50 protein-coding genes, 3 pseudogenes and 1 other annotated feature (1 of these 54 cut by a window edge) are annotated in these 57,671 nt (G+C 39.4%); of the genes and pseudogenes, 42 read left to right on the forward strand and 11 right to left on the reverse strand.

The annotated features are described in order from the left end of the window. The 21 genes and pseudogenes from H7T97_RS10250 to dapA all read left to right on the forward strand — a co-directional run. Window positions 1-3,801, forward strand: a 3,801-nt coding sequence (locus H7T97_RS10250; protein WP_260314041.1) for an LPXTG cell wall anchor domain-containing protein, incomplete at its 5' end; no start/stop codon positions are given. 147 nt (window positions 3,802-3,948) lie between these two features. Beyond that, complete coding sequence (locus H7T97_RS01580) at window positions 3,949-4,458, forward strand: dihydrofolate reductase (RefSeq protein WP_201089125.1); 510 nt, start codon at window positions 3,949-3,951, stop codon at window positions 4,456-4,458. Between the two features lie 208 nt (window positions 4,459-4,666). Then, entirely contained in the window at window positions 4,667-5,899 is a 1,233-nt protein-coding gene (gene clpX / locus H7T97_RS01585; protein WP_003001797.1) for an ATP-dependent Clp protease ATP-binding subunit ClpX, read from the forward strand. Window positions 5,900-5,910: 11 nt separating this feature from the next. After that, window positions 5,911-6,513 carry a ribosome biogenesis GTP-binding protein YihA/YsxC gene (gene yihA, locus H7T97_RS01590; protein WP_070662235.1) on the forward strand — a complete coding sequence of 201 codons (603 nt, stop codon included), beginning with the start codon at window positions 5,911-5,913 and terminating at the stop codon, window positions 6,511-6,513. Between the two features lie 149 nt (window positions 6,514-6,662). After that, window positions 6,663-7,367, forward strand: coding sequence for a glucosaminidase domain-containing protein (locus H7T97_RS01595; protein WP_021153281.1), 705 nt, complete (start codon window positions 6,663-6,665; stop codon window positions 7,365-7,367). A 167-nt stretch (window positions 7,368-7,534) separates the two neighbouring features. Continuing rightward, a pseudogene (locus tag H7T97_RS01600) lies at window positions 7,535-8,332 on the forward strand (formate/nitrite transporter family protein). Between the two features lie 61 nt (window positions 8,333-8,393). Further along, window positions 8,394-8,528: a sequence feature (ribosomal protein L10 leader region), on the forward strand. A 38-nt stretch (window positions 8,529-8,566) separates the two neighbouring features. Beyond that, on the forward strand, window positions 8,567-9,067 hold the full coding sequence (gene rplJ / locus H7T97_RS01605) for a 50S ribosomal protein L10 (RefSeq protein ID WP_003001722.1): 501 nt from the start codon (window positions 8,567-8,569) through the stop codon (window positions 9,065-9,067). A 75-nt stretch (window positions 9,068-9,142) separates the two neighbouring features. Further along, window positions 9,143-9,511, forward strand: coding sequence for a 50S ribosomal protein L7/L12 (gene rplL / locus H7T97_RS01610; RefSeq protein WP_003001622.1), 369 nt, complete (start codon window positions 9,143-9,145; stop codon window positions 9,509-9,511). Between the two features lie 238 nt (window positions 9,512-9,749). Next, a complete protein-coding gene (locus tag H7T97_RS01615) occupies window positions 9,750-10,193 on the forward strand; it encodes a hypothetical protein (RefSeq protein ID WP_023918201.1) in 444 nt (147 codons plus the stop codon). A gap of 147 nt (window positions 10,194-10,340) precedes the next feature. Further along, the gene (locus H7T97_RS01620; RefSeq protein ID WP_003007432.1) at window positions 10,341-10,793 is read left to right on the forward strand and encodes a hypothetical protein; all 453 of its coding nucleotides are present in this window, start codon (window positions 10,341-10,343) and stop codon (window positions 10,791-10,793) included. Between the two features lie 108 nt (window positions 10,794-10,901). Further along, window positions 10,902-11,351 carry a hypothetical protein gene (locus tag H7T97_RS01625; RefSeq protein WP_201089127.1) on the forward strand — a complete coding sequence of 150 codons (450 nt, stop codon included), beginning with the start codon at window positions 10,902-10,904 and terminating at the stop codon, window positions 11,349-11,351. A gap of 107 nt (window positions 11,352-11,458) precedes the next feature. Beyond that, complete coding sequence (locus H7T97_RS01630) at window positions 11,459-11,881, forward strand: hypothetical protein (RefSeq protein ID WP_201089129.1); 423 nt, start codon at window positions 11,459-11,461, stop codon at window positions 11,879-11,881. A 177-nt stretch (window positions 11,882-12,058) separates the two neighbouring features. Then, window positions 12,059-13,795: an ABC transporter ATP-binding protein gene (locus H7T97_RS01635; RefSeq protein ID WP_201089131.1), complete on the forward strand. Its 1,737-nt coding sequence runs from the start codon at window positions 12,059-12,061 to the stop codon at window positions 13,793-13,795. Window positions 13,796-13,808: 13 nt separating this feature from the next. Beyond that, window positions 13,809-15,587, forward strand: a complete 1,779-nt coding sequence (locus tag H7T97_RS01640; protein ID WP_201089133.1) for an ABC transporter ATP-binding protein — start codon at window positions 13,809-13,811, stop codon at window positions 15,585-15,587. Between the two features lie 189 nt (window positions 15,588-15,776). Next, entirely contained in the window at window positions 15,777-17,804 is a 2,028-nt protein-coding gene (locus tag H7T97_RS01645) for a right-handed parallel beta-helix repeat-containing protein (protein ID WP_201089135.1), read from the forward strand. 115 nt (window positions 17,805-17,919) lie between these two features. After that, window positions 17,920-18,447 carry a GNAT family N-acetyltransferase gene (locus tag H7T97_RS01650; RefSeq protein WP_201089137.1) on the forward strand — a complete coding sequence of 176 codons (528 nt, stop codon included), beginning with the start codon at window positions 17,920-17,922 and terminating at the stop codon, window positions 18,445-18,447. Next, on the forward strand, window positions 18,437-19,096 hold the full coding sequence (locus H7T97_RS01655) for a DNA alkylation repair protein (RefSeq protein WP_049486161.1): 660 nt from the start codon (window positions 18,437-18,439) through the stop codon (window positions 19,094-19,096). The genes H7T97_RS01650 and H7T97_RS01655 overlap by 11 nt, the downstream gene beginning before the upstream one ends. A 284-nt stretch (window positions 19,097-19,380) precedes the next feature. Further along, window positions 19,381-20,382, forward strand: coding sequence for a DUF3137 domain-containing protein (locus tag H7T97_RS01660; protein ID WP_201089139.1), 1,002 nt, complete (start codon window positions 19,381-19,383; stop codon window positions 20,380-20,382). Further along, on the forward strand, window positions 20,379-20,930 hold the full coding sequence (locus tag H7T97_RS01665) for a LemA family protein (protein WP_155167733.1): 552 nt from the start codon (window positions 20,379-20,381) through the stop codon (window positions 20,928-20,930). The genes H7T97_RS01660 and H7T97_RS01665 overlap by 4 nt, the downstream gene beginning before the upstream one ends. A gap of 145 nt (window positions 20,931-21,075) precedes the next feature. Further along, on the forward strand, window positions 21,076-22,152 hold the full coding sequence (locus H7T97_RS01670) for an aspartate-semialdehyde dehydrogenase (RefSeq protein ID WP_201089141.1): 1,077 nt from the start codon (window positions 21,076-21,078) through the stop codon (window positions 22,150-22,152). A gap of 252 nt (window positions 22,153-22,404) precedes the next feature. Then, the gene (gene dapA / locus H7T97_RS01675; protein ID WP_155199622.1) at window positions 22,405-23,340 is read left to right on the forward strand and encodes a 4-hydroxy-tetrahydrodipicolinate synthase; all 936 of its coding nucleotides are present in this window, start codon (window positions 22,405-22,407) and stop codon (window positions 23,338-23,340) included. 8 nt (window positions 23,341-23,348) lie between these two features. Here dapA and H7T97_RS10405 read toward each other — a convergent pair. Next, window positions 23,349-23,396 (reverse strand): annotated as a pseudogene (locus tag H7T97_RS10405) (hypothetical protein); the annotation flags it as partial. Here H7T97_RS10405 and H7T97_RS10260 point away from each other — a divergent pair. The 17 genes and pseudogenes from H7T97_RS10260 to H7T97_RS01760 form a co-directional block, all read left to right on the forward strand. Continuing rightward, window positions 23,377-23,991: pseudogene (locus H7T97_RS10260) on the forward strand (hypothetical protein); the annotation flags it as partial. The pseudogenes H7T97_RS10405 and H7T97_RS10260 overlap by 20 nt on opposite strands. A gap of 143 nt (window positions 23,992-24,134) precedes the next feature. Further along, window positions 24,135-24,473 carry an ATP cone domain-containing protein gene (locus H7T97_RS01685; protein WP_003001449.1) on the forward strand — a complete coding sequence of 113 codons (339 nt, stop codon included), beginning with the start codon at window positions 24,135-24,137 and terminating at the stop codon, window positions 24,471-24,473. A gap of 115 nt (window positions 24,474-24,588) precedes the next feature. Beyond that, complete coding sequence (ylqF, locus tag H7T97_RS01690; RefSeq protein WP_201089143.1) at window positions 24,589-25,440, forward strand: ribosome biogenesis GTPase YlqF; 852 nt, start codon at window positions 24,589-24,591, stop codon at window positions 25,438-25,440. After that, entirely contained in the window at window positions 25,427-26,194 is a 768-nt protein-coding gene (locus tag H7T97_RS01695; protein WP_201089145.1) for a ribonuclease HII, read from the forward strand. Before ylqF ends, H7T97_RS01695 begins: the two co-directional genes overlap by 14 nt. Window positions 26,195-26,197: 3 nt before the next feature. Next, a complete protein-coding gene (locus H7T97_RS01700; protein ID WP_201089147.1) occupies window positions 26,198-27,127 on the forward strand; it encodes an ROK family protein in 930 nt (309 codons plus the stop codon). A gap of 60 nt (window positions 27,128-27,187) precedes the next feature. Beyond that, window positions 27,188-28,036 carry a DNA-processing protein DprA gene (gene dprA / locus H7T97_RS01705; RefSeq protein ID WP_201089149.1) on the forward strand — a complete coding sequence of 283 codons (849 nt, stop codon included), beginning with the start codon at window positions 27,188-27,190 and terminating at the stop codon, window positions 28,034-28,036. 86 nt (window positions 28,037-28,122) lie between these two features. Beyond that, a complete protein-coding gene (gene topA, locus H7T97_RS01710) occupies window positions 28,123-30,204 on the forward strand; it encodes a type I DNA topoisomerase (RefSeq protein WP_201089151.1) in 2,082 nt (693 codons plus the stop codon). 202 nt (window positions 30,205-30,406) lie between these two features. Beyond that, on the forward strand, window positions 30,407-31,741 hold the full coding sequence (gene trmFO, locus H7T97_RS01715; RefSeq protein WP_201089153.1) for a methylenetetrahydrofolate--tRNA-(uracil(54)-C(5))-methyltransferase (FADH(2)-oxidizing) TrmFO: 1,335 nt from the start codon (window positions 30,407-30,409) through the stop codon (window positions 31,739-31,741). A 93-nt stretch (window positions 31,742-31,834) separates the two neighbouring features. Then, the gene (locus H7T97_RS01720; RefSeq protein WP_201089155.1) at window positions 31,835-32,662 is read left to right on the forward strand and encodes an alpha/beta hydrolase; all 828 of its coding nucleotides are present in this window, start codon (window positions 31,835-31,837) and stop codon (window positions 32,660-32,662) included. A gap of 39 nt (window positions 32,663-32,701) precedes the next feature. Continuing rightward, window positions 32,702-33,442 (forward strand): esterase family protein, encoded by a 741-nt coding sequence (locus H7T97_RS01725; RefSeq protein WP_003001389.1) that lies wholly within the window; start codon window positions 32,702-32,704, stop codon window positions 33,440-33,442. Window positions 33,443-33,463: 21 nt separating this feature from the next. Further along, complete coding sequence (locus H7T97_RS01730; RefSeq protein ID WP_201089157.1) at window positions 33,464-34,630, forward strand: ATP-grasp domain-containing protein; 1,167 nt, start codon at window positions 33,464-33,466, stop codon at window positions 34,628-34,630. A 220-nt stretch (window positions 34,631-34,850) separates the two neighbouring features. Further along, window positions 34,851-35,819: a thiamine pyrophosphate-dependent dehydrogenase E1 component subunit alpha gene (locus H7T97_RS01735; RefSeq protein WP_201089199.1), complete on the forward strand. Its 969-nt coding sequence runs from the start codon at window positions 34,851-34,853 to the stop codon at window positions 35,817-35,819. Window positions 35,820-35,835: 16 nt separating this feature from the next. After that, window positions 35,836-36,828, forward strand: coding sequence for an alpha-ketoacid dehydrogenase subunit beta (locus tag H7T97_RS01740; RefSeq protein WP_003011072.1), 993 nt, complete (start codon window positions 35,836-35,838; stop codon window positions 36,826-36,828). Window positions 36,829-37,051: 223 nt separating this feature from the next. Further along, window positions 37,052-38,095: a dihydrolipoamide acetyltransferase gene (locus tag H7T97_RS01745; RefSeq protein WP_049483563.1), complete on the forward strand. Its 1,044-nt coding sequence runs from the start codon at window positions 37,052-37,054 to the stop codon at window positions 38,093-38,095. 41 nt (window positions 38,096-38,136) lie between these two features. After that, window positions 38,137-39,843, forward strand: a complete 1,707-nt coding sequence (lpdA, locus tag H7T97_RS01750) for a dihydrolipoyl dehydrogenase (RefSeq protein ID WP_201089158.1) — start codon at window positions 38,137-38,139, stop codon at window positions 39,841-39,843. Between the two features lie 68 nt (window positions 39,844-39,911). Then, a complete protein-coding gene (locus H7T97_RS01755) occupies window positions 39,912-40,901 on the forward strand; it encodes a lipoate--protein ligase (protein WP_049483565.1) in 990 nt (329 codons plus the stop codon). Between the two features lie 109 nt (window positions 40,902-41,010). Continuing rightward, complete coding sequence (locus H7T97_RS01760; protein WP_201089160.1) at window positions 41,011-41,652, forward strand: hypothetical protein; 642 nt, start codon at window positions 41,011-41,013, stop codon at window positions 41,650-41,652. Between the two features lie 84 nt (window positions 41,653-41,736). Here the strand turns inward: H7T97_RS01760 and xerS are convergent, their stop codons facing one another. The 6 genes from xerS to H7T97_RS01790 form a co-directional block, all read right to left on the reverse strand. Next, a complete protein-coding gene (gene xerS / locus H7T97_RS01765) occupies window positions 41,737-42,807 on the reverse strand; it encodes a tyrosine recombinase XerS (RefSeq protein WP_195529629.1) in 1,071 nt (356 codons plus the stop codon). A 275-nt stretch (window positions 42,808-43,082) separates the two neighbouring features. After that, window positions 43,083-44,930 (reverse strand): zinc-ribbon domain-containing protein, encoded by a 1,848-nt coding sequence (locus tag H7T97_RS01770; protein WP_006152013.1) that lies wholly within the window; start codon window positions 44,928-44,930, stop codon window positions 43,083-43,085. 8 nt (window positions 44,931-44,938) lie between these two features. Further along, a complete protein-coding gene (locus H7T97_RS01775) occupies window positions 44,939-45,652 on the reverse strand; it encodes a hypothetical protein (RefSeq protein WP_006151858.1) in 714 nt (237 codons plus the stop codon). Further along, window positions 45,645-47,315: a hypothetical protein gene (locus H7T97_RS01780; RefSeq protein ID WP_006151537.1), complete on the reverse strand. Its 1,671-nt coding sequence runs from the start codon at window positions 47,313-47,315 to the stop codon at window positions 45,645-45,647. The genes H7T97_RS01775 and H7T97_RS01780 overlap by 8 nt, the downstream gene beginning before the upstream one ends. Beyond that, entirely contained in the window at window positions 47,312-49,162 is a 1,851-nt protein-coding gene (locus H7T97_RS01785; protein ID WP_201089162.1) for a hypothetical protein, read from the reverse strand. The genes H7T97_RS01780 and H7T97_RS01785 overlap by 4 nt, the downstream gene beginning before the upstream one ends. A 3-nt stretch (window positions 49,163-49,165) precedes the next feature. Next, window positions 49,166-50,434, reverse strand: a complete 1,269-nt coding sequence (locus tag H7T97_RS01790) for a site-specific integrase (RefSeq protein WP_006151645.1) — start codon at window positions 50,432-50,434, stop codon at window positions 49,166-49,168. Window positions 50,435-51,334: 900 nt separating this feature from the next. On the opposite strand from H7T97_RS01790, the gene H7T97_RS01795 reads away from it, so the two are divergent. Genes H7T97_RS01795 through H7T97_RS01810 form a run of 4 tightly spaced genes read left to right on the forward strand, consistent with a single transcriptional unit; the run spans window position 51,335 to window position 52,579 of the window. Next, on the forward strand, window positions 51,335-51,580 hold the full coding sequence (locus tag H7T97_RS01795) for a hypothetical protein (RefSeq protein WP_001813542.1): 246 nt from the start codon (window positions 51,335-51,337) through the stop codon (window positions 51,578-51,580). Beyond that, window positions 51,577-51,912 carry a DinB/UmuC family translesion DNA polymerase gene (locus H7T97_RS01800; protein WP_000806926.1) on the forward strand — a complete coding sequence of 112 codons (336 nt, stop codon included), beginning with the start codon at window positions 51,577-51,579 and terminating at the stop codon, window positions 51,910-51,912. Before H7T97_RS01795 ends, H7T97_RS01800 begins: the two co-directional genes overlap by 4 nt. Window positions 51,913-51,924: 12 nt before the next feature. Continuing rightward, on the forward strand, window positions 51,925-52,293 hold the full coding sequence (locus H7T97_RS01805) for a hypothetical protein (RefSeq protein ID WP_000567222.1): 369 nt from the start codon (window positions 51,925-51,927) through the stop codon (window positions 52,291-52,293). Beyond that, on the forward strand, window positions 52,280-52,579 hold the full coding sequence (locus H7T97_RS01810; RefSeq protein ID WP_001072467.1) for a DUF5960 family protein: 300 nt from the start codon (window positions 52,280-52,282) through the stop codon (window positions 52,577-52,579). The genes H7T97_RS01805 and H7T97_RS01810 overlap by 14 nt, the downstream gene beginning before the upstream one ends. Before the next feature lie 117 nt (window positions 52,580-52,696). Here the strand turns inward: H7T97_RS01810 and msr(D) are convergent, their stop codons facing one another. The 4 genes from msr(D) to H7T97_RS01830 form a co-directional block, all read right to left on the reverse strand. Further along, entirely contained in the window at window positions 52,697-54,160 is a 1,464-nt protein-coding gene (msr(D), locus tag H7T97_RS01815) for an ABC-F type ribosomal protection protein Msr(D) (RefSeq protein ID WP_000420313.1), read from the reverse strand. A 119-nt stretch (window positions 54,161-54,279) separates the two neighbouring features. Beyond that, the gene (gene mef(A), locus H7T97_RS01820; protein ID WP_000417519.1) at window positions 54,280-55,497 is read right to left on the reverse strand and encodes a macrolide efflux MFS transporter Mef(A); all 1,218 of its coding nucleotides are present in this window, start codon (window positions 55,495-55,497) and stop codon (window positions 54,280-54,282) included. Window positions 55,498-55,882: 385 nt separating this feature from the next. Continuing rightward, window positions 55,883-56,053, reverse strand: a complete 171-nt coding sequence (locus H7T97_RS01825; protein ID WP_000873143.1) for a hypothetical protein — start codon at window positions 56,051-56,053, stop codon at window positions 55,883-55,885. 628 nt (window positions 56,054-56,681) lie between these two features. Then, on the reverse strand, window positions 56,682-57,671 hold the 3' portion of the coding sequence (locus H7T97_RS01830) for an ABC transporter ATP-binding protein (RefSeq protein WP_009731041.1). It continues 693 nt past the right edge of the window; only the last 990 of its 1,683 coding nucleotides appear in the window; the start codon falls outside the window, past its right edge — the gene reads right to left on this strand; it ends in the stop codon at window positions 56,682-56,684.

Genomic DNA, 57,671 nt, shown 5'->3' on the forward strand with positions numbered 1-57,671 from the left:
GTTACATTTGTACCAGAAAAATCATTCACAGGTAAAGCACCAGCCGTAACGGTTGTTCGTGAAGATAAGAACGGAACTAAAGCCTCTGCGACTTATACACCAACTGTGACTCCAGTCACACCGACAGCTACACCAGTTGAAACAACAGGTAAACAAGGTCAAACTCAAACAGGTAAGCCTGAATTTACTGAAGGTGATAGCCGTGTGCCAATGAACGATGACGTTCCAGCTACTTTCGACGATGGTTCAACTACCAAGATAGTAGATGGCGTTGGTACTTACACAGTAGCAGCAGACGGAACTGTAACCTTTGTCCCTGAAAAATCATTCACAGGTAAAGCACCAGCCGTAACGGTTGTTCGTGAAGATAAGAACGGAACCAAAGCTTCTGCAACTTACACACCAACCGTAACTCCAGTAACTCCAACTGCTACACCAGCTGAATCTACTGGACCTCAAGGTTTGGTTCAAACTGGAACTGTAACCTTTACTGAAGGTGATGAAGTAGCGCCAATCGACAAGAATACCATTACTCTTCTTGATGAAAATGGTCAACCAGCGGCGTCAGTAGAAGCGAAATCACCAGCAGGTGATGTGATCGGTACCTTCACTGTTGATAAAGAAACAGGTGTTGTGACCTTCACACCAACAGATAAATCTTATTCAGGTGATGTGGTTCCAGTTAAGGTTCAAGGTAAAGATACAAACGGAACATCTGTAGAAACAACTTACACGCCGAAGATTACTCCAGTCGTTCCAACTTCTGAAGATGCTAAATCAACAGATATTCAAGGTCAAACACAATCAGGTAAACCAACCTTCACCGAAGGAAATCCAAATGTTCCAATCGATGAGGATACTCCAGCGACCTTTGAAGATGGCTCAACTACGAAGACTGTCGATGGTGAAGGAACTTACACAGTTGCTCCAGATGGAACAGTAACCTTCGTTCCTGAAAAATCATTCACAGGAACTGCTTCAGGTGTAACAGTGAAACGCGTGGATAAGAACGGTACTGAAATCACAGCGAAGTACACACCAACTGTGACACCAGTAACTCCAACTGCAACACCAGTTGAGACTACAGATATCCAAGGTGCTACACAAACTGGTAAACCTGTATTTACTGAAGGCGATAGCCGTGTGCCAATGAACAATGATGTTCCAGCAACATTTGACGATGGCTCAACTACGAAGACAGTAGATGGTGTTGGTACTTACACCGTAGCAGCAGATGGAACAGTAACCTTCGTACCAGAAAAATCATTCGTCGGAACTGCACCAGCTGTAACAGTGGTTCGTGAAGATAAGAACGGAACAAAAGCTTCTGCAACTTATACACCAACCGTAACACCAGTTACACCAACTGCAGAAGATACAACATCTACTGACAAACAAGGTCAAACGCAAACAGGTACACCAACCTTCACACCAGGTAATCCAAATGTTCCAATGGATGATGATACACCTGCAACATTTGAAGATGGCTCAACAACCAAGACCATTCCTGGTGAAGGAACTTACACTGTTGCTCCAGATGGAACAGTCACCTTCGTACCAGAAAAATCATTCACAGGAACAGGTACAGGCGTAACGGTTAAACGTGTCGATAAGAATGGTACTCCAGTTACTGCTAAGTACACACCAACTGTGACACCAGTAACCCCAACAGCAACTCCAGCTGAATCAGAAGCACCTCAAGGTGTGGTTCAAACTGGAACTGTGACCTTCACCGAAGGTGACCCAGTTGCACCAATTGACAAAGATACCATTACTCTTCTTGATGAAAATGGGCAGCCAGCAGAATCTGTAGTTGCTAAATCACCAGAAGGTAAAGAAATTGGTACTTTCACAGTTGATAAAGAAACAGGCCTTGTAACCTTCACACCAACTGATAAATCTTACTCAGGTGATGTGGTTCCAGTTAAGGTTCAAGGTAAAGATACAAACGGTACAGTTGCTGAAACAACTTACACACCGAAGATCACTCCAGTTGTCCCAACTGCTGACCCTGCAACATCTACAGATATCCAAGGCCAAACACAAACAGGTACACCAAGCTTCACACCTGGTGACCCTGCAATCCCAATGGATGATGATGTACCAGCAACCTTTGAAGATGGCTCAACAACTAAGGTTATTCCAGGAGAAGGAACTTACACTGTAGCTCCAAACGGAACTGTAACCTTTGTACCAGAAAAATCATTCACAGGAACAGGTACAGGCGTAACAGTGAAACGTGTTGATAAGAACGGTACACCAGTAACAGCTAAGTACACACCAACTGTGACACCAGTAACTCCAACTGCTGAAGGTGCAACATCTACAGACATCCAAGGTGCTACTCAAACAGGTAAACCAACCTTCACAGAAGGTGATAGCCGTGTGCCAATGAACGATGATGTTCCAGCAACCTTCGATGATGGATCAACTACGAAGACTGTCGACGGTGTTGGTACTTACACAGTAGCAGCAGACGGAACAGTAACCTTCGTACCAGAAAAATCATTCGTCGGAACTGCACCAGCAGTAACGGTTGTTCGCGAAGATAAGAATGGAACCAAAGCTTCTGCAACTTATACACCAACCGTAACTCCTGTGACTCCAACAGCAGAACCTGCAACTTCTAAAGACATCCAAGGTCAAACCCAATCTGGCAAACCAAGCTTCACGCCTGGTAACCCAAGTGTGCCAATGGATGATGAAGTGCCAGCAACCTTTGAAGATGGCTCAACTACTAAGACCATTCCAGGTGAAGGAACTTATACAGTTGCTCCAGACGGAACAGTAACCTTTATTCCAGAAAAATCATTCACAGGAACAGGTACAGGTGTAACAGTGAAACGTGTTGATAAGAACGGTACACCAATTACAGCTAAGTACACACCAACTGTAACACCAGTTGTTCCAACGGGTGAACAAGTTACTTCAATTGGTAAGAAGGGTGCTACTCAAACAGGTAAACCAAGCTTCACAGAAGGTGATAGCCGTGTACCAATGAATGACCAAGTTCCAGCAACCTTTGAAGATGGTTCGACTACGAAGACAATTCCAGGTGTTGGTACTTACACAGTAGCAGCAGACGGAACAGTAACCTTCACTCCAGAACCTGAATTTACTGGTACTGCACCAGCAGTGACAGTGGTTCGTGAAGATGTGAATGGAACAAAAGCTTCTGCAACTTACACACCAACTGTTCTTCCAATCACTAAATTTGTTGATAAAGAAGGTAAGGAAATCCCAGGATATCCTACAGTTGATGGAGAAGAGCCAAAAGCTGAAATTCCAGGTTACCGCTTTGTGGAAACGAAGAAATTGCCTAATGGTGATACTGAACACGTCTATGAAAAAGTTACAACTTCATACGTAGACGAAAATGGGGATCCAATCCCAGGTAACCCTACAGAAGATGGGGAACAACCGAAGAAAGATATCCCTGGTTATGACTTCGTGAAGACTGTTGTAGATAAAGATGGAAACACTCAACATATCTACAAGAAGACTGTGACACCAACTCCAATGCCGGATCCAACTCCGACACCAGAGCCACAGCCACAGCCTACTCCACAACCACAACCAACACCAGAACCACAACCTACTCCACAACCAAAACCAGAAGAGTCAACGATTCCTGTCGTTCCAGAAACGAAAGAAGAAGTGAAGTATATCGATCCACAAAATCCTACTGCACAACTTCCAAATACAGGAACAAAAGAATCTTCTACTGCTGGTCTTGCAATCTTTAGTGCTTTAGCAGGTCTCTCATTGTTTGGATTTGCAAAACGCAAAAAAGAAGACTAAGCTAACTTGTGGCTAAGAAAAACCGCGAAAATCTCGCGGTTTTTTCTGTTTGTTTTTGAAAAAAATATCCTCCAAACTAGATAGTTGAAATCAGTCTTTTATAAGAAAATTTGATAAAATAGAAGTATCAGTGTAAAGGATGAGAGAATGAAAAAGATTATTGGTATCTGGGCTCAAACTGAAAATGGCATCATTGGAAAGGACCAAGTCATGCCTTGGCATCTGCCAGCTGAGCTTCAGCATTTCAAAGAAACGACCATGGGACAAGCCATTCTTATGGGAAGAGTGACCTTTGATGGTATGAAAAAACGGGTTCTACCAGGTCGGACTAGCATTATCTTAACGCAAGATCAGGCTTATGATTCTGAAAATGATGCTGTACTCGTCATGCATAGCAAAGAAGAAGTCTTAGAGTGGTATCAGAACCAAGAGAAGAATCTTTACATTATTGGGGGGAGTCAGATTTTAAGGCTTTTCTCTGATCAGTTAGAAGAGTTGATCCAGACCATGATTCATGCAACGATTGATGGCGATACATTGGCACCAAAATTTGATGAGAACCGTTATGAAAAGGTCCGTCAAGTTCCCCATCTGAAAGATGAGAAAAATCCATATGATTTTACGGTCAACTATTATAAGAGAAAGGATTTAGACTAATGGAGCGAAGTGTCTTTGGTTTTTTTACAGCTGTCCTATGTGTCATCTGTTTGATTTGCGCCTTACAAACCTTTCGTAAAAAACGGTTCGGCCTCGCTATTTTATTCTTACTAAATGCTTTTACCAATCTTGTGAATTCTATTCACGCCTTTTACATGACTTTATTTTAAACTAAATAGAAACAGAAAATGACAGAAAGAGGAAATACATGCCAACGAATCAAAACAATGATATGATGGTTTATTGCTCATTTTGCGGAAAGAGTCAAGATGAAGTACAAAAAATCATTGCAGGAAACAATGCGTTTATCTGTAATGAATGTGTAGAGTTAGCACAAGAAATTATCCGTGAGGAGCTAGCAGAAGAAGTCCTTGCAGACCTTAGCGAAGTTCCAAAACCAATCGAATTGCTCAATATCTTGAACCACTATGTGATTGGTCAAGATCGTGCCAAACGTGCCCTTGCAGTAGCGGTATACAACCACTATAAACGGATTAACTTCCACGATACGCGCGAAGACGAGACAGATGTTGAATTGCAAAAATCAAACATCCTCATGATTGGTCCTACTGGTTCAGGTAAGACTTTCTTGGCCCAAACCTTAGCACGTAGCTTGAATGTCCCATTTGCTATTGCAGATGCAACAGCCTTGACAGAAGCTGGTTATGTGGGTGAAGACGTTGAAAACATTCTCTTGAAACTTCTTCAGGCAGCTGATTTCAATATCGAGCGTGCTGAACGAGGCATTATCTACGTCGATGAAATTGATAAGATCGCTAAGAAAAGTGAAAACGTCTCTATCACACGTGACGTTTCTGGTGAAGGAGTGCAACAAGCCCTTTTGAAGATTATCGAAGGAACTGTTGCTAGTGTCCCACCTCAAGGGGGACGCAAACACCCACAACAAGAGATGATCCAAGTGGATACCAAGAATATTCTCTTCATCGTAGGTGGTGCTTTTGACGGGATCGAAGAAATTGTTAAGCAACGTCTCGGTGAAAAAGTCATCGGTTTCGGTAAGAACAATAAAGCCATTGATGAATCAAGCTCTTACATGCAAGAAATCGTGGCAGAAGATATTCAAAAATTCGGGATTATCCCAGAATTGATCGGACGTCTTCCAGTCTTTGCTGCTCTTGAGCAATTGACAGTTGACGATCTTGTCCGTATTCTAAAAGAGCCACGCAATGCCTTGGTAAAACAATACCAAACCTTGCTTTCTTATGATAATGTTGAATTGGAATTCGATGATGAAGCCCTTCAAGAGATTGCTAATAAAGCCATCGAAAGAAAAACAGGAGCTCGTGGACTTCGTTCGATTATCGAAGAAACGATGATGGATGTCATGTTTGAAATCCCAAGTCAAGAAGATGTCAAACTTGTTCGAATTACAAAAGAAGCTGTAGACGGAACTGAAAAACCAATTCTTGAAACAGCCTAGAAAGATAAAATATGGAAATTAACACACATAATGCGGATATCCTCTTAAGCGCTGCAAATAAGAGTCATTATCCTCAAGATGAGATTCCAGAAGTTGCACTTGCCGGTCGATCCAATGTCGGCAAGTCTTCTTTTATTAATACTCTCTTAAATCGAAAGAACCTGGCCAGAACATCTGGGAAACCAGGAAAAACCCAATTGCTCAATTTCTTCAATATCGATGATAAACTCCGTTTGGTAGACGTACCTGGTTATGGCTATGCACGAGTCTCGAAAAAAGAGCGCGAGAAGTGGGGGCGGATGATCGAAGAATACCTTACTAGTCGTGAGAACTTAAAAGCAGTCGTTAGCCTAGTCGATTTTCGTCATGAACCTTCTGCAGATGATGTTCAGATGTATGAGTTCTTAAAATATTATGAGATTCCTGTGATCTTAGTTGCTACCAAGGCAGATAAGATTCCGCGTGGAAAATGGAATAAACATGAATCGATTATCAAGAAAAAACTAGATTTTGATCCAGCTGACACTTTCATTGTCTTTTCTTCGGTAACCAAGGAAGGACTAGAGAAGTCATGGGATGCTATTTTAGAAAATGCGTTTTACGAAATAAATTGAAATGACATGAAAATGTCATTTTTGTTTTGGATTTATCTCGCAATTGTAATACAAGTGTAATATAAGTGCCTTTGTTTTCTTCTATTTATATGGTATAATCTCTATAAAGATAAAAGATGATAAAAAATTAATTGGAGATAAATTGTATTATGAAAAAGAAAATACGGAATAAAACGAAATTATTTGGTTTGTTCGTTTCTGTATTAGCAGTGGGGACATTTGCTGCTGCTATGAGCGAGCACGTCACATCAGTTGGTGCTAATGATGGAACTTACCAAGCTTATTCAGACCCTACTGAAGCTTTCATCTCACAAATTGGTGAGTCAGCTCGTCAGCTCGGTCAAGAGAATGACCTTTATGCTTCCGTTATGATCGCACAAGCCATTCTTGAAAGTGGATCAGGTCAGTCTGGCTTGTCTTCTTATCCGCATTACAACCTTTTCGGGATAAAAGGAAGTTATGCTGGTCAATCTGCAGTAATGCAAACTTGGGAAGATGATGGTGCTGGAAATGCCTATACGATTAATGACGCATTTCGTTCTTACCCATCTTACTACGAATCATTGCAGGACTACGTAGCTGTTTTGAAACAAGGACATTTTGCAGGTGCATGGAAGAGCAACACCTCTAGTTATCAAGATGCAACAGCAGCTTTGACAGGTGTTTATGCGACAGACACAAGCTACTATGCAAAACTTAATAACATCATTGAAACTTATAATTTGACTCAATACGATTCACCAAATGTTCAAGGTGGTATTACAGGTTCGGTATACAATCCATATCGCCAACAGTTTACTTCACAAGAAATCTTGAATTTGGATATCGCTTGGGCAAACCGTTTGAATTATTAAAACTAAAACAGGCAGATGCCTGTTTTTTTATTTGTTTTTAGCACACAGTGATATTCGATATAAAACGTATATGATGAAAAGTTAAGAATTCTTCCTGAAAACCTTTTCAAACTTTTCTCTCTATGATATAATGATTTTGTTCACAAACATTATATAAGGAGAATATTATGTCTGAATCTAATTTTATTCAAAAAGTTTGAGCGGCGTGTAATAAGAAGGAAGATCTCTATCAGAAATCTAAAACGCGCTATGCAGTCCGTTCTATTTTTGCGGGTGGATTTCTTACTTTAAGTACGGCGGTTGGAGCAGTTGCAGCTGACTTATTAAATACCTTTGTACCTGGATCTGGTCGTTTTCTATTTCCATTCATCTTTGCCTGGGGCTTGGTTTACCTCCTATTCTTAAATGCGGAATTAACCACCTCAAATATGATGTATCTGACGGCGGGTACCTATCTAAAGAAAATTAACTGGAAGAAAGCGTTGGAGATTCTTCTTTATTGTACCTTCTTTAATTTAATTGGTGCTTTAATCGTCGCTTTTCTTTTCAATCAAACAACTGCCTTTGCACATATCGATCCAAAAGGTTTCCTAGCCACGGTAGCAGAAAATAAACTCCAACGAGGCAATCAAGTGGTTTTCTTTGAAGGAGTTATTGCCAATATCTTCGTAAATATTGCTATTCTTTCTTATCTATATTTCAAAGATGAAACAGCCAAGGTTCTCTTAGCCCTCTCAGCTATCTATATGTTTGTCTTTATGACCAATGAACACTTGGCAGCAAACTTTGCTTCCTTCTCATTATTAAGCTTTAATTCAGTATCTAGCCAATTACCGCATTTTGAGTTTTTAAATATTTTACGACATTATTGCGTGACTTTCTTTGCCAACTGGGTAGGAGGAGGAGTTCTAATGGGACTAGCCTATGCTTGGTTGAATAATATCAAGAGTCTTTATAACGATTAAAAAATATAAAAAAAGTTTGCAAAAGTACTTGCATTCTTTTTTTATATATGATAAACTAATCTACGGTTTGAAAAAACTGCCTAAGACAGTAGGGGAGCTCGACTCATAAAGATCCTACCGAGGACAAAACGTATCAATTAAAAGAAGCGTATTGTACTTTCGTGTCTAGGTTTGGGCGCGTTTTTCTTTTGGAAAAATTCCCCAAGCAAAATAATTACGGAGGTGAACACACTAATGAGTGAAGCAATTATTGCTAAAAAAGCGGAACTTGTTGACGTAGTAGCTGAAAAAATGAAAGCTGCTGCATCAATCGTCGTTGTAGATTCTCGCGGTTTGACAGTTGAGCAAGATACAGTTCTCCGTCGCAACCTTCGCGGAAGCGAAGTTGAGTTTAAAGTTATCAAAAACTCAATCTTGCGTCGTGCAGCTGAAAAAGCTGGTCTTGAAGATCTTGCATCTGTATTCGTTGGACCTTCTGCAGTAGCATTTTCTAACGAAGATGTTATCGCACCTGCGAAAATCTTGAACGATTTTGCAAAAGACGCTGAAGCACTTGAAATCAAAGGTGGTGCAATCGAAGGCGCTGTCGCATCTAAAGAAGAGATTCTTGCACTTGCAACTCTTCCAAACCGCGAAGGACTTCTTTCTATGCTCCTTTCTGTACTTCAAGCGCCAGTGCGCAACGTTGCTCTTGCAGTCAAAGCGGTTGCAGACAACAAAGAAGACGCAGCTTAATCTTAAGCTACGCAGCGTAGCCTAGCTACAAAATAATAAAAATATAAAATTTAAACTTATTTGGAGGAAATAACAATGGCATTGAACATTGAAAACATTATTGCTGAAATTAAAGAAGCTTCAATCCTTGAATTGAACGACCTTGTAAAAGCTATCGAAGAAGAATTTGGTGTAACTGCAGCTGCTCCTGTAGCTGTTGCTGCAGCTGGTGCTGCTGACGCAGGTGCTGCTAAAGATTCATTCGATATCGAATTGACATCTGCAGGCGACAAGAAAGTCGGCGTTATCAAAGTTGTACGTGAAATCACTGGTCTTGGTCTTAAAGAAGCTAAAGAACTTGTTGATGGTGCACCTGGTGTCATCAAAGAAGGTGTTGCAGCTGCTGAAGCTGAAGAAATCAAAGGTAAATTGGAAGAAGCTGGAGCTTCAGTTACTCTTAAATAATAGAGTTTCCAATCAAAATGAAAACCGAGGTTTAGGCCTCGGTTTTTTTGTCGTTGAAAAAAATGATGATAGAATGTGAATAGAGGACTTTTATAAAGCTAACATGTGTAGCTCTCTTTATTTTCTCTAAACCTACTAAATAGTGCAGTTTTAATGATGTTACATTTGCTATATTCCCTTGAGATGTTGCTAATTTGTTGCTATAATGGCTATAAATCATATCATAAAGGAGAAGATGATGAAAAATTTTAAACGTCTTTTGTTAGCTGTTGTAGCTGTCTTTGCAGCCGTCCTTTTGGTAGCTTGTGGCGCTAAAAGCGATAATGGGACTTACGTGTTTGAGCCTACTAAGGATGAGATCAAAGATATTATGCCAAGTGAATTTCAATCTTTGATAGGTGATAATTACTCATTCACTATTTCGATTACAATCAATGATAAGAAAGGTGAGATGAAAGTAGACACCAATGCAGGTGGTCAAAATGTAAATCAAGTGATTGATTTGGAAGTAGACCAAAAAGCTAAAACTCTTGTCTCAGAAAATGAGTATGGGAAAGCGGAAATTACTTATCAAGTTTCAGGAAATGTGTTAACGATTAAGGATGTGAAGAATTCTTTGATGGGTGACACAGACATGTTTAATAACTACATGAAAATTGCTAAGTTCAAAAAAGTTAAATAAGCAATCATGGCGGGATTTAAATTCCGCCTTATTCTATTTCTTTGTTGATACAAGAAATATTACAAGAATATGACATTTATAAACTTTCATTGCCGTGTACCTGAATTGTTGATATAATAGTGTTAATCTAACTAAAAAGGAGAAGTTATGAAAAACTTTAAACGTATTCTTTTGGCTGTAGTAGCTGTTTTTGCAGCAGTCCTCTTGGTGGCATGTGGTGCCAAAAGTGATAACGGGACTTATGTCTACAAACCATCAAAAACTGAAGTGAAGGAAATCCTTGAAGAACAAGGTGCTCCAAGTTCAAGTGTAGATGCATTGATCGACAATGTTAAATTGGAAGTTTCAGTGACCATTAAAGATAAAACAGGTAGCCTTAAAATTAAAGGTGAAATGATGGGACAAAAGACTGACCAATCATTTGATATGAAAGTTGACCAACAAAAGAAAACTCTTCAATCTAAAACAGGTGAAGGTGAGAAGGTTAAATACAAAGTTTCAGGCGATGTGTTCACTTTTGATTTATCTGGTGAGAAGAGTTCAGGTCATGAAGCTGCTTTGGAAATGTTCAAAAACGCTAAATTCAAACGTACAAAATAATACAAGAGAAGGGCAGAGAGTATCTGCTCTTTTTCTTCTTTAAAACATCTTGAATCGGTATTAAAATAGTGGTAAAATCTGATTATAAAATACATTAGGAGATTGATTATGAAAAATATTAAACGTATTCTTTTAGCTTTCGTTGCAGTTTTTGCAGCAGTCCTCTTGGTGGCATGTGGTGCAAAAAGTGATAATGGGACTTATGTCTACAAACCATCAAAAACTGAACTCAAGAAAATTCTTGAGGAGCAAGGCTTATCAGGTAGTCAATTAGAGTCTATTGGAAACGTTATTAATTTTGAAGTTTCTATTAAGATCAAAGATTCTAAAGGAACCCTCAGCATCGCGGGTGAAGTCGCTGGTCAAAAGAATGAGCGATCTTATGATGTCAAAATCAATCAAAAAGAGAAAACAATCTCGTCAAATGATGGTAAAGGAGAAAAGATTACATACAAGGTCGATGGTGATTATTTGACATTTGATCTTTCTAAGTTAAGTTCTAGCAACCAAGGGGATCTTATGATTCTTAAAAACGCTAAACTCAAACGCACAAAATAAAGCGACTGAAGAGCGGGGAAACCTGCTCTTTTGCATCTTCAAAATATCTTGAATTAGTATTAAAATAATGGTAAAATCTAATTATAAAGTACATTAGGAGATTGATTATGAAAAATGTTAAACGCCTTATGTTAGGTATTGTTGCTATTTTTGCAGTTGTTCTGTTAGTAGCTTGTGGTGCTAAAAGTGATAATGGGACCTACAAAATGGAGACGAATATTAATCAGTTAATGGGGCAAGATTCAGAATCTGAAGTGTTGAAAGATGCGAAAGTTACCATTGAATTGACTATTAAAGATTCAAAAGGGGAATTAAAAATTATTCAGAAGATAGCTGGTAATGAAGTACCAATAAAATTGGATTTAAAAGTTGATCAAAAGGAAAAATCATTAAAACGTTCTTATGGTGATATGGAGTTGAAATACAACATCAAAGGTGATGAATTGACATTTGATTTATCTAAATTAAGTTCTAGTGACCAAGCGAATCTTGTTATTCTTAAAAATGCAAAACTCAAACGCACGAAATAATGCAAGTGAAGAGCGGGGGAACCTGCTCTTTTGCTTTACTTTTATGACTGGTTTGGTATAATGAATGAGACTACAGATGGGACTGGGGCAGGAATGATTTTCTTTGAAAATGATTTCGTCTCGCTCCCTCTTTTCTGTGTGATCAAGGTTATTATTTATGGAAAAGGAGAATCATCTATGCTTTATATTTGGTCTTACTTGAAAAAGTATCCCAAGTGGCTAGCTCTGAATCTATTTTCAGCAGTCCTGTTTGTTATTGTCAATTTGGGCTTGCCAACGATTCTAGCTCGCATGATTGATGAGGGGATTAACCCGCGTGATGTGGATCGGCTGTATTTCTGGGGCTGGGTCATGTTTGCGATCATTTTGCTTGGGATTGTGGGTCGGATTATCTTGTCTTACGCGGTTGGCCAGCTAACGACCACCATGGTTCGAGATATGCGCAATGACCTCTATGCTAAGTTACAGGAGTACTCGCATCACGAGTATGAGCAAATCGGGGTATCGTCATTGGTCACTCGCTTGACTTCGGATGCCTTTGTTTTGATGCAGTTTGCGGATTCTATGTTGAAGATGGGGGTCATTACACCCTTGATGATGGTTTCCAGTGTTCTCTTGATTCTCACGACCAGTCCTTCTTTAGCGTGGATTGTAGCGGTTTCTGTACCATTTCTTGCTGTCGTCGTCTGGTATGTAGCAGTTAAGACACGTCCACTTTCCGAGAAGCAACAAAAGACCCTGGACCATCTTAACCAGTTTGCGCGTGAAAATTTGACAGGACTTCGTGTAATTCGTGCCTTTGCCCGTGAAGAATTCCAGGAAGAGAAATTTGCGGCTGAAAATGAAGTCTACGCAGAAAACTCGAATAAATTGTTCAAATTAACTGGTTTGACAGAACCCCTGTTTGTGCAGATCATCATTGCTATGATTGTGGCGATTGTCTGGTTTGCTTTGGATCCTCTTCATGACGGTAGTTTGAAAATTGGGGATCTGGTTGCCTTTATTGAGTATAGCTTCCACGCGCTCTTATCTTTCCTCTTTTTAGCCAATCTCTTTACCATGTATCCTCGGACTGCGGTTTCTAGCCGGCGTCTCAAGGAAATCATGGACATGCCCATTTCGATCGATCCAAATGAGAATGGTGTAACAGAAACAGCATCTCGTGGCTATTTGGAATTTGACAATGTCACCTTTGCTTATCCAGGTGAGACGGAGAGTCCAGTTCTCCATAATATTTCCTTTCAAGCCAAACCTGGCGAAACCATTGCCTTTATCGGTTCGACCGGTTCTGGGAAATCTTCACTTGTGCAGTTGATTCCTCGATTCTATGATGTAACGCTTGGGAAAATTTTGGTAGATGGTGTAGATGTCCGTGACTACAATCTGAAAGCCCTTCGCCAAAAGATTGGTTTTATTCCGCAAAAGGCCTTGCTCTTTACTGGAACCATTGCTGAGAACCTTCGTTATGGGAAAGAAGATGCCTCTGTACAAGAGCTAGAACAAGCGGCTGAAATTTCTCAAGCCAAGGAATTTATCGACAGCCGTGAGGAACGCTTTGATACGCATTTGGCAGAAGGTGGTAGCAACCTTTCAGGTGGTCAAAAACAACGCTTATCCATAGCTCGTGCCGTTGTCAAAGATCCAGATGTCTTTATTTTTGATGATTCCTTCTCTGCCCTAGACTACAAGACGGATGCCACTTTGCGCAAGCGTCTCAAAGAAGTTACAGGAGATGCGACTGTCTTGATCGTAGCGCAACGTGTGGGAACCATTATGGATGCGGATCAAATTATTGTCTTGGACCAAGGGGAAATCGTCGGTCGAGGAACCCACGATGAATTGATGGAAAGCAATGAGATCTATCGTGAAATTGCCAATTCGCAGCTCGATAGTCCATCATTAACAGAGGAATAGAAAGGAGAAGCAGATGAAACAAGAACAAAATAGTTTTAGTAGACTATGGACTTACTTGAGAGCCTATCGCTTAGAAGTTTGCTTGTCCATTTTCTTAAAAATCTTGAGTGTCGTCATGAGTGTTGTCGAACCCTTTGTTTTGGGGCTTGCCATTACTGAGTTGACAAAAAATCTCATGGATATGGCAAAAGGCCTTCCAGGGGCTGGTCTTAACACCTCCTATATCGCGATCATTATGACGCTCTATCTATTCCGTGGGGTCCTCTATGAGTTGGGATCTTATTATTCCAACTATTTTATGACCAATGCTGTTCAAAAGACCGTTCAGGACATGCGAAATGATTTGTCTCATAAAATCAACCACATTCCGGTTTCCTATTTTGACCGGCATCAGTTCGGAGATTTGCTAGGACGTTTTACTAGCGATGTCGAAACTGTCTCGAATGCCTTGCAACAGTCCTTCTTACAAATCGTTAATGCTATCTTTACCTTGCTCTTTGTCATCAGCATGGTCTTGTACTTAAACATCCAGCTGGGGCTAGTGGTCATTTTGTCCATTCCGATCACTTATTTCAGTGCTCGATTTATCATGAAAAAATCTCAACCTTACTTTAAAGAGCAGGCCGATGTTTTGGGAGCAATGAACGGCTTTGTGCAAGAAAATTTAACAGGATTTAATGTCCTTAAGCTCTACGTTCGGGAAAAATCTTCTCAGGAAGAGTTTCATGATATTACCCATCACCTTCAAAAAGTAGGATTCAAGGCTAATTTCATTTCTGGCTTAATGATGCCGATTTTAAATGGGATTTCAGATTTGACTTATCTCATTATCGCTTTGTTTGGTGGCTTGCAAGTGATAGCAGGACGTTTGACTGTCGGGAATATGCAGGCCTTCGTTCAATATGTTTGGCAGATCAACCAACCGATTCAAAACTTGACCCAATTGGCAGGACAGCTACAAAGTGCTAAGTCGTCTCTAGATCGGATTTTCCAAGTCATGGATGAACCAGATGAAGTAGCAGATGTGACAGAAACCCTCTCTGGAGATTTGACAGGGCAAGTCAGCTTTAAAAACGTTGATTTCCAATATGTAGCGGACAAACCCTTGATTCGTGATTTCAACCTAGAAGTCAAACCAGGTGAAATGGTGGCCATTGTTGGACCAACCGGAGCGGGGAAAACAACCCTGATTAATTTGCTCATGCGCTTTTACGATGTGACTGCAGGATCGATTACGGTGGATGGTCATGATATTCGTCATCTATCTCGCCAAGATTACCGCAAACAATTCGGAATGGTGCTTCAGGATGCTTGGTTATATGAAGGAACCATTAAAGAAAACCTTCGCTTTGGTAATCTCGAGGCAACGGATGAAGAAATTGTGGAAGCTGCAAAGGCAGCCAATGTCGATCACTTTATCCGGACACTCCCTGGTGGTTACAATATGGAAATGAACCAGGAGTCTAGCAATATTTCTCTAGGGCAAAAGCAACTCCTAACCATTGCGCGTGCGCTCCTAGCGGATCCTAAAATCTTGATTTTGGATGAAGCGACGTCTTCTGTCGATACGCGTTTAGAACTCTTGATTCAAAAAGCCATGAAGAATTTGATGAAAGGGCGGACTAGCTTTGTCATTGCTCACCGCCTGTCTACCATTCAAGAAGCAGATAAAATCCTTGTTCTCAAAGATGGCCAAATCATCGAGCAAGGAAATCACCAATCCTTGTTAGCAGATAAAGGATTCTACTATGAGCTCTACAATAGCCAATTTTCAAATAAAAAAGCCGAATAAGCTTGTGTCATCGAAAGAGGTTTGAGAAAGCATTCTCAGCCTCTTTTTCTTACTCACTTTTATTACTACATAAAAAGGTTAACATATCTGCAACAAATTGATACAGAATATTCACACAATTCACCTTGTTTGTCATGATAATTTTTATTAGGATAGAATTGTTGTAAAAAATAAAAGGAGAAATGTGTGATGAATCATTTAAACAAAGATATCGTTTTTGGTATTCGCAAGTCTAAGCTTGGAGTCTTTTCTGTCGTGATTGCGATCATGGGGGCTTGTTTTTTGACTGGACAATCTGTGGCAGCTGATCAAGCTGGAGAGCAGGCACAAGTCCAAACACAAGGGCAAGAAGCGACAACCTCTGATCCCGCAAGTTCTCAAGTAGATACCAGCCAATATGGAGCATCTATGCCTTACACCCGTTATGAGGCTGACAAAGGAGATCTCCTTGGAAATGCAGAGGTGGAGCAGTCTCAAGACAGTCACTCAACAGCTATTGAAGCTTCTGATCAGACTTATGTCGCTTTAAAAGAAAAGGGAGATGGTGTTTCCTTTAAGGTCAATGAACCAGCCAATGCTTTAACCGTACGCTACACGGTACCAGATGGCGCAAGTGGACAACTCGATGTACAGGTGAATGGTCACAGTGTTCAACAATTGGATCTTTCATCTACGTCTAACTGGCAGTACTTGAATGACAAAGGTGTACACGATAGTTCCCAGGCGGATACACTCGCTCGGTTCCAATTTGATGAAGTACACAGCCTACTTCCAGGAGTTCAGCTTCAAAAAGGAGATGTGGTTTCACTGGTGAAAAACAAGTCAGACGACGTCCATTATGGCCTTGACTTTGTGGAATTCGAGCAAGCTCCAGACCCGATTGCTCAAGGGGACAATGCTATCAATATTGTTTCTAAAGGAGCTACGCCAAACGACGATACTGATGACAGCAAGGCCCTCTATGATGCGATTTATGAAGCTAAACAAACCGGAAAGAATGTCTATATCCCAGCTGGGCGATTTAATCTCAATCGAAAAGTCGGTATCGATGCTTCTGATATGAAGATTTCAGGGGCCGGTATCTGGCATACCCAACTGCATTTCACTAGCGACCAAGCTGGTGGCGGTGGTTTTGACTTCCTTCACCAAGACAACCATGTTGAATTTAGCGATGTCTATCTATCCTCTAACCTCCGTTCACGCTATGGTGAAAATGCTCAATACAAGGCCATTTCTGGAACGCCAGGGAAGAATTCTCATATTCACGATATTTGGGCCGAACATTTTGAAGTCGGCATGTGGATTGGTGATTATGCTGGAAAAAATGATATGAAGTACACAGATGGTCTAGTAGTAGAAAATGTCCGTTTGCGCAATAACCTGGCTGACGGAGTCAACTTTGCCCAAGGGACTAAGAATTCGATTGTCCGCAATTCTAGTATTCGTGGGAATGGAGATGACGGACTTGCCAGCTGGTCAAGTATTGCGGATGGAACAGAATCGGCAGTAGCAGAAAATAATAAATTCTTGCACAATACGATTGAACTCGGTTGGCGCGCTGGGGGTATTGGAATCTTTGGTGGGAAAGGCCATGAGATCGCCTACAATCGGATTAAAGACAATATCGGTGATGCCGGAATTCGCTTGACGACTGTCTTTAAAGGCCATAACTTTGATCTGAATGAAGAAGGAATTCGGGTTCACCACAATCTTTTGGAGCGTACAGGAACGAAGAGCGATATCTACAACAAGCATCGTGGATCGATTGATGTTGAAACGCGCTATGGAGATATTAAAAATGTCACCATTGAGGACAATGTATTTGTAGCGCCATTTGATACAGGTGTGACCGATCACCTCAATCCAAATGGAGGTATCCTAAATCATGTCGAAGTCAGAAACAATCAAACCATGAGTCAACTCTCTCATCCAGCTCAAGCAGGACTATCTGCTCCTGCTTCAAAACCAATTGGACAAGCCTTGAAAGTCAAAGAAAAACCACTTCAAGCAAGCGCAGTGAAAGTTCCCCTTCAACCATCGAAAGTTCAACCGTCTAAAAAACAAACCGGTCTGAATCTTAAACAAGCAAAGACAGTCACTAAAACAGTCAAACCTAACTATGTCTTAAAAGCAACAAATTCCAAGCAAAAGAGCTTTTTGAAAGCTCCGAGTGCTTTATTCCTTTACCGGATGATGGGGTTACGTCAAACGGTTTAAGAAGGATGGAAATCCTGGATACAATTCCAGGATTTTTTGCTTGCTGCTAGTCCTTCATTGACAGTGAGAAGGCATATCGGTATACTAGGTATAATCTAATGAGGAGGCCACCATAATGATTCGACCCGTTCAGCTCAGCGATGCAGCAGCTATCCGAGCGATTTACCAACCTTATGTGACAGAGACAGCCATTACCTTTGAGGTTGATGTACCGACTGTCCAGGAGTTTGAAAGCCGCATCACAAAAACGCTGACCCAATTTCCTTATTTGGTTGCAGAAGTGGATGGGAAAGTTGTGGGGTATGCCTATGCCTCGACCTATTATGCACGCGCTGCCTATGATTGGACCACTGAATTGTCTATTTATGTAGCCAAAGAGGCGCGTGGACAAGGGATTGGATCGGCCCTTTATACGGCCTTAGAAGAGGAGTTGCAAGCACGAGGCTACTTACGCTTTCTGGCTTGTATCGCAGTTCCGAACGAAGCGAGCATTTCCATGCATGAAAAGCGGGGCTATGTCCAAGTGGCTCATTTCCCAAAGATTGGCTATAAGTTTAACAAATGGCATGATATCGTCTGGATGCAAAAGACGATCGATGGGCCGGTAACACTCTTGAAATGTGAGGAAGAGGATGAAGATTGAAGACTTGATTCCCATTTTAGAAGCAGCAACAGTTCCTGAAAAGATCCCTGATATGGAAGCTTATATGAAAAATAAATTCAGCTTTCTTGGCGTTCAAAAACCAATTCTCAAAAAGATTGAAAGAGAGTTTTTTAAACCTTTCATAAAGAATCCAATTGATTGGGCTTTTGTGGAAGAGTGTTGGCAGCAACCTTACCGTGAGTTCCAATATATTGCTATGGATTATCTGGATAAAAAGAAGAAGGAGCTTAGACCTGAAGATTTTCCAAAGCTGAAACAGTTAGCTCAAACCAAGTCCTGGTGGGATAGTATTGATCAGTTGGACCTCATCATCGGAGAGATTACTTTCACCTATCCAGAAACCAAGCAGGTTATGCTGGAGTGGAGTAAGGATCAGGACTTTTGGTTGAGGCGGATTGCCATTGATCACCAGCTTATGAGGAAAGAAAAAACAGATACGGATTTGTTAGAAAAAGTGATCCTCAATAATCTAGGTCAAAGCGAGTTCTTTATAAATAAGGCAATTGGCTGGAGCTTACGCAACTATTCCAAGGTCAATCCGGATTGGGTAGGGGCCTTTATCGACCGCTATCGAGAGCAGTTATCTCCTTTGAGTATTCGAGAAGGAAGCAAGTACCTACCTTCTTGACAGTTTGTGGATGTTCATGGTAAACTAGATTTATGCGATGAGTCGATTGGCTCTTAGGAGCCTTTTGCGCTGAGGAGGTCTACATTCAATTGTAACGCAGGAGCGGACCTTGAACAGTTGTGTGAACCGGCGGTTCTCACCGAAAGGTGCCTCAAATCCTGGTCTTCGGATCAGGATTTTTTTGTACCTTCAAAGGACCGAAACTATTATAATACAGTTGCTACAAAGTTATGTTGGTGTTATAATATAGTAAAGTGCCTCGTGTCAGAAAGGAGTGGAGTTGATTGGGAGATTTCTATCATTCTAATGATTCAGCATCTACAGACTATTCGCAGAAAATTGAGGATCTTGAAAACTCCAAACAATTTCAGGATGCAATCGGATTGATCCGAGAACAGATGAAGAACAATCTTCAATGGAATGTTTTGCGATCTTTTGGTATTATTTGTGCCATACTGTCTCTCATTTTATTGCGTTTTGCAGCTATTCCTTTGATCCTTTTAGTGGTTGGTTTGTATTATTGGCCACAATATAAAAAAAGAAAAGCCTTGTTTGGGGATCGAATTCGTTCGAACGATGAAATCTATCTTGATGATATCTTGTCGCCTGTATTAAAGGAAGTTTTTCCTAAGGCTTCGATCAAAGAGGACGGTTCCATCCCTTCTGAAGCTCTCTCGCATTTATGTCCTCGGTCGACTGATTTTCTGTGTTTCAAAGAGCTATCATTTCATGATGACAAAGAGCTGACGGTGTCAAATCTCTATGCCCATCATACAGAGACTCGTTATCGGACATCTAATGGACATACGAGGACGGAACATGTGGAAGTTACAGATTTCCTTGGACAAGTGTTCTCTTTATGTCTACCGATCAATTTCTCCGGTCATCTTCGGGTTGTGCCAACCAAGAAATCCTTTCTTTTTAAGAGGGAGGTGAATGGGGTTTATCCTGGAGCCAGAGGAGATGAAGTTCAGATTGAAACAGAGGATATTCGCAATAACGAGAATTACAATATTTACTGCACGGATGAACTGTCTGCCCGAAAATTTCTCACCCCTAAGATGTTAGAATGGTTTGATCGACAAATTTCTCAAAATGCCATGTGTGTATTTTTGAAAGAAAAGAAACTCTATATTTCTTTGTATACCGATCGCTATATCTTTCCGACTCCCCAAAAACCGGAAGATATTGATCAACTATCTTTGGTGTCTGAATATCATAAATTATGCAAAGAACTGGATTTAATTAAAGAAATAACAGCAATTTTTGAAGGAGAAACATCATGAATCTCATTATCGGTTTAATCATATTTGTTGGCCTATTGGCTATTTGGTTTATTAGTGTAGGAAATCGCCTCAATCGTTATCTTGTGACCATTGAGGAATCAAAGAGAACGGTCGATATCGTCCTCGTAAAACGCTATGATACCATTTCGGAAATGCTAAAAGTAGCGAAAGCTTATGCAAAACATGAACAAGACCTTTTTACCGATTTAGTTGCTTTACGCCAAGGAGCGAGCATTCAAGAATCCAACCAAGTCATAACCAATCAAAACGATGTCTTGGCACAAATTCGTGCAGTTGGTGAAAATTATCCAGAGCTCTTGTCTTCTAACCAATTCTTGGCCTTGCAAAAGGAAATTGCTGATGAAAATGAAGATCTTGCTGCAGCGAAGCGAATTGTCAACAGTAATATTAGCCACATCAATCAAGAAATTGTTTCATTTCCGGCGTCTATCGTAGCAGGTGTAAAGGGGATCCATCAAGTTCCATTTCTTGCTGAAGAAACACAAGGTAAGAAAGATTTAAGTGATTTGAACTATGACCTTAACTAAAAAGCTATTTATTATTAATAACCATCAAAAATCCTGGTCTTGTTATCAGGATTTTTTCCTACTGTTGGTACTTTTCATTTATGCCAAAAAATTGTATAATAGTACAAATACTCAATTTTTAGAAAATTTTGAAAGAGGATTTACTATGGGATACACAGTTGCTGTTGTCGGTGCTACAGGTGCCGTTGGTGCTCAAATGATCAAAATGTTGGAAGAATCAACTCTTCCAATCGATAAAATTCGCTACCTTGCGTCAGCACGTTCTGCAGGAAAAGTCTTGCAATTTAAAGGGCAAGACGTGACCATCGAAGAAACGACTGAAGATGCTTTTGAAGGCGTTGATATTGCTCTTTTCTCAGCTGGTGGTTCAACATCTGCCAAATATGCACCTTATGCGGTAAAAGCAGGTGCAGTAGTGGTTGATAACACTTCTTATTTCCGTCAAAATCCGGATGTCCCATTGGTTGTTCCTGAAGTGAATGCACATGCGCTTGATGCTCATAACGGAATCATCTCTTGTCCAAACTGTTCGACCATTCAAATGATGGTAGCGCTTGAACCCGTTCGTCAAAAATGGGGCTTGGACCGTATCATCGTGTCTACTTACCAAGCTGTATCAGGTGCTGGTATGGGAGCTATTCTTGAAACCCAACGTGAGTTGAAGGAAGTCTTGAATGATGGGGTCAACCCACGCGATGTCAAAGCAGAAATCTTGCCATGTGGTGGTGATAAAAAACATTACCCAATTGCTTTCAACGCTCTTCCACAAATTGATGTCTTCACAGATAATGACTACACATACGAAGAAATGAAGATGACAAACGAGACTAAGAAAATTATGGAAGACGATAGCATTGCTGTTTCAGCAACTTGTGTGCGGATTCCAGTCTTGTCAGCTCACTCAGAGTCAGTCTACATTGAAACAAAAGAAGTGGCACCAATTGACGAAGTGAAAGCTGCTATTGCAGAATTTCCAGGTGCAGTCCTTGAAGATGATGTTGCTCACCAAATCTATCCTCAAGCAGTCAATGCTGTAGGTTCACGTGATACCTTCGTTGGACGGATTCGTAGAGACTTGGATGCTGAAAAAGGAATCCACATGTGGGTTGTTTCAGATAACCTCCTTAAAGGAGCTGCTTGGAACTCAGTCCAAATCGCAGAAACCCTTCACGAACGTGGACTCGTACGTCCAACAGCTGAATTGAAGTTTGAATTGAAATAGGGAGAAAAACAGAAATCAGTAACTCGAAGAGTTTGATTTCGTAGTTTTTCCCCCGCACAGTTGATTAGGAAGTACGAATGTTGCAAACATGAGTAGTTCCAATCAACCACTGCGTCACGATTCAGAAATCTGCAACTCGAAGAGTTTGATTTCTTCCTCAGCTTTCTAACGAATCAACTTGTTTTATGAACAGATCATGAGGCAAAGGCAAGCAAGCCCCAGCCTCTTTCTTATATAGAGAAAGGTTTTTCTATGTCTTATAATGATTTAAAAGATTGTAAAATCATCACTGCATTTATCACCCCCTTCCATGAAGATGGAACCATTAATTTTGACGCTCTTCCTGACTTGATCGAGCACCTCTTGGCTCATCATACAGACGGGATTCTCTTAGCTGGAACGACTGCGGAAAGTCCAACTCTGACCCACGATGAGGAATTGCAACTCTTTGCGGCTGTTCAAAAGATTGTCAATGGTCGAGTTCCTTTGATCGCTGGTGTCGGAACCAATGAAACCCGCGACTCGATTGAGTTCGTTAAAGAAGTGGATGCTTTTGGTGGCTTTGCAGCAGGATTGGCTATCGTCCCTTACTACAACAAACCATCCCAAGAAGGAATGTATCAACACTTTAAAGCGATTGCGGATGCATCTAATCTTCCGATTATTATCTACAATATTCCAGGGCGAGTGGTTGTCGAAATGACACCAGAAACCATGCTTCGTTTGGCAGAACACCCAAATATCATTGGGGTAAAAGAGTGTACAACCCTGGCTAATATGGCCTACTTGATTGAACACAAGCCAGAAGAATTTCTCGTCTATACAGGGGAAGATGGAGATGCTTTCCATGCGATGAACCTTGGGGCTGATGGAGTGATCTCAGTGGCTTCTCATACAAATGGAGATGAAATGCATGAGATGTTCCAAGCCATTGAACACAACGATATTAAAAAGGCTGCGGCTATCCAACGTCAATTTATCCCTAAAGTCAATGCTCTCTTCTCATATCCGAGTCCAGCTCCTGTCAAAGCTGTCTTAAACTATATGGGCTTTGAAGCAGGGCCAACTCGTTTGCCATTGGTGCCAGCACCGGCAGAAGAAGCGAAACGTATCATCAAGGTTGTAGTAGATGGGGATTACCATGCTACCAAAGAGATCATTACGGGAGTTCTTCGTCCGGATTATTAATAAAATTGTCATGAGGAATGTATGTCAGAGTTAGAGAAAACAGAGTTAGAAAAAAAGGATTCAGAAAAATCAGAACTAGAAAAATTTAAAGAACGTCATAGCCTTGAAAAATTAGATGGTGTGAAGATCTATGATAAACCGACCATTAAAACAGGCGAAAAAGCTGGATGCATCGGCGCTCTCTTGCTTTTAATTGGATTTGGAACAGGGATTATTTTGTTGCTAGTTCATTTCATATTTGACTTCGATTCCAAGCTCCTCAACCTTCTTTGGGAATCAATAGCAGCTTTAGGATTTATTTTTAGTTTAGCAGGAGCTTTTCAAATTGGTCCCCTTACGATTCACCGCTACTCAAGAGAAGCCGACAAGGATAAACATTTTGAAATCGATAGGGCCTACAATCTCTACAATGTTCTCTATAAACCGACTAAAACAGTCCTTCTCCAATATGATAGTGACGAAGATCAGCTGATTGCTGTCAATGCTGGTGGTGAACTATTAGTGGAACTCCTTAGAAAAGTAGAGATGGAGAAGTTACCTCTGAAGAAGATTTTGAAGACCTTCCGTTTGGATCATGTCTCTGACCATCTTTGGAGATTGACCTACAGCTATAAAAAAGAAGATGTGGTCATGGAAAAAAGTGATCGTTAGATTTTTTCATCCAATCAAGCACAGTAAGTCCTGAAAAGAGCTTTGATTCTTGGCAAAAAAATTATATAATAAAGTAGTAGGTCTTCATTTCTTTCTAAGGGAAATGAAGTATTCATGAAAATTTAAACAAAAAGGAGACTCCGATGGAAGTCATTAAACGTAGTGGAGAAGTGGTTGAATTCAACCCAGATAAAATTTACCAAGCTATTTTGAAAGCTGCGCAAGTTGTCTATGTTTTGACAGATGATTTGCGACAAAACCTAGCTCAAGTGACCAAGAAAGTTGCTATGGATTTGGATGAAGCCCAAGTAGAACGCGCAACCATCAGTATGATCCAATCATTAGTGGAACAACGCTTGTTGGGAGCAGGTTATATTACCATTGCAGAACACTACATTTCTTATCGCTTGCAACGTGATTTGGAACGGAGCGGCTATGGTGATCACATCGCCGTGCATTTGCATTTTGAGCAAATTCGCTAGAATATGAAATAGAAGTTACTTCGGTAGCTTCATTTTTTTGTATTCTCGTTTAAGGCTGAGAATTCAAGAAAACATGGTATAATAGAAGAGATTGAACTGGAAAGGAATGGAGAACATGGCAACTATACAATGGTTTCCTGGACACATGTCCAAAGCTAGAAGACAAGTACAAGAAAATTTAAAATTTGTGGATTTTGTGACGGTTCTGGTAGATGCTCGTTTACCCCTATCAAGCCAAAATCCTATGTTAACGAAAATTGTTGGTGATAAGCCTAAATTAATGATTTTGAACAAGGTAGACTTGGCAGATCCTGTGGCAACAAAAGAATGGCAGGACTATTTTGAGTCTCAAGGCATTAAAACCTTGGCTATCAACTCCAAAGAGCAATCTACGGTTAAGAAGGTCACAGATGCTGCTAAGTCTTTGATGGCCGATAAAATTGCTCGTCAGAAGGAACGAGGGATTCAGATTGAAACCCTTCGGACCATGATTATCGGGATTCCTAATGCCGGGAAATCAACTCTGATGAACCGCTTAGCGGGGAAAAAGATTGCTGTTGTTGGAAATAAACCAGGGGTGACCAAGGGGCAACAATGGTTGAAAACCAATAAAGACCTTGAAATCTTGGATACTCCAGGGATTCTCTGGCCCAAGTTTGAAGATGAAGAAGTGGCCTTAAAGCTTGCTTTAACAGGCGCCATCAAGGACCAGTTGCTTCCAATGGATGAAGTGACCATTTTTGGCCTTAACTATTTTAAAGAGCACTACCCAACTGTTTTGCAGGAACGTTTTAAACAAATGGATCTGGAACAAGAAGCTCCTGAAATCATTATGGAAATGACCCAAAAATTAGGATTTCGCGAGGATTATGACCGCTTTTACCAACTCTTTGTCAAAGATGTTCGCGATGGAAAATTGGGACGGTATACGCTAGATCGCGTAGGGGAATTTGATGGCAACCATTAAGAAAATTAAAGAACAATTAGCAAACATCCAGCGGTTAGACGATCCTTTATTGGCTGAATTGGAACAGGATAGCCGATCTGGTGTGATCCAAGCGATAGCCAAAAGAAAAAGAGAAATCCAAAAACGGATAGATGAAGATGAGCGCTTGGAAGGAATGCTGGCCTATGAAAAAGAATGCTATGCGCGTGGGATGGAACTCATTGCAGGAGTGGATGAAGTGGGACGTGGCCCATTAGCGGGTCCAGTTGTTGCTGCTGCCGTGATCTTGCCGAAAGCTTGTAAGATTCCAGGACTCAACGATAGTAAAAAGATTCCAAAATACAAACACAAGGAAATCTACGAGGCTGTGCTCCAAAACGCCATTGCGATCGGAATCGGCATCAAGGACAATCACGTGATTGACCAGGTTAATATCTATGAAGCTACGAAGCTAGCCATGATGGAGGCCATTGGTCGGTTAGATCCTCAACCCCAGCATCTTTTGATTGATGCTATGAAGTTAGATCTTCCTATTTCCCAAACTAGTATCATCAAAGGGGATGCTAACTCCTTATCCATTGCTGCAGCATCCATCGTAGCCAAGGTGACTCGGGATCAGATGATGGAAGAGTTTGATCGAAAATATCCGGGTTATGATTTTGCACAGAACGCTGGCTATGGGACAGCTAAGCATCTGGCTGGCCTCGACCAGCTGGGAGTGACCCCTATCCATCGGCGTTCGTTTGAACCCGTCAAATCAATGTGTGAGGATTAGGTTATGCTATTCACTATCGACATCGGTGGTACCTTTATAAAGTACGGTCTGATGGACGCAGACTATCAATTGGTTCATACAGACAAGATCCCAACACCACCTACGATTGAGGAGTTTTGGCAAGGATTAGAAGAAATCGTTACACCCGTAAGGGAAGAAATCGAGGGAATCGCCATTTCATGCCCCGGTGAGATCCAAAAGAGCCTTGGCTTTGTCTTGCGAGGTGGTCTCATTCCATATTTGCGCAGCATTCCTCTAGCAAGTAAACTCGAACAAACATTTCAAGTACCCGTCACTGTTCTCAATGATGGAGAAGCCGCTGGTCTAGCGGAAGCAAGGCTTGGTAATCTAAAAGATTGTCCATGTGGTGCGACCTTGGTCTTGGGGACAGGAGTAGGTCTCGCTCTTCTTTCGAATGGTGACCTATTGAGAGGATGGCAACTGACAGAATACATTCGGTCTATTGATAAGGCAGAAAGAACACCAGAAAATCGCCGCTTTCATCGTGAACTCTTTTTGCAAGGCATTTCCAATCTTTTGGAAAACACCGGTTCAGCTGTTCAATTTGTTGAGAAGGCTAGTCATATTTTAAACCTAGAAAAGGCAGATGGTATAGCTGTTTTCAAAGCTCTTGATCTAGGGGGCCATGAGGAGCTGATATCCTTGTTTCAAGAATATTGTCATGATATTGCAATTTTGATTTTTAATCTTCAATCATTGCTCCTGATTGAAAAAGTGACGATTGGCGGGGGCATTAGTAGTCAACCACTATTGATCGATGAGATCAGTCGACAATACCATGAGCTACTCTCTCAAAAAGGGCATAAACAATTTGAGGCCTTGCCCATCCAAGCTGCTCGCTTCCACAATGAAAGCAACTTGATTGGTGCCGCATCTTACTTTTATTCTTCGACATATCAAAAAAAGTTCTAGAAATAGAGCTTTTTTCTTTTCTTTTTCGAATAAATAAGTGAGAGGAAGTAGAAGGTGACTATGGAGAAATTTGAAATCTTTAAATTAAAAGAAGCCGGTTTATCAAATGAGCAAGTCTTGAGAGTCTTGGACTACTGTAGGAAAGACCAAGTCTTACCAAGATTAGAAGAGATAGCAAGGATCGCTCGCTGTCGCAGTATTATTCATTTTGTAGACAAATACCGGCAACTGGATGAAGAGCATTTACACAAGGAGTTTGAACGGTTCCCATCTCTATCCATTTTTGATCCTGAATACCCTGAGGAATTGCTACAGATCTACAACCCTCCTGTACTCCTTTTTTACCAGGGAGATTTGGAATTGTTAACCAGACCGAAGATTGCAGTTGTTGGAGCTCGAGAAACGACGCGAGAAGGGGTTCGTTCTGTAGAGAAGATTATCAAGGAACTTGGAAATGAATTGGTCATTGTTAGTGGGCTTGCTAAGGGAATTGATGCGACAGCTCATTATGCTAGTATCCGAAATGGTGGCAAGACCATCGGAGTGATTGGAACGGGACTGGATGTCTTTTATCCTAAAAGCAATCAAAGACTGCAGGCCCATATGGGGGAACAACATCTGATCTTGAGCGAGTATGGTCCAGGGCAGACCCCTCTTAAGTTCCATTTTCCTGAGAGAAATCGCATCATTGCAGGCCTCTGTCAGGCTGTAATTGTGGCAGAAGCTCGACTCCGTTCAGGTAGTTTGATTACTTGTGAGCGTGCCATGGAAGAAGGCCGAGACGTTTTTGCTATTCCAGGAAATATTTTAGATGGAAAATCTGCAGGCTGCCATCATCTGATTCAAGAAGGTGCAAAGCTTGTCACATCAGGCCAGGACATTCTTGATGAATTGAAATACGAATTGTGATTTTCCTATAGGAGAAGTTCCTAGTTGACATCTTTCTTAAAATGTATTAAACTCAATGAGATTTATACAATACAGAGGGATAAAACGTGGTAACAAAAAAGAAAAGCAGTACAACCAAGAAAAATTTGGTGATTGTGGAGTCTCCTGCTAAGGCCAAAACAATCGAGAAATACCTTGGTCGTAACTACAAAGTCATGGCCAGTGTTGGCCATATTCGGGACCTGAAAAAATCAACCATGTCGATTGACTTCGACAATAACTATGAACCGGAGTATATCAATATTCGCGGAAAAGGTCCCTTGATCAATGATTTGAAAAAAGAAGCTAAAAAAGCCAAACAAGTCTTTCTCGCAAGTGACCCGGACCGAGAAGGAGAAGCTATTTCTTGGCATTTAGCGCATATTTTGAACTTGGATGCTAAGGAAAAAAACCGTGTGGTCTTTAACGAAATCACCAAGGATGCAGTCAAAAATGCCTTTAAAGAACCGCGCCAAATCGATATGGACTTGGTCGATGCCCAACAAGCACGTCGTGTCTTGGACCGGATTGTAGGGTATTCCATTTCGCCTATTCTTTGGAAAAAGGTTAAAAAAGGACTTTCTGCAGGGCGCGTGCAATCAGTTGCCCTCAAATTAATCATTGATCGTGAAAGTGAAATTAATGAATTCAAGCCCGAAGAATACTGGACCATTGATGGCGTCTTTAAAAAAGGGACCAAGCAATTCCAAGCCAGCTTCTATGGGATTGATGGCAAGAAGATGAAGCTCAACACCAATGAAGAGGTGAAAGCTGTTCTTGAACGCTTAGATGGCAAAGATTTTACCGTTGAAAAGGTGGAAAAGAAAGAACGACGTCGGAATGCGCCACTTCCATACACTACCTCTTCCATGCAGATGGATGCTGCCAATAAGATCAACTTCCGTACACGTAAGACCATGATGGTCGCCCAGCAATTGTATGAAGGAATCAATATTGGCTCTGGTGTTCAAGGTTTGATTACCTATATGCGTACCGATTCCACACGGATCAGTCCAGTTGCGCAAAATGAGGCAGCTAACTTTATCGTGGATCGCTTTGGTGAGAAGTATTCCAAGCATGGAAGCCGCGTGAAGAATGCTTCTGGTGCCCAAGATGCCCACGAAGCGATTCGTCCATCCAGCGTCTTCAATACACCTGAGAGCATTGCTAAATACTTGGACAAAGATCAATTAAAACTCTACACATTGATTTGGAACCGCTTTGTAGCTAGTCAAATGACAGCAGCTGTCTTTGATACCATGAATGTCCGTTTAGGTCAAAATGGGGTTCAGTATACGGCAAATGGGAGCCAGGTGAAGTTTGATGGTTATTTGGCTATTTATAACGACTCAGATAAGAACAAGATGTTGCCGGATATGGTAGAAGGCGATAGCGTTAAGCAAGTCAATAGCAAGCCTGAGCAACACTTTACCCAACCACCTGCTCGATATTCTGAAGCAACTTTGATTAAGACCTTGGAAGAAAATGGGGTTGGTCGTCCTTCAACCTATGCACCGACGATTGAGACCATTCAAAAACGTTATTATGTGAAGCTGGTAGCCAAACGCTTTGAACCAACAGAATTAGGGGAGATCGTCAATAAACTGATCGTTGAATTCTTCCCAGATATTGTCAACGTGACCTTCACAGCGGAGATGGAAGGGAAACTCGATGATGTCGAACTTGGAAAGGAAGAGTGGCAAAAAGTCATCGATGCTTTCTACAAACCATTTTCTAAAGAGGTCGCAAAGGCTGAAGAAGAGATGGAAAAAATCCAAATTAAAGACGAACCAGCTGGTTTTGATTGTGAAGTTTGTGGAAGCCCGATGGTGATTAAATTAGGACGTTTTGGAAAGTTCTATGCTTGTAGCAATTTCCCAGATTGTCGTCATACCCAGGCCATTGTCAAAGAAATCGGCGTGGAATGTCCTGACTGTCATCAGGGACAAATCATCGAGCGTAAAACCAAGCGCAACCGTATCTTCTATGGATGCAATCGCTATCCAGAGTGTGAATTTACCTCTTGGGATAAGCCGATCGGTCGAGATTGTCCAAAATGTGGCCACTACTTAGTTGAGAAAAAAGTTCGTGGTGGCGGCAAACAGGTCGTATGTAGCAATGGCGACTACGAAGAAGAAAAAGTGAAATAAGCTTTTAAACGATTCAATGTCTATTATAACGGCAATTTTTATAAATGTCTGTTATAATAGACATTCGTTAGACAGGAAGGAAAAGCCTCCCTGTCTTTTTAATTGGCTTTTTGGTATAATGGACCAAGTAGAAAATTAGAAAGATTTGTGGGTGTCTAACAGTCCAGTGGGGTGTTTTGATACCCAAAGAGGTATTAGTGTCATGTCTCAATCTTATATCAATGTGATCGGTGCGGGCCTTGCTGGCTCGGAAGCGGCTTACCAGATTGCCCAACAGGGTATTCAGGTCAAGCTCTATGAAATGCGTGGGGTCAAATCCACTCCGCAACACAAAACAGACAACTTTGCTGAGTTAGTGTGTTCCAACTCTCTTCGTGGGGATTCTCTCACCAATGCTGTCGGGCTCCTCAAAGAAGAAATGCGCCGTCTGGGTTCTGTCATCCTTGAAGCAGCGGAAGCGACTCGTGTACCAGCCGGTGGAGCACTTGCTGTGGACCGAGAAGGTTTTGCTAGCCGGGTGACGGAGAAGGTGTCCAAACACCCGCTCATCGAAGTCATTCGTGATGAAATTACGGAATTGCCGACAGATGCCATCACAGTGGTCGCAACGGGGCCTCTCACCAGTGATGCCTTGGCAGAAAAGATCCATGCCCTTAATGGTGGCGATGGTTTCTATTTCTATGATGCAGCAGCTCCAATCATCGATGTCAATACTGTCGATATGAACAAGGTCTATCTCAAGTCACGCTATGACAAGGGAGAAGCGGCGTATCTCAACTGCCCCATGACCAAACAAAAGTTTATGGATTTTCACGAGGCATTGGTCAATGCAGAAGAAGCACCGCTCAACTCTTTTGAAAAAGAAAAGTATTTCGAAGGTTGTATGCCAATTGAAGTCATGGCCAAGCGAGGCATCAAAACCATGCTCTATGGCCCTATGAAACCAGTTGGGCTCGAGTATCCAGATGATTACAAAGGGCCACGTGATGGGGAGTTTAAGACCCCTTATGCGGTAGTCCAATTGCGCCAAGACAATGCGGCTGCTAGCCTTTACAATATCGTTGGCTTCCAAACTCACCTTAAATGGGGCGAGCAAAAACGGGTCTTCCAAATGATTCCAGGTTTGGAAAACGCGGAATTTGTAAGATATGGTGTCATGCACCGCAATTCCTACATGGATTCTCCAAATCTGCTTGAACAAACCTACCGTTCGAAGAAACAAGCTAATCTCTTCTTTGCAGGTCAAATGACAGGTGTAGAAGGCTATGTTGAGTCAGCTGCCTCAGGTTTGGTAGCTGGAATCAATGCAGCTCGCCTTTTCAAAGGAGAAGAAGCAGCCATTTTCCCTGAAACGACAGCTATCGGAAGTTTGGCTCACTATATCACCCATGCCGATAGCAAACATTTCCAACCCATGAATGTCAACTTCGGGATTATCAAGGAGCTAGAAGGACCACGCATTCGGGATAAAAAGGAACGGTATGAGAAAATTGCCGAACGTTCTTTACAAGATTTGGCTCAGTTTATGGAAAAATAACCCAATAAAGGAAAAAGTTTGGAGAAAATCCAGACTTTTTCTTCTAAAAATGGTATAATGAATAAAATTTAGAATATAGAGAGTTTTCTGACAATGAACAAATCCTATTTTTATTTAGATATGAAGACACACGAGTTGAAAGTGCCTTATACCGGAAAACTCCGTCGTGTGCGAGTCTTATTACCTAAGAATTATGAAACGGATACAGATAGACGTTACCCTGTGGTTTATTTCCACGATGGGCAAAATGTCTTGTATAGCAAGGAAGCTTATGCGGGTCATTCCTGGAAAGTCATTCCAGCCATTAAGCGGAATCCCGATATTAGTCGCATGATTGTCGTTGCGATCGATAATGATGGTTTCCAACGCATGAATGAATACTCTGCCTGGAAGTACAAGGAATCTAATATTCCTGGCATGCAATTTGGTGGCAAGGGGGTTGAGTACGGTGAATTTGTCATGGAAGTGGTGAAACCTTTCATTGATCAGGAATACCGGACTCTTGCTGATCGAGAACATACGGCCATGATTGGATCTTCCTTGGGTGGAAATATTACCCAATTCTTGGGCTTAGAGTACCAAGATCAAATCGGTTGTTTAGGGGTCTTTTCATCCGCTAACTGGCTGCACCAAGATGCCTTCAATCATTATATCGAACGCAAAAAATTATATTCAGACCAACGGATCTACATCTATGTAGGGACTGAAGAGGCGGATGATACGGATAAAACCCTAATGGCAGGAAACATCAAGCAAGCCTATATTGATTCATCCCTTCGCTATTATCACGACGTCATTCAACAAGGGGTGGCTTTGGAAAATATTGCCATTCGGATTCAATCTGGGGCTATTCACCACGAAGAAGCTTGGGCTGAACATTTACCAGAATGCCTTCGTTTTTTGGCAGAAAATTGGGATTAATGGACTCAGAACAAATCAATAGAGAGAAAGAGGAAACTTATGAATATTGAACATTTAAGCCACTGGAGTGGCCAACTCAACCGTGAAATGTATCTGAACCGCTATGGACATGCTGGTATTCCTGTTGTGGTCTTCGCTTCATCAGGTGGAAGCCATAACGAGTACTATGACTTTGGTATGATTGATGCTTGTGCTCAGTTTATCGAAGAAGGACGGGTTCAATTCTTCACCCTTTCGAGTGTTGATAGTGAAAGCTGGCTTTGTGATTGGAAAAATCCTCATGATCGAGCAGAGATGCACCGTGCTTACGAGCGCTATGTGATTGAAGAAGCTATTCCTTTCATCAAGCACAAAACAGGCTGGTTTGATCCGATGATGACAACTGGTTGCTCAATGGGAGCCTACCACGCGCTTAATTTCTTCTTGCAACATCCAGATGTCTTTAACAAAGTGATTGCCTTGAGTGGAGTCTATGACGCTCGTTTCTTTGTTGGTGATTTTGGTGGAGATGAAGCCATTTACCAAAATTCTCCATCTGATTATATCTGGAACCAAAATGATGGCTGGTTTATCGATCGTTACCGTCAGGCTGAAATTGTTGTTTGTACTGGTTTAGGGGCTTGGGAACAAGACGGGCTTCCATCTTTCTACAAACTGAAAGAAGCCTTTGATCACAAAAATATTCCTGCATGGTTCGCTGAATGGGGACATGATGTAGCCCACGATTGGGAATGGTGGCGCAAACAAATGCCTTATTTCCTAGGCCAAATGTATCTATAAGTAAAAAGGGAGGAGTCCTCAATGAATTATATCGTTATTTCACCATATTACCCACAAAACTTCCAACAATTTACCATCGAACTAGCTAATAAAGGGATCACTGTTTTGGGAATTGGTCAAGAGCCATATGAACAGTTAGATGAGCCTTTGCGCAACAGCTTAACAGAATATTTCCGTGTTGAAAATTTGGAAAATCTGGACGAAGTGAAGCGTGCGGTAGCCTTTCTCTTTTATAAACATGGCCCAATCGATCGCATTGAGTCTCATAATGAGTACTGGTTGGAATTGGATGCGGCGCTTCGGGAGCAATTCAATGTCTTCGGGGCTAAGCCAAAAGATCTGAAGAAAACCAAGTTCAAATCAGAAATGAAGAAACTCTTCAAGAAGGCTGGAGTCCCAGTCGTACCTGGTGCAGTAGTTAAAACAGAAAAAGACATTGATAAGGCTGTGAAGAAGATTGGGTTGCCATTGATTGCTAAGCCTGACAATGGGGTAGGAGCAGCAGCAACCTTCAAGATCGAAACGCCAGAAGATGTGGACCATTTCAAGACTGAGTGGGATGGCCATACAGAGTACTTCTTTGAGAAATTTGTCACTTCTAGCGAGATTTGTACCTTTGATGGTCTGGTCGATCGCGATGGCAACATTGTCTTTTCAACGACTTTTGACTATGCTTATACGCCACTCGATTTGATGCTCTACAAGATGGACAACTCTTATTATGTCCTTAAAGAGATGGATCCAAAATTGCGTCAATACGGGGAAGCCATTGTCAAGGCCTTTGGCATGAAGGAACGTTTCTTCCACATTGAGTTCTTCCGCGATGGGGATGACTATATTGCGATCGAGTACAATAATCGCCCTGCAGGTGGCTTTACCATCGATGTCTACAACTACGCTCACTCGATTGATTTGTACCGTGGCTATGCTGCCATCGTAGCTGGAGAACCTTTCCCAGCTTCTGAGTTTGAGCCCCTTTATTGCTTGGCAACTTCTCGTCGTGCCAATGCAGCCTATGTCCTTTCAGAGGATGAAGTTTTGGCTAAATACCATGATCAATTCCGTGTCAAGAAAGACATGCCAGCGGCCTTTGCGGAACTTCAGGGAGATTACCTCTATATGCTTACAACACCTAGTCGTGAAGTAATGGAACAAATGATTCATGACTTTGGTCAACGCCAATCATAAGATAACGACCGGTAGGATAGGATCCTATCGGTTTTTTTATATTTTAATGTAATCTCATGAAAGAAAAGTTTGTGAAATAATTTATTTGAAGTTAAAAATGCTTAAAAAAACTCCGTCCAAGGTATATAGTTTGTGAAATCATTTGAGCATTATTTTTGACAGTGCTTTCATTTTTGGCTAGAATGAAAGAGAATGAATAAATGCTAAGAAAGGCGAAATGATGGCAACATTAGATAAAAGTCTCTTATTGGAAATGTTCCGTAAAATGGAAGAAATACGTCGCATGGACTTAAAAATTGCACAGTTAGTAAAAAAAGGGAAAGTGCCAGGAATGACGCACTTTTCTGTTGGGGAAGAAGCAGCAAACGTTGGAGCTATGTTGGCTTTAAACGACGATGATTTGCTGACATCTAACCACCGTGGACACGGACAAGCCATTGCTAAAGGAATCGATTTGAATGGCATGATGGCCGAAATCCTTGGTAAGTATACCGGTACTTGTAAGGGGAAGGGTGGATCAATGCACATCGCCGACCTGGATGCAGGTAACCTTGGTGCCAACGGGATCGTTGGTGGTGGTATGGGAATTGCAGTAGGTGCTGCCCTTACTCAACAAATGAAAAAGACTGGTAAGATTGTCGTCTGCTTCTTTGGCGATGGTGCAACCAATGAAGGTGTCTTCCACGAAGCGGTGAATATGGCTTCTATTTGGAATCTTCCAGTAATTTTCTACTGTATCAATAACGGTTATGGAATCTCTGCTGACATCAAGAAAATGACCAATATCCAGCATATCCACGAACGTAGTGCTGCTTACGGCATTCCTGGAATGTTTATTCCTGATGGAAATAACGTTATCGATGTCTATGAAGGATTCCAAAAAGCTGTTGAACACGTCCGCTCTGGTAAAGGACCTGTCTTGATTGAAAGTGTCACCTATCGTTGGCTTGGTCACTCTTCATCTGACCCTGGTAAATACCGGACTCGTGAAGAAGTAGAAGAGTGGAAGAAGAAAGATCCAATCGAAAACCTTCGCAAGTATCTCCTTGAAAATGAGATTGCGAGCGCAGAAGAATTGGATCAGATCCAAGAAGAAGTAAAAGAAGCAGTGGATGCTTCAGTGAAATTTGCGGAAGAAAGCCCATTCCCTCCACTTGAATCAGCTTTCGAAGATATTTACGCAGACTAAGGGGGAGTAGAGAATTATGGAAACTAAATTAATGTCTTTCCGCGATACCATTATCCTTGCTATGTCTGAGGAAATGCGTCGCGACGAAAATGTATTGTTGATGGGGGAAGATGTCGGAGTTTTCGGTGGAGACTTCGGAACTTCAGTAGGAATGCTTGAGGAATTCGGTCCAGAACGTGTCCGTGACTGTCCGATTTCTGAGGCTGCGATTTCAGGTGCAGCAGCAGGTGCAGCCATGACCGGACTTCGCCCAATCGTTGATATGACCTTCATGGATTTCTCAGTAATTGCCATGGATGCTATTGTCAACCAAGCTGCTAAAACTCGCTACATGTTTGGTGGTAAAGGTCAAGTGCCGATGACCATTCGCTGTGCTGCTGGTAACGGAGTTGGTTCTGCAGCCCAACACTCCCAATCTTTGGAATCTTGGTTTACTCATATTCCTGGTTTGAAAGTTGTTGCTCCTGGTACGCCAGCGGATATGAAAGGACTGCTCAAGTCATCTATCCGTGATAACAACCCCGTTATTATTCTTGAGTACAAATCAGAATTCAACCAAAAAGGGGAAGTGCCAGTTGATCCAGACTACACGATTCCACTTGGTGTCGGAGAAATCAAACGTGAAGGAACTGACGTCACTGTCGTAACCTACGGGAAAATGCTTCGTCGCGTTATGCAAGCTGCTGAAGAATTGGCAGAAGAAGGCATCTCAGTTGAAGTAGTAGACCCACGGACCTTGGTTCCTCTTGATAAAGAAATCATCATTAACTCTGTCAAGAAGACAGGAAAAGTAGTCCTTGTCAATGATGCCCATAAAACAAGTGGCTATATCGGTGAAATTTCAGCTATCATTTCTGAATCAGAAGCATTTGATTACTTGGATGCACCAATCCGCCGTTGTGCGGGGGAAGATGTGCCAATGCCTTACGCACAAAACCTTGAAAATGCAATGATTCCAACGGTTGAAAGCATCAAAGATGCTATTCGTAAAACATATAACAAAGAATAATACATAACATAAATTATGTAACAACCAATGAATTAGACGAGGAAACTTTGTATCTTTTTAGGTACAAAGTTCTCTGCGTCCTTGATATCTTAAAAATGAACTCGGGCTAAAGTCTGTGTGAAAAAGATAAACTTACCTAGAAACTAAAGTTTCTTCGTTAAGTTTCCTATTTTCACTTTGACTTTTGACGCCCTTAGTATCTTATAATAGAATAGGAGAGGTCATGGCTGATGATAAGCTAAGAGCGACTCCTGCGGCTAGAAAATTAGCGGATGATCTTGGGATCAACCTCTATGATGTTTCTGGTTCAGGCGCAAACGGTCGTGTCCACAAAGAAGACGTGGAAACATATAAAGACACAAATGTGGTTCGCATTTCACCACTTGCAAAACGAATTGCTTTAGAACACAATATTGCTTGGCAAGAAATCCAAGGAACTGGTCATCGTGGTAAGATCATGAAGAAGGACGTCCTTGCTTTCCTTCCTGAAAATATTGAAAATGAGACCATTAAGTCACCGGCTGAAATCGAGAAGGTGGAGGAAGCTCCAGATAATGTGACACCTTATGGTGAGATCGAGCGGATTCCGATGACACCAATGCGGAAGGTGATCGCTCAACGGATGGTGGAATCTTACTTGACAGCACCAACCTTTACTTTGAACTATGACGTTGATATGTCTCAAATGTTGGCCCTTCGTAAGAAGGTATTGGATCCAATCATGGAAGCCACTGGCAAGAAAGTCACTGTAACAGATTTGCTTTCTCTAGCAGTGGTTAAGACCTTGATGAAACACCCATACATCAATGCGTCATTGACAGAAGATGGCAAAACCATCATTACTCATAACTATGTCAACTTAGCGATGGCAGTTGGGATGGACAATGGACTGATGACACCGGTTGTCTATAACGCAGAAAAGATGACCTTGTCAGAGTTGGTCGTAGCCTTCAAGGATGTTATCGGACGTACCTTGGATGGTAAGCTTGCTCCAAGTGAATTGCAAAACTCAACCTTTACCATCAGTAACTTGGGAATGTTTGGCGTTCAATCATTTGGACCAATCATCAACCAACCAAACTCTGCCATCCTTGGCGTTAGTGCAACGGTTGAAAAAACAGTTGTTGTGAATGGTGAAATTGTTATTCGTCCAATCATGAGCTTGGGCTTGACCATTGACCACCGCGTTGTCGATGGAATGGCTGGTGCCAAATTCATGAAAGACTTGAAAGCCTTGATTGAAGACCCGATTTCAATGTTGGTCTAATCAACGAGAGAGAATAGAAACAAGAAAAAGAGGGAAATAAAATGGCCTTAGAAGTAATTATGCCAAAAGCCGGCGTAGATATGACCGAAGGACAAATCGTTCAGTGGAATAAAAAAGTCGGCGAATTTGTAAAAGAAGGAGAAGTTCTCCTTGAAATCATGACAGACAAAGTCAGCATGGAGTTGGAAGCGGAAGAAGATGGCTACTTGATCGCTATCCTGAAAGGGGACGGAGAAACTGTTCCTGTAACAGAAGTGATTGGTTATCTTGGTGAAGAAGGGGAAAATATCCCTACAGCTGGAGCAGCAGCACCAGAAGCGAGTCCAGCACCAGCTGCAGTAAGTGATTCAAACGATGACAATAAGAGTGATGACGCTTATGATATCGTAGTAATCGGTGGGGGCCCTGCTGGTTACGTATCTGCTATTAAGGCAGCACAATTAGGCGGTAAAGTTGCTCTTGTTGAGAAATCTGAACTTGGTGGAACATGCTTGAACCGCGGATGTATCCCAACTAAGACTTACCTCCACAACGCTGAAATCATTGAAAATATTGGTCATGCAGCAAACCGTGGTATTATCATTGAAAATCCAAGTTTCTCAGTAGATATGGATAAGGTTCTTGAAACCAAGAACAAGGTCGTAAATATCTTGGTTGGTGGCGTTGCAGGACTTCTTCGTAGCTACGGAGTGGATGTTCACAAGGGTATCGGTACCATTACGAAAGATAACAATGTCTTGGTCAACGGTTCTGAATTGCTTGAAACCAAGAAAATCATCCTTGCCGGTGGTTCAAAAGTTAGCAAGATTAACGTTCCAGGTATGGAATCATCCCTTGTCATGACGAGTGACGACATCCTTGAAATGAACGAAGTACCAGAAAGCCTTGTCATCATCGGTGGTGGGGTTGTCGGTATTGAACTTGGTCAAGCCTTCATGACTTTTGGTTCAAAAGTAACAGTCATCGAAATGATGGACCGCATCGTTCCAGCTATGGATGCGGAAGTATCTAAGAACCTCCGCTTGATCCTTGAACGCAAGGGTATGACCATCTTGACCGATACTAAATTGCAAGAAATCATTGAAGAAGATTGCAAACTCCGTATCAAGGTTGAAGGAAAAGATGATATCATCGCCAACAAAGCCCTTCTTTCAATCGGGCGTGTTCCAGATCTTGAAGGAATCGGTGAAGTCGAGTTTGAATTGGATCGTGGACGGATCAAGGTTAATGAATACATGGAAACGTCTGTTCCAGGTATCTATGCGCCAGGTGATATCAACGGTACTAAGATGTTGGCTCATGCTGCCTTCCGTATGGGTGAAGTTGCCGCTGAAAATGCCCTTAAGGGAAATCATGCTGTTGCCAAATTGAATTTGACACCTGCAGCTATCTACACCCTTCCAGAAGTTGCGGCTGTTGGTTTGACCGAAGAACAAGCTCGTGAGAAATATGATGTTCAAATCGGTAAGTTTAACTTTGCGGCTAATGGTCGTGCCATTGCATCAGATGCGGCTCAAGGATTCGTTAAAGTCATTGCAGACAAGAAATACGGTGAAGTTCTTGGGGTTCACATCATTGGTCCAGCAGCTGCTGAATTGATCAACGAAGCTTCTACTATCATTGAGATGGAAATCACTGTAGAAGAAATGCTCAAGACCATTCATGGGCACCCAACCTTCTCAGAAGTGATGTACGAAGCCTTTGCGGATGTACTTGGCTTGGCAGTTCACTCACCTAAGAAGAAATAATATTTGAAATGATAGAATGGCTGGACAGCAAATGCTGGACCAGTCTCTATCGTATATAAAGGAATCTTATGAAATACATTATTAATTATTCAAATGATACTGCTTTTAATATTGCTTTAGAAGAGTATGCTTTTAAGCACCTCTTGGATGAGGATCAAATCTTCCTTCTCTGGATTAACAAACCATCCATTATCGTCGGTCGTCACCAAAACACCATTGAAGAAATCAACCGTGACTATGTTCGGGAGCATGGGATTGAAGTGGTTCGTCGGATCAGTGGTGGTGGCGCTGTTTACCACGATTTGAACAACCTCAACTACACCATCATTTCAAAAGAAGACGAAAATAAGGCCTTTGACTTCAAGAGCTTCTCAACTCCTGTGATCAACACCTTGGCTCAACTTGGGGTTAAGGCTGAATTCACGGGTCGTAACGACTTAGAGATTGATGGCAAGAAATTCTGTGGAAATGCCCAAGCTTACATCAATGGTCGGATTATGCACCATGGTTGCCTTCTCTTTGACGTGGATTTGTCTGTCCTTGCTAATGCTCTCAAGGTGTCTAAAGACAAGTTTGAGTCTAAAGGGGTTAAATCGGTTCGTGCTCGTGTGACCAATATCATCGATGAATTGCCAGAAAAAATCACGGTTGAAGAGTTCCGTGACTTGCTTTTGGACTACATGAAGAAAGAATATCCTGAGATGACAGAATATGTCTTCTCGGATGAAGAATTGGCAGAGATCAACCATATCAAGGAAACCAAGTTCGGTACCTGGGACTGGAACTATGGAAAGTCTCCTGAATACAATGTCCGTCGTGGCACTAAATTCCCAAGCGGTAAGGTGGAAATCTTCGCTAATGTCATTGAATCAAAAATTCAAGATATCAAGATTTACGGTGACTTCTTTGGTATCGAAGATGTTGCAGCAGTAGAAGATGTTCTTCGTGGCGTTAAATACGAACGTGAAGACGTCCTCAAAGCCCTTCAAACCATTAACCTAGGTCGTTACTTTGCAGGTATCACTGCAGAAGAAATTGCTGAAGCAGTGGTGGAATAAAGTAAAAGATATCCATGTTAAATGGATATCTTTTATCTTAAACTTGATATTTAAATACCATGAGTGTAGAATATAGAGGAAATCTGAACAAAAAAGGGGATCATATTCGATGATGAAAGTTCCAGTTGAAAATCTTGGTCTATTTGAACAGTTAGATCGTACTGTAGTAGCATTTTTTAAGAATCAAGAAATTACAAATCCATATGATTTAAATGTCAGTATTACACAAGAACACCTTGACCAGAAAAAGCAGGAGCTAGAACCTTTAGGCTATCAAGCTGTCCAACTACCATTAGGAATGGCTTTAGATAACGTCATCCAGCAACCTCATTATGAAAACTTAATCATTGGTGGTCTTGCTCCTGAGGAAATAATCGTTAGCAAAGAAGAATTAATACCTTTGAAAGATATCGTGGATAGCTTTTGTATCATGTACGCTGCAGCGAATAACAGATTGGAAAATAGTAAAGCTTATGAATTAATGAAAGATAAGACGGTTTATTTTATTGGTAAACTATTTACAGATTTTCCAAAAGCCGGTGATGAAATTGCTTATTTAGGAATTGATCGAATGGCGAGCGATGGTACACCATATGAAGCAGTTAAATGCTTTCTAACGGAAGAGAGTGCAGAGAAGTACAATGGTGAAAAAAGACCGGTCACCCCTGCAAACCTGGCTTATCTAAAATCATTCTGGGGAAAACCAGTCATTATTGAGCCACACCGTAATTATTGGATCGAATTTTTATAGAAAGAATAAAAGAGCGTAAGATTCCATATAAAAATCTACGCTCTTTTATTAACGCTAAATATTACATAATTTATGTTATGTATTTTATAAACTATCCAAGGCATTTTTCTGTTCGTCATTAACGATATGCGTATACAAGTCGGTAACTTGTGTGCTAGCATGTCCTAGCTGGTGGCTGACCAAAATTTGGGATTTGGTTGCATCATAGAGACGGGTTGCAAGAGTATGGCGCAGTTTATGGGGAGTTACGCGGACTTTAAAGTCTTCTGAATACTTGGCGACCATTTTTTCAACACTAGAAGCATCGATACGATTTGGAACACCTCTATACATAGTTAGAAAGAGAGCTGTATCAGTCTTTTCTGTCTTATAACGTTTGTCTCGAATAGCAAGATATTGCTCTAAATAGGGTTTAGCAAAGGCAGCCACATTGACTGAGTCTCTTTTTCCACCTTTTCGAGTAACATCAATCACCATCATTTTAAGGTTAAGATCTCGAAGATCTAGGTTAACTGCCTCAGAAAGACGGACACCAGAGGCAAGAAGGAGTGCGATAATGGCTAAATCTCGTTCTTTATTCTTATTAAAGGAGGATAAGGCACGATTGGAGAGTGTTTGAGGGTACTCCTGGTCGATATAGTTCAGGAAACCTTCTGTCTCATCACCTAAAAAGAGCTTTTGTTTGATATTTTCAGCTCGGGCCGCCAAAGTTTCTTTCTTTTTCTTGGTAGCAACCTTCTTCATGACATTACGGTAGAAATAAGGTTCCCCTTGCTCGTTTTCAACTTCCTCAGTCAAATACTTATACAGACTAGAAAGTGCAGAAAGGGTACGGTTAATGGTTGTTTGAGAAACCCCGTTTTTCGTCGTATTGGCATTGAGCAGAGGACGTTCACGCAAGTAAAGGATAAAGGATTCAATGTCTTTTTTGGTCATGTGCTCCAGAACCTCTAAAGGGATATTAGCCATGGTGTCAGCATCTGATATACCAGATTCTAAGACCCAGGTGAAAAATCGATCGTATTCCTTTAAGTATTCGTATAAGGTCGTAAAACTATATGGAACGGCCAGTTTTGATTGGTAATATTCTAAGACGTACCAAGGCATGACTTGTTTGAGTTTATCGATACGTTCTAATAAGATCTCGCGTTTCATGTTTTTCTCCAAATCTTTCTATACTAGTAGTATAGCATAGCCAGATATATTTTTCAAGAAAATTATAGTTTTTCGGAAAGATGTCATAGGGTTTATCTAATTTAACTGGAAAAAATTTTTCTCGAAATAATGTACTTTATTCCCGTGAAAACTAAATCTTTCGCATACTAAAATTCTGTACACTATCTACTTGAAAACTAAAAATACAATCTTTTAAAATAATGTACTTTATAAAAATCTATGATAAAAAACAAGTTCAAATTTGAACCTGTTTTTTAAATTTTCCTATAAGGAACAAAATGTTCTCTTTTTCGTCTACGCCCTTTACAAAATATGCATGGCTCGATAGATCGTTTTACATTTGCAATCTTATCTACAATAGCCATTCTATAACGATGCTCTGGATTATTCTTACAAATCCACCAAAATCTTAATTGCGTATTATTTGGGATTCTTTCTGGATCCCCTAGAATAAGATTGTTAAGATAGTCCCACTCGTTCATCAAATCTTCAAATGAGATATTATCTTGTCTTTCTTTTAATTCTGCACAAAATGGACACATTTCTTTAAGATCTTTTGTCTCGGAATTTAAATACTTATTTAATATAATGCTGAAGCGCTCATGAAATTCGAAGTTACATTCTTTGCAGCGCCATAAATAAAACCTTTTTTCAGTTAATAATGGAACAAAACTATCTATTGAGACTTTATTATTTGGTGCCCACAATTTTGCTAGTTCAGGGTACAAATAATCAAATGTATTATACCCATTCAGAGGCTTATCGTTGTTACAGAAAGGACAACACTGAGAAACTTCTCTTCGAATTGGGATAGAACATAAATATGTCCCATGACACTTTGAACAATCCCACCAATATTTTTTCGTTTCTATTGTTGTCTGAGATAAATGAATAGGAATTTTATTTTTATCGCTCCATTCTTTGATGAGTTTTGGTTCTTTAAGGAAAATATTATTTTTAAATACCTCAGTCCTCCAGTCACATTGATTGGGACATGTTTGAAAGTTTTGATTTTCTAAATCGGTTCGACTGATCATTTCGGCTGGGCTACATTGAAAGTTGATTTTACAACAAGGACAAACCCAACTAACTACATTATTTGACTTAAACCAATATTCGGAAAAATCCCTTTCATTACTGAGGTCCCAAAATTCCCTCAAATAGGGATGTGTTTCATTTAGTGTATTAAAATCCTGAAGTTTTTCTCTATTTGAACAAAATGGACAAGACCTATCTGTTTTTTCAAATAGTGAGCATGAATACTCTCCGTGACAATTCGTACATTCCCATAACACATGAACATTAGATAATACATCAACTTGATTAGGTGTATTATTGTTCCTTTTAGACCACTCCTTGAGCATGGAAGAATTTAAAAAAGATAGAGGAGAAACATCAAAATCTTTATCCAATAACTCTTCAAATGAAGAATGACACTCCAAACAGTAATGACCACTTCTTTTAATTCGGTTCAATAATCTATCAATAGATAATTCAAATTTGCAATGACACTTATCACATTCCCAATGGATAGGTACTGTTATATTGTAACTCAGCTTCAGTTCGTTAAATTTAAATTTGTTTAAATGTTCGCTATAGATTTTAGCTAAATTTGGATAAATTGATTTGTAATCGCAATGATAGGAAGTTTCATTGCAGCCAAAATGAAATAAATCCCCACTTGTTAGTTGAAATAACCTCTTATTTGTCGCAGAATCTTTCCAACTTAATTGACACGTCGGACATTTAAAATTGAATTTTCTTTTACTATTGAACGGCAAGGTAAGAAGTTTCTCATCTAATTCTTCATCTCGCTCAATGCTGTAGTTTATATAATTTCTGAAATCGGGATAAACCTGAAGGACGCTCTCATTTTCATCAATGGAACGTTCACCTAATCCACAATGGGGGCAACACCTAAGATATTCATAACTGTCAAGCTGCACATCAATGATTTTCGCTTCCCAATGGTGTTGACAATAAGGGCAAGACCAATAGGCATATTTTAAACTATTTGACGATAATTTTTTGGGGTCAAGAACATTTCGTTTTTGATCCCAGTACATGTAAATAGCTGGATTATCTTTAACTTTCTTGTTCATTTCTTTCCTCATTTATAATTAGTTTTGCTGTCTAGTAAGTTTTTAATAGAAACCACTTTAGTTGATTTTTGAGGATTTTCTTGTTCAATAAGACCACCAGAATGAAAATCTATTTCTGAATCAGCGGTGATGATATTGTCTGCTAGGAAATCCTCACTGATAACCTTTTGAGAATATTTTAACAATCCTTCTTCTTTTAAAAGCTCATTCGCAATTTCTGGATAGACACTTGTTTTGATTATTTGTAATAGTTTTTGATTCTCATCACTTAACTCATTTTCTCTTTGTAGCTTCTGTTTTAAATCTTCATTAGTTGACTGTAGTTCAGAATTTAAACTACGTAACTTATCTGCTTCTTGTTTATAGCTGGCCGCAATGTTTGCTATTTTCTTGTAGTATTGGCTAATTTCCACCAATGCTCTTTTCATAGCACCTGGAGCACGATTTTTTGCCATAAAATTGTCAGGATCTATGGTCTTATAAGTAATTACAGCTTCATAATTTTCATCTTGGTATTTAATTTCACTTTCTTTTAAAAAATCCCTGAATCTTTTATTACGTCTAATGGTTGTATCCGCAACATTTTGATAGCCATTATTCCTAACATAGTCACCAAACCGAGGGATTTTTACCAAGCTTAAATCACAGGAACACTGGGAAATTAAATACTGTTCAAACAAATGAATCAATTCATCATCAGAAATTGATTTCTTTCTAGCCATTAGACTTATTCTCCTCTAAAGATAGTTGTTTAGCATTTAAGTAATCTTGATAGGTATTGCTAACTGTTTTTAATTTCAACAAAGCTTCTCCAATATCTTCAATATGACCTTTCCCTTGCCTAACTTTTCTAATCGCTTCATCTACAACCATAGCTTTTTCATCAACTGACTTTTTAAATGTTTTATCCATTGAAAAATAATCTTTACCTGCTTTACGGTAAAAAGGGCAGCTCGTACAAGCACCTAGTTCTGCATGCTCACTAATAACTTTCAGACAATCTGAATAATCACCTTTCGCAAAGCGGGGTGAGTAACACCGTCCTTTATTTTCTAAAGTGATGTATTGTCCTTGTGCTGTATAAAATGGCTGTCTCTTACTTATGGTGTAATTCGTATTCTTACTCGTTAGTTTACGATACATTTGATAACTACGACATTCAATAAATTGGCTTAAATTTGAAAAATAGTGAGATGAAGTTGTCACATCTTCATGACCAGCTAAAAGCATAGCTGTAACAGGACTAGCCCCTTCTGCAATTAAATTGATCATTGCAATGTGTCTCGTATCCCCAATATGAATCAAATTAATCTCGTTTTCATCTAATCTAGCTGGAAAACTAAAATAATTAACTTGATAACCGTATTTTTGAGAAATAATCTCATTAAAAAAATACCTCAAAATAGTATTGAGATTAGTGTAAGTTAAAAATCGGTTATTAACACCTGTTCGACGACCCCAACGGTTATAATGAGGATCAGTCACAAATAATGTATCTAATTTAGTAGAATTATTATTTTCCGTAAGTTTGAGGTAAGTCTTTATTTCAGAAGCTAATGAATTAGTAATTTCATAAGTATTCAAAGTATAATCTTCAGAAATTTTATGTGCAACAAGTCGATCCCTTCCTTTGATTATATTTCTCCTTAATGTAAGAAAATATTTTCCATCTTTCTCGGTTAAACAGTTTCTTTGTATTAAAAGAAATTCTCTTGGCCTTAAAGGTAAAATTGCTGTAATCTGCCACCAGAGATACAATGGATAATAAAATAGACGTTCTTTCTTAGATAATGTTTGAGACCAATAATCATTTAAAATGTCATTAAAAGTAAAATAGGATTGAAATTGCGCTAATTGTCTTTGCTGTTTTGACCTCTGCTTTTTTTGAAGGTTGATAGTTAATTTATTATCTAATTGCTCCAATAGTTGATTTAGTTGACTATCATCTGAACAGGGAAGATTTGAGAAAAAGTCAATACATAAACCAGGAAATTTTACAGAAATATTTTCTAAATCTAAAAACGTATCTTTGGTTGTATTTTTAATAATTTGTTTAATATCCATTAGAAATAGCTGTAAAGTTTTTAAAACATGTTGTTTCATTGAGAAAACAATAAAACTTTTTAAGTAATTGATAAATTCCTTATAAGACAACTGAAAAAATGATTGATAAAATCTCCTATATTGAAATTCAGAAATGTTAAAAAACAGGCTAATATTGGCATATTCATTTGTAGTTTCCCATTTCTTATGATCAAAATCGTAACTTAGAATAATTCCTTTATCAAAATAGTCATCGAAAACTTCTTTTGCTCGCAGAACACAATCACGGTCAAAAGTTTCAAAATAATTTTCAATTTTAAAAAGTTTAGCTTGATTGTTCAATTTATTAACTCCTTTATTATTTCTTCGTAATCATGTAACACGTCATCTCCATATTGCTCGCATAAAGCTTGCAACATTTCAGTTAAACAAGGTTTTATTTGTTCTTCTAAAATACTCCGAATTTTACCTTTTTCTAAATCAGTTCGAACTCTAGAGTATTGTTTGTTCAAACGATTGAATTCTCCTACTAATAACAATAAAGTAGATTTCGTTTGTAATTCATAATGACAACCGATGCAATGTTGCCTATCGTCATATGGACAAATCTTTCCAAGCGCAGATAAAAGACACATGCTTTCACCTTGTTTTGAGAAGGCTTCACCGTTTCCTATACGATGACAAATAGTAAGAAGTTGATTAGGCTCTGCTTCTTCTTCTACCAAAATCTTTAATGCCTTTTGCGATTTCACTTCTGCCTGAATGCTTAAAGCCAATGTTTTTTCAATCTCATTTGGTGTCAAATCTAACTGTTTAATCATCTGAGTCTGTTGACTAGGACTTAATTCTTTATACTTTCCTCTAGTTACAATCGTCAGGATCATTGATGAAATCATAGATAAAACACCTCGTTCAAATAGTTCTCTCGCAACCATTTCTGGTTTAAGCTGGCTTAGTTGGGCATCTTTTAGGTACGTTGTTGTAGTTTGTGCAAATTCATCGAATGAACCTTTATGGCTACGGGCTAATGCGGCTAAAAAATAGCCTTTAATATTTAACTCAGATTTTTCTTGCAAAACATCATCTGCTAACATGGCAACAGTTTGAAGATAGGATTTATTTGCAGATCTAGAACTAAAATTCCTTTCAAGAAATAAGTCTCCAATTTCTTTCCCCATATATCGATTAATTCGTTTATATTCTTTTATTTGTCGAATTAAAGGTTCATCATTATTATCTTTATTCAACTGATAATGAGCTTCACAGATAGCCAACAACGTTCCAATCAATACCTGACAACTCTCAGGGACCTGAAATTTAATCTGACTAATATTTTTAGTTCGCTTTGTTTTGTTTGGAGTAATATTTAAATAAGTTAAACGAGTTGTAATACTTAAAAGAGTTCTTCTTGCCTCACTGCTACTCCAATTACCACTTCTAACTGATTTTAGAACTTCTTTCGGTGTTCTAGGAAGTTGTGGATGTCCAAGTTGTTCTAAATCTGTTCCACGTAGCGCACATATAAAATGAAGTGCTAGAAATAGCCAGGTATCTGCGTAGTCTTTTGAGATTGCTGCTTTATAAAGCATATCTTCTTTTCTAATGTAATTGTCATTAAAAAGAAAATACAGTAATTCTAAATATTCGTCTAACTCATAAGCGTTAGTCTCCTGTTCTAATGTGTATCGAGGTGTAAATTCATATCTTTTGTGATAGTTACATCTCATTTTATTCATTAACCACTTTAAAAAATCAATAAAAACTTCGCCTTTTTGCTTTTCAAGTGCATATACTGCTTCTTCAACCAACAATTCAATCTCATTATCATTACAGAGAAATAAATCTCTTTTAAGATAAAAAGCAAGAAAATCTTGAACATAAAACATGTTTTCCTTAGATAAGTTGCTATCTTCTGAGTATTGCTGAAAATATTTGTAAGTTAATGGGAATTTTTGTTTAAATATAGGCTGAATTCCTGCTAAACCAGTTGGTCCAAGAAGATAATTGGTTATTTTTTCTATTAATAATTGAGCATCTTTATCTGAGATAGAATAGTTATCCAAATCAATCTCAATATTAAACCAATTGTTATCAACTAAAAACTTACTAATTTTGCCTTTATACTGTATATCGTTTTTTCCGAGTTCACTTAACAGATTTTCGATCAAAGATTTAATTGAATAAGTCATACATTACCTTTCTAACTTATCACCAAAAAGTTCATTTGCTCGCCAATTCATATAGTCAAAAACACCATTATTAACTTGACCATATTGTTTTGCGATTTCTCCTTTGTTTTGTAGATAAACCCAAGCACTCTCAGGCGATTTATCACCTCTTGCTGACATAAGCTCACTTATTTCAGAAACCCCAGATAATACTAACTGTGTCGTGTACCAGTGTCTGAAAATATGTGGGGAAATATTATGCTCCTGCAAAAGCTGCCCAAAAAAGACAACCTCTGCATCATCAGATTTTAAGAAGATTGGGATCATTTCGTCGCGAATAATCTTACGAAATCGTTGATAGTATACATCGTATGATAATGCTTTTCCTCGTCTGTTAAGATTTAAAGGTCCATAATCCTTCTCATACTTCTTACCTTCCAGATAAGTCATATAGTCATTATAAGTGTCTAAAAAGACCTCCAGAAAGATATAAGGTACTGCTTGAAGTCTTTCCTTTTTAATCCGTCCAGTTGGCTTTAAATCGCTTCGGAGAGGTATTTCTTTTCGTAGATCGATCTCAATCTTAAATACTTGCCCATCACTTTGGTGAAACAAAATACCTGGCCCTAGAGGACTATCTTCACGTCTTACATTGCATGCTTCTGATGGTCTTAAGCCAACAAAGGCTCCCAAGGCCACAACCATGAGTAGATCTTTATGATAGTGTGCTATGTGAGAAAATAACATCTCAAAAGCACTATTTGGCATATCACGAAAAATAGCTTTCTCAGTGTTGCTATCATTTACGTATATTTCAAAATTTGGTTCTTTACGCTTTATAACCCGTCCTCTACTATTCGTAAAAGTTGTCGTAGAATACAATTCTTCTGCTTTTAACTTAGCCTTTCCCTCTCGCTCACTTAAATAAAGAGTTAAGAAGTCAAGAACTGCATTTACGCATTTTTCAACGGTGCTTTTCTTTCTTTTTTCTCTATCTCCTGGTAACTGAGATAATCCATAAAGCGTAAAAAATTCTCTAACCATTTCAAGTGTAAGTTGATCTATACTTTTAAGTCCAGAAGTACCAAATATAAAATTTAGAAACTTAACAACGTAAGAAAAGCGTTTATTCCCATCATCTGAAATAGACTTGATTCTTGAAGTAGATTTAACATAACGATGAAAATCAGTAAATTGTAAGTTGCCGTCATCGTGCTTCAGAACGATAAATTGCTTTGTCACGATGTTGTTATCACCTAAAACTAGTGAATGTTTATATACAACAAATCTCATGTTATCTCCTTGTTTAATATGACTGAAGGTTCTGACTGGGTTTTAGGATGTCAATACACAAAAAAACGATCAAATCAGTACCATTTTCCTTTGTGCTCTAAACTGCATAAAGGGAATATCGATGAGTACTTTCATTGATCGTTATTATTATTTGAATTAATTCAATAACAAAAGTAACTTCATCTAAGTAATAAGAGCAATTAATTAGCTCAGCAACAACGATAACCACAGCAACTCCTTCTAAACAATGAAAGGAATATCCGCCGTGGCTATCTATTTACTTTTTTTCTTTTACTTTTGTAAGTTACTTTTGTTATTTTTACTTTTTCTGTATTATATCATATTTTGATTAAATTGTCATCTGAGATAGTGATTTTAAAAAAACTGGAAATTTTTTTAATTGTATATTTTGACAATAAAAAACATTTTTATATCAATTTAATGATTTTAGAGCGTTTTTAGCTTATTTGATTTTAAAGTTGTCGTCTATTCCTCAGGATTACTTGAAGAACAGGAAAAATTCGACAACAAAGTAGTCGATCTATTCAGTTATAAAACCTATGAAGGTCTTTCTGCTGGAACTGTCCACTCCTACTTTGGAGATGTAGATTATACTCTTACTTATTCAACTGAGAATATCCCTCATGATTTCTCCTCATGTGCTGAGAGCTTTCTTCTATACTAATAGACGAAAGGGTGTGAAAATGATTTTTAAATGATACTGTGGAACGGAACAGTAGCCCTAGTATTGACTACTGTCGTTTCTATTCATATTGGCTATTCTAGGACTGAGATGAAAAAATCTATAAATGCTCAGAATAAAATTGAACCCGCAAATCTCCCCAAAACAATGGTGAGTCATGTACTTGTATTATTCCGAAAAAATACACCTCTGGTGCAGTGAGACAAATTGGTGTATCTTATAGTGGCTTCGTAGATGAAAGCTATACTCTACTATCACTCTTTGATGATGTAGAACAAATTGAAAAAGATAATAGACTTCAGACAGCTATTGATGTTGTCAGAGAACAGTTTGGTTTTTTAGCCATACAAAAAGGAACCGTCCTAACTGAAGGTTCCAGAAATATTGAACGCAGTAAACTTATCGGTGGTCATTCCGCGGGTGGATTGGAGGGATTAAAATGAAACAAGAAAAAAATACAGTACAATTTTCAGAAATCCGTAGCAAAGGATGTAATGATATTGAAATGCTTGAAAGATTTTTACATGGAATCGTTGAAACAGCAACTTCAAAACTTCGTCAGAGAAAACTCAAAACAACTGAAATATCGATACGACTAGTACATGCTAAATCTGAAAACCGATTACCATTGGAATTTACATTTAGCATTAAGCCAACAAGCTCATCTGTGATAATCTATACTGAGGTAATCAATCGCTTTAAAGAATGTTACACAGGTGGGGGAATTCAAGGTTTTACGATTCAATTTGATAAAAATACCCTTGCCTCTGCATAGAAAGGATTTGATATGATTGACCGTTCATATTTACCATTTCAATCAGCAAGAGAGTACCAGGATACAAAGATGCAAAAATGGATGGGCTTTTTCCTATCTGAACATGCATCAGCACTCTCTGATGATACAAACAAAGTAACGTACATGTCTGACTTATCACTAGAGAAGAAATTATTACTCCTCAGTCAAGTATACGCCGGGCAGCTACGCACACGCATTCAAGTGATTGAAAAAAACAAGCGTGTTTCCTACACTGGAACAATACCAAGTCTGACCAAAGATTTCATTTTGATAAAAACTACAACAGGTCACATCAATTTGAAATTAAAAGACATTATTAGTATTGAACTTGTCGAGGAGGTGCTCTATGAATCAGCTTGAGTTTCAGCGTAATCACCTACAAATGGACTATTATAGCGAGAGCTACCAAGATTTTGAACGTGACTTCTACCGCTACTCTAACATGAATATTCCATTGACCTTCCTAACTGATGATATCCTAAAAACAATGGCGACTTCACGTAAGAATTACTTTGTCCTCAATAAGGAAAAGTCCAGAGATAACCGCGATCACTTCTTCATATTTGAAGTAAGTACCGTAGATGAGAATCCGCTAATCTATCATTATACATATAAGAAAACTACAATATATTTAGCAGAAAAATAGGAGCAGTTCAATTGACTGTTCCTATTTTTAATATTCATAAAATCTAAAGTCTTTATACTCTTTAACAATGGAGTCGCCAACCAGAACAGACTATACTGACCAGCGACTACCTTAAATTTAATGTTTCAGATTTATTTTCTTATCTCTAATTTCATAAACTACATCTGCTACATTTTCGAGTAATCGTTTATCGTGGGTGATAAACACGATAGTTCCGGTGTACTCCTTCATTAGTATTTCCAAAGCCTCTAAACTTGGTATGTCAAGGAAGTTACTGGGTTCATCCATTATTAGGATGTTATATCTACCCATGAGCATTTTAGCAAGCAACAATTTTATAATTTCTCCACCGCTTAAAACAGATAAACTTTTTCCAATATCGTTCTGTTTGAACCCCATAGATGCTAGCACTGAACGAATTTCTGATATATTGTAGTCACAATCCTTCTGCATAAACTCCATAACATTCTGATTACTGTTGTACTTGTAACCATTCTGTGCAAAGTAACCTATTTTTGCCTTAGGCGAAATAGAAATTCCTTCTTCATGGTTTAAGATCATTTGGATTAAAGTTGTTTTTCCGATTCCATTACCACCAGTTAACGCCACTTTTGCTCCTAACGGAATTTGAAAAGATGCATTTTCAAACAGAGCCTTATCCCCAAATACTTTATTAATTTCTGCACCGACTATAGGGTATGGATTATGGAGCTCCAATGCTTTACTTTGCCTGAAACGAATTCTGCGAATGCCTTCCGGAGCTTCTACTTTTCCTAAGGCCGCAATCCTGTGCTCTAGGGTTTTAGCAGCATTATACATCTTTTTTTCCTTACTTCCTATTGATTTTTGATGAGCTAAACGCCCTCCGTCTTCAGTACTTTTTTTCTTTGAAGAACCTTTTGCCTTCTGTTCTATTTTACGAGCCTGTTTTCGCTTTTCCTCCGCAGCCCTTTCCAATCGGGCACGTTCCGCAATAAATTGTTCGTATTCTGCAGCTTGGCTCTTACGTTCTTCCTCTTTCTGACGAAGATAATCAGAATAGTTTCCCCAATACTCAGTGATTTTGCCATCTTTCAGTTCCCATATTTTATCTACTATTTCATCAAGAAAATAGCGGTCATGGCTAATAACTAACAGTGCACCTGTAAAATATTTTAGCTGTCCTATTAGAAAATCAATTCCTTCACGGTCTAAATGGCTCGTAGGTTCATCCGCTAAAATACCATGAACCTGTGCCGATAAGGCCTGTGCTATTTTAAGCCTTGTTTCTTCACCACCGCTCATAGTCTGTATATTTAATTGCTCAACACCTAGCTTGCCTACAAGTGCAAAATCTTTTTCCTCCTGCAGAGTTACTTCGTCCAACTGGGGAATATAGGCAAGTTCACCCAGACGATTCATTTTACATCCTGGGGGAGTTAATTCTCCTAAAAGTACCCTGAGTAAAGTGCTTTTTCCAGCACCATTTGCTCCTACTAAACCAATACGGTCATAATCATATACTTCTAATTCATTTATATCTAAAACATCGCGTCCTTTGAATTCCACACGAATGTCTTTTGCTTTTAATATTAATTCCATAACATTTCCTCCTGTCTATAATCGCATGCTTTCATTTGCTTGTATGCAGGGAAAACCCTGCGATTTTAGCAGGAAGAGTTACATGAAAATAAGATACATAAATATTCCTCCAATATTGTTTATTTTAAATCTAATTTTCTAACCTCAGTTATCATTTGGCAAACTATAGCAATGCCAATAATTAAAATACCTGATAGTAAAAACCAATGATTTACACCGATTTTATCAGCAAAGAATCCAGAAAGAATTAACCCAATTGGCATAGCAAGTGACATGATACTTCCGATCAAAGAAAATACACGTCCTAAATATTCAGGCTTAATTTTCTCCTGAAAAAGAGCTGTTTGCACACCGCTATAAAATGGCACCGAAAGCCCCATTATTGCACAGCAAACTACGAATATTACAAATCCATTTGGAGGAAGTATTCCCGAAACGGCTAAACTGGTCCCCATTATAAAAAATGAACTTGTTATTAGTAATACATGCTTTTCGAAGCCCCCTAATCTTCCTAATAATAAGCCTCCTGCTAGCATCCCAAATGCAAAGGAAATTTCCGTAATAGAAATATGCACAGGCGTTCCATTAAAGTGTTCCATGCTTATTAAAGGAAATAGTGCATTGATTGGCATATAAACAAAAGTATATAGTGTTCCTAAGAGTAATAAGGCAAACAATCCTTTGTTTTGTCTCAGAACCACAACTCCTTCTTTCATCTCCCTTATGAAATTTGGTTCTAAACTTTGCACTTGATTACCCAGCTTAGGTATACGTACAATTGCTACCGTAATAGATGCAATCACAGCACCCAATACGTCGATGGCAATAATAGCATTTAAATCCCAAACGGAGTATAAGAGTGCTGCAACTGCCGGACTAACAATATAGCTTATAGACTGCAAAGACTGACTATAGCCTGCGCATTTCGTTAGCTGTTCTTCTGGTACTAAAAGTGGTGTAACCGCATTGAGTGCTGGGGTATGAAAAGCTGTTCCAATGCTACGGATAAACAATACTATCATAATCATCCAGACAGGTAGCTCCATACAGAATGCAACAATAGCAAGCACTGCACCAGCTGCTGCGATAATTAAATCGGCACCAATCATTATCTTCTTCCTATCATGACGATCCACTAGCACACCAATGGCAGGTCCCAAAATCGCATAGGGTAAAAAACCTACTAATGAAGCCATAGACAAGACCATCGCAGATCCTGTTTTTTCTGTAAGGTAAAAAATAATCGCCATTTGCAGGATGGCACTAGTGATTAATGATACTGCTTGCCCTGCCCATATTGCATAAAATTTTCGTTTCCAATTGTTGTATTTTTCCATTTATATTATCTCCTGCATATTATTTTGCTTGAATTTCTATTTTGAATAGCATTCTAGGCAATAAAAAATGCAGGCCAAACCCCACAATGTGGCTTTTGGTCTGCATACATACAATTTGGAAACATTCATATTAAAGACATAGTTAAATAAAGGTATAGTTAAATAACCAATATCCTCACCGTAACTAATGAATGCTCAATATCGTATAAATAAGCACAACAAAAAAGCCTATCATCGGGTATAGATTCTGCTTTTTTTATTGCCAGCTTATCTTAAACGCATTGAGGCTGTCATAGTTTCGGTTCCTCCTACATCTTTGTTTATATCAATTTATAGTATAACACAACAAGATGATATGTTCAATATAAAAGTTATGGAATGAGACTCATACTTCCAATTCGATGCCAGATTTAAAGGATATGACGAAGTTTTCTTCATAGACTGTAACGCTCTGGATTATCTTCCTTAGTAGCAAGCGATTAGCTTTCACAAAATCTTCTGTTTGTAGTTTTAAAAATTCATCAGGATTTTCTAACTCAACCTCAAAATATTTCATTTTACATTCCCTCATTTCATTTATTGATAAATTGAGTTTGCAAAAAAGAGTGGACAATTTTTGTCTACTCTTAACCTTTAAAATAGTTTTTTTTAATCGATTTGAAGTTGCCTAAATTATTACTTATTCGGTAAAATGAAGTATTGCTTTCAACAGATTTCCTTCAACTACACTTCACTTGATTCAAACAAGGTGGGTACATTTCTATTCCCACAAACTCCTTGTCAATGGAAACAAACACGTACCCACAGGGTAAATGGAAATAGAAACTGATAATTTCTAGCTATCACTTCTACTCATTCCAAAAATTTTCTCACTCTGATACTTACCCACCATAAAGCAAAAAGCCTTGCAATCAAGGCTTTCATTATCCCTTTCGTTCAAAGGTTTCTAAGCTTTTACGAGCAGAGCGACACACTCAGCGGTTCGCTATCTCCGTTCTGTCTGCGTGCTAGCACTTGTCAATCACGGACAGCTATCGCATGGGCGGAAGTAAATGCTAATCTTCGTCGTTTTACTCCTTGACTAGCAAACTTACCGCCTCAACATGTGGTGCTAGCAAGCTTATATATTATAGAACGAAAAGGATAGAGTGTTTTATAAAATTATACTATAAAATGAAAGAGAATTACACACTCAACTCAAACAACTTATAAAACTCACCTCTCCTATCCATCAAATCACTGAAAGAACCATCTTCAACAATAACGCCATCTTTCATAAAGAGAATTCTATCGTATTTTTTCAAAATGTTCTCATTCAACTTGTGGGTTACTACAAGTGCAGTCAAATTTTGAATATCCAAGATTGAACTTTCAATTTCAGTAGTTACTTGATTATCCAAAGATGAAGTAGCCTCATCCAATAATAAGATTGGTGTTTTTCGAATCAAGGCACGCGCAATACTAACTCTTTGTTTTTGTCCGCCAGATAGATTTGAGCCATTCTCTCCACATAAAGTTTGTAGACCAGATTCATTTTCTAAAACATAACTTTCTAAACCCGACTGCTGTACAGCTTGCTTTATTTCCTCATCAGTGAAGGATTGATTAAGAGTAATATTTGCTCTTAAAGTATCATCAAAGATATAAACGTCTTGTTGAACAATTGTCATTAAGTTATAAAGGCTCTCTGCTGAAATAGCTTGCAAATCTATATTATCAATGGAGATGTGCCCACTTGTTACATCGTAAAAACGCAGTAATAGATTGAGCAAAGTTGATTTCCCACTCCCTGACATTCCAACAATTGCAATTTTTTCTCCTTTTTGAATCTTCAAAGATAAATGGTTAAAAATTTTTTCTTTAGTATTAGGGTAAGAAAAGTCTATATTTGAAAAAGAAATAACATCATCGAAATATTCTTTTGTTTCACCAGTCTGAAGCTCAGTTACATCTTTTACCTCAAATGCATCTAGTGTTGCCTGACCTTCACGAAATTTACTTATTCCCATTCCAACTTCATTCAGTGGCATTACTACAAAATTGACCAGTTGAACAATAGCTGTTACACTCCCAATTGTGGTAGAGCTATTAAATACGAGATACATCCCTCCACCAAAGGCTACCAAAAAAACAATCATCCCTGAAAGCTGTGAAATAACATTAGTTAAAACGTC

Source organism: Streptococcus parasanguinis (assembly GCF_016648925.1).
Classification (GTDB): domain Bacteria; phylum Bacillota; class Bacilli; order Lactobacillales; family Streptococcaceae; genus Streptococcus.

Coding starts and splice junctions, on each gene's coding strand:
- H7T97_RS01580 (WP_201089125.1), top strand. CDS start 3,949: ATGAAAAAGATTATTGGTATCTGGGCTCAAACTGAAAATGGCATCATT.
- clpX (WP_003001797.1), top strand. CDS start 4,667: ATGCCAACGAATCAAAACAATGATATGATGGTTTATTGCTCATTTTGC.
- yihA (WP_070662235.1), top strand. CDS start 5,911: ATGGAAATTAACACACATAATGCGGATATCCTCTTAAGCGCTGCAAAT.
- H7T97_RS01595 (WP_021153281.1), top strand. CDS start 6,663: ATGAAAAAGAAAATACGGAATAAAACGAAATTATTTGGTTTGTTCGTT.
- rplJ (WP_003001722.1), top strand. CDS start 8,567: ATGAGTGAAGCAATTATTGCTAAAAAAGCGGAACTTGTTGACGTAGTA.
- rplL (WP_003001622.1), top strand. CDS start 9,143: ATGGCATTGAACATTGAAAACATTATTGCTGAAATTAAAGAAGCTTCA.
- H7T97_RS01615 (WP_023918201.1), top strand. CDS start 9,750: ATGAAAAATTTTAAACGTCTTTTGTTAGCTGTTGTAGCTGTCTTTGCA.
- H7T97_RS01620 (WP_003007432.1), top strand. CDS start 10,341: ATGAAAAACTTTAAACGTATTCTTTTGGCTGTAGTAGCTGTTTTTGCA.
- H7T97_RS01625 (WP_201089127.1), top strand. CDS start 10,902: ATGAAAAATATTAAACGTATTCTTTTAGCTTTCGTTGCAGTTTTTGCA.
- H7T97_RS01630 (WP_201089129.1), top strand. CDS start 11,459: ATGAAAAATGTTAAACGCCTTATGTTAGGTATTGTTGCTATTTTTGCA.
- H7T97_RS01635 (WP_201089131.1), top strand. CDS start 12,059: ATGCTTTATATTTGGTCTTACTTGAAAAAGTATCCCAAGTGGCTAGCT.
- H7T97_RS01640 (WP_201089133.1), top strand. CDS start 13,809: ATGAAACAAGAACAAAATAGTTTTAGTAGACTATGGACTTACTTGAGA.
- H7T97_RS01645 (WP_201089135.1), top strand. CDS start 15,777: ATGAATCATTTAAACAAAGATATCGTTTTTGGTATTCGCAAGTCTAAG.
- H7T97_RS01650 (WP_201089137.1), top strand. CDS start 17,920: ATGATTCGACCCGTTCAGCTCAGCGATGCAGCAGCTATCCGAGCGATT.
- H7T97_RS01655 (WP_049486161.1), top strand. CDS start 18,437: ATGAAGATTGAAGACTTGATTCCCATTTTAGAAGCAGCAACAGTTCCT.
- H7T97_RS01665 (WP_155167733.1), top strand. CDS start 20,379: ATGAATCTCATTATCGGTTTAATCATATTTGTTGGCCTATTGGCTATT.
- H7T97_RS01670 (WP_201089141.1), top strand. CDS start 21,076: ATGGGATACACAGTTGCTGTTGTCGGTGCTACAGGTGCCGTTGGTGCT.
- dapA (WP_155199622.1), top strand. CDS start 22,405: ATGTCTTATAATGATTTAAAAGATTGTAAAATCATCACTGCATTTATC.
- H7T97_RS01685 (WP_003001449.1), top strand. CDS start 24,135: ATGGAAGTCATTAAACGTAGTGGAGAAGTGGTTGAATTCAACCCAGAT.
- ylqF (WP_201089143.1), top strand. CDS start 24,589: ATGGCAACTATACAATGGTTTCCTGGACACATGTCCAAAGCTAGAAGA.
- H7T97_RS01695 (WP_201089145.1), top strand. CDS start 25,427: ATGGCAACCATTAAGAAAATTAAAGAACAATTAGCAAACATCCAGCGG.
- H7T97_RS01700 (WP_201089147.1), top strand. CDS start 26,198: ATGCTATTCACTATCGACATCGGTGGTACCTTTATAAAGTACGGTCTG.
- dprA (WP_201089149.1), top strand. CDS start 27,188: ATGGAGAAATTTGAAATCTTTAAATTAAAAGAAGCCGGTTTATCAAAT.
- trmFO (WP_201089153.1), top strand. CDS start 30,407: ATGTCTCAATCTTATATCAATGTGATCGGTGCGGGCCTTGCTGGCTCG.
- H7T97_RS01720 (WP_201089155.1), top strand. CDS start 31,835: ATGAACAAATCCTATTTTTATTTAGATATGAAGACACACGAGTTGAAA.
- H7T97_RS01725 (WP_003001389.1), top strand. CDS start 32,702: ATGAATATTGAACATTTAAGCCACTGGAGTGGCCAACTCAACCGTGAA.
- H7T97_RS01730 (WP_201089157.1), top strand. CDS start 33,464: ATGAATTATATCGTTATTTCACCATATTACCCACAAAACTTCCAACAA.
- H7T97_RS01735 (WP_201089199.1), top strand. CDS start 34,851: ATGGCAACATTAGATAAAAGTCTCTTATTGGAAATGTTCCGTAAAATG.
- H7T97_RS01740 (WP_003011072.1), top strand. CDS start 35,836: ATGGAAACTAAATTAATGTCTTTCCGCGATACCATTATCCTTGCTATG.
- H7T97_RS01745 (WP_049483563.1), top strand. CDS start 37,052: ATGGCTGATGATAAGCTAAGAGCGACTCCTGCGGCTAGAAAATTAGCG.
- lpdA (WP_201089158.1), top strand. CDS start 38,137: ATGGCCTTAGAAGTAATTATGCCAAAAGCCGGCGTAGATATGACCGAA.
- H7T97_RS01755 (WP_049483565.1), top strand. CDS start 39,912: ATGAAATACATTATTAATTATTCAAATGATACTGCTTTTAATATTGCT.
- H7T97_RS01760 (WP_201089160.1), top strand. CDS start 41,011: ATGATGAAAGTTCCAGTTGAAAATCTTGGTCTATTTGAACAGTTAGAT.
- xerS (WP_195529629.1), bottom strand. CDS start 42,807: ATGAAACGCGAGATCTTATTAGAACGTATCGATAAACTCAAACAAGTC.
- H7T97_RS01770 (WP_006152013.1), bottom strand. CDS start 44,930: ATGAACAAGAAAGTTAAAGATAATCCAGCTATTTACATGTACTGGGAT.
- H7T97_RS01775 (WP_006151858.1), bottom strand. CDS start 45,652: ATGGCTAGAAAGAAATCAATTTCTGATGATGAATTGATTCATTTGTTT.
- H7T97_RS01785 (WP_201089162.1), bottom strand. CDS start 49,162: ATGACTTATTCAATTAAATCTTTGATCGAAAATCTGTTAAGTGAACTC.
- H7T97_RS01790 (WP_006151645.1), bottom strand. CDS start 50,434: ATGAGATTTGTTGTATATAAACATTCACTAGTTTTAGGTGATAACAAC.
- H7T97_RS01800 (WP_000806926.1), top strand. CDS start 51,577: ATGAAACAAGAAAAAAATACAGTACAATTTTCAGAAATCCGTAGCAAA.
- H7T97_RS01805 (WP_000567222.1), top strand. CDS start 51,925: ATGATTGACCGTTCATATTTACCATTTCAATCAGCAAGAGAGTACCAG.
- H7T97_RS01810 (WP_001072467.1), top strand. CDS start 52,280: ATGAATCAGCTTGAGTTTCAGCGTAATCACCTACAAATGGACTATTAT.
- H7T97_RS01825 (WP_000873143.1), bottom strand. CDS start 56,053: ATGAAATATTTTGAGGTTGAGTTAGAAAATCCTGATGAATTTTTAAAA.